The following is a 54,350-nucleotide window of genomic DNA, read 5'->3' as shown; positions in this document are numbered from 1 at the left end:
TGTTTATGTATTTTACTGGAAAATAATGAATGGTGTTCTGATCAAGGTTTCTGTTATGCTCGTTTATCATAAGGCAGGAAGTCAGGAAATTGCGGCGAATTAGTCATTATCTTATCAAAGGAGTGTGGCAAGTATGCCTCATGCTATTGATCTGCTGGCCGACCAGTTGTCAGCAAATGCGAATGATCCGAGCTGGTATGTTCCTTTTTCAGAAGCTGTTGAAGACTTATCAGAAAAAGATGCTTTTTGGAAGCCGAATGAGGAGAGCAACAGCATCGCCGAATTGGTCCAGCATCTTATTTATTGGAATGAAACCTGGCAAAAGAGGTATCAAAAGGGTCACGTCAATGCAGTTGCGCCAATTGGGAGCAATGATGAAAGCTTTGGGATACCGGAAAATAAAACATTCAGTGATTTAAAGGAGCGGCTGTTAGAGGTGCTATTTCAGTGGCAGGATCTGCTTTCCGAGGAAAAGCTGGACAGTGAAGTGGAAGGGTTTCCTGAATCGGCAGAATGGTGGGCTATCATTGGAAATCTATCCACGCACAATGCGTACCATATTGGGCAGATTGTCTATGTACGGAAGCTGCAGGGCAGTTGGAGGCATAGTTAGTTTTTATCGGAGTCGAATGTAAAAAAGACAAATCTAATTTGAGAAAAAGGAGGAGGTTTTCATGCTCTTTATGCTCATCGTCAAAGCCTCAAAGAATTCGGAAGGACGTAATCTTCCCAGCCCTGAACTAATGGAAGCCATGACGAAGTACAATGAGGACCTAGTTAAGGCAGGTGTAAGGGTTATGGCGAAAGGACTTCATCCCAGTTCAGATGGGATGCGCATTTCTTTTCCGAAACCGGGAGAAGATCCGGTGATTACAGAAGGTCCATTTGCTGAAACGAATGAATTGATCGCCGGATTCATTTTGATTGATGTGAAGTCAAAGGAAGAAGCCATCGGTTGGGCTAAGCGGATGCCGGACCCGCAGGGAAATGGGGAAGGGCAAATTGAACTTAGGCAGGTGTTTGAGTAAGGTGCGAGTGCAGGTCAAGGGGACGGAAGCTGCTGAGGCGATTATATGAAACTGGAATTTTACCAACTGGATAAAGTGGACCAGAGGCAGTTAAAGTTTGCAGTAATAAGCGCCATCTACAAAGGAAAATGGGTGTATGTCAGGCATAAGGATAGAACCACATGGGAAATTGCAGGAAGACATAGAGAATTTGGAGAAAACATGGAGGGAACGGCCCAAAGAGAGTTATGTGAAGAAACGGGCTGTATAGATGTCGAGTTGATCCCGATATGTGACTATTCATTAGGCGATACGGCTGTTAAAAAATATGGAAGGCTATACCTTGGAGTAATAAGGGAATTGGGCCAGCTGCCTGCTTCAGAAATTGATGAGATCAAACTGTTTGAGGATTTACCCGTAAACCTTACTTATCCGGAAATCCAGCCGAAGCTGTTCGAAAAGACATTGGCGTTTATAAAACGCTATGAACAGTGATATACAATCAGGTGAGTTCCATTAAGTAAGCTTAGCAGCTTCAGCTTTTTACCGTAGTAATATTTGGATAAAAAAGGAATTCTCATATTCTCTCTAGAATCTATATATAAATCAACTATAGGAGCACCTGATATGCACACAATACCTAAACACATTATTGCGGTTTCGGCGCTTATTGAAAACGAAAAGAATGAAGTGCTGCTGGTTAAGGTCCAATGGAGAAAGGATACATGGGAAATGCCCGGGGGCCAGGTGGAGCTTGGGGAGCCGCTTGATCAGGCAGTCGTAAGGGAAGTTCTTGAGGAAACCGGGCTGCATATCAAGCCCGTTGGCATCACAGGTGTTTATTATAATTCGACCAAGCAGATATTATCTGTTGTTTTTAAAGCATTGCACATCAAAGGGGAAATCAAAATCCCGCCTGAAGAGATAAGCGAAGCCAGGTTTGTGCTTTTAAATGAACACAATATTGGCGAATACATAACCCGGCCTCACATGAAATCACGGACACTGGATGCGATGAAAGCGAAGAATATCGTTCCTTATGAGACTTGGGAAATGGATCCTTATAACTTGGCAGGAAGGCTATATTGACCCTCTTTTTTTGCGAAGACAACCTGAAAAATTAAAGGAGCACCCCTATGATTCATTGGTTCCGCCACTTGCCCCAATTACATATGAATTCCTCTTAATGGACCCCTTTCATACAGAACAGCTGGTTCCGGGAACGCTTTATGAAATTTGCTTATTTACTTCAGATTGTTATGTTTTTGGCACCGTATATAAAAAAGGTGATATAAGCCTGACATTCAGCGGAACCTTTTTTTGGCTGGATACAAATGCCGTTTTATCAAAAAGAAGATTCTTGGTCTTTATGAGCCTGCCGTTTATAGGATTGTCAGTGGTGCCAGCCATTTTGGCGATTTTCGTATCAGAGGATATAAAGATCCTCCTGTTATTTGTAAGCTGGATTAATTTCATCTTTTCAGCTGCAGATATCATCAATTTGGTATTAATAGCGATAAAGCCGAAAGGTGCGGTGTTTTGCAGGGGGTATTACCGGGTTGTTCAGCAGCGGGATCTGATAGTGGATATAGGAGAAGGTGCCGGAGCATGAACACTTATAATAAGCAGGGATTATATCTTTTTCACATGGAGGCTAACACTTGAAACCGCTAACGTATATCATTGGAGCATCGATATTAAGTCTATCAATCGTAATATCTGCTTTTATTATAGGTAATAGCTTAAATTCGGCTGGTAAAGGCGAGCAGCCGCAGCCTCTAACATATCCAGCAAATGACGTAATGACCATCAATCAGCTTTCCGACTATCTTCAGATAAGCGAGGATTCATTAGAAAAAATCATCAGGGAAGATATGATAGCAAAAACTAATTTAACAACGTATGATACGTATCGGTTTATTCCTTATTTAAAAATAGATGAACAGAAAAGGTTTCTTAGATCAGAGATAGACGAATGGTTAAAGTATAATAACAATAACCATGACTGATCAGCGAAGATTCGCATTGAATCCCTGATGGTGATCACCTTTTGAGGGGGAGAATGCGATGACCATCACATTCATGAGTCACTACCTTCATGTTCGGCGGCAGCTGAGCCTGTCAGCTGAACTTATTAGCAAAATGACTTAAACATCTGTTTGCACAGCCTCTCAACGAATGATTGAAAAGAAGGCTGCAGACTTATTGCCATTATCAAAAAAAAATAAGCCAAGAGAGTCATATCCCTTGGCCAATCTATGTTATTGGTAATGTTTCAGCATGATGGGAGTATAAGAATCCAAGGGCAGGGGTCTTAAAGAGAGGGTCGTGTCAAAGGAGTAAATATGGTTGCTTTGGGCCAGCTTAAGGCATTTAAACATGGCTTTTCCGCCAACCGCATTAGCTGAATGAACGGTTATATGGTCTGCAGAGAGTTTTTCCCTGACCATAATGTTGACCAGAAGCATACCGTTTTCTCTTTTGCTTTCCAGGTCATGGTCCAGTGATAAATGGCCAATTTTATAGGTGCGGAGCAGTTCTAAGCATTCCACAATTGTATTAACATATACGAAGCCAGCCGGCGGTTTCCGATAGTCATCCAGGAATACATTAATTTTCTTCAAATTTCGCCCCCTTAATTAAGAGTGACAAAGAAAAATCTCTTGTCCTTCATTAAAACCATAACACATCTTTAACGTATAGGCTAACATTCTTTACTATGGCAGTCAGTTAAACTGCTAACGTAAACGCAAGTTTTTAACAGGAAACTGTTACTTTGGTCATGCCTCATTCGTATATTCATATATAAGAGTCAATACATACTAATCGCCATGTTAGCACGGGAGCTTTTCCGTCTGCCGTTTTAATTTTAGGGGGGATATAGTTGGAAATTAAATTTTCAAATAGGCCGAAGATATTTACTTTGGGGATTATCTTTGCCTTGGGCTGGCTTCCTCTTGGTTTTCTGATAATGATGTTATATCAAAAAACAAATATATTCCCTGAGACTGTTTATTTTCAGGATACGCCGAGTAAAGCCTATGTGGTGAATATAGTGGGCGGTCTGCTTATAACAGCAGGTATTCTGCTTTTCTTGTTTAAGAAATTGTGGATAAAGGCTGTTGGTGTGCTTGCAATATTGATTGCATTTGTGCTTATATTTAGTGCCCTTCATACATACACCTATATTGACTCAACAGGGATCCACAATGCACCACTGGAGGGATTTAAAGAAGAAGTAACTCTGTGGAATGATATTAATCAGGTTGTCATCGTCCTTGATAACAGCGAACCCGTACAGCTGGAGTTTGAAAGTGAAAATGACACGTTTATCTATACGTTAAAAGAATACATGCCCAGAATGAAGCTTAGAGAATGGTTAGATGGCATTGGTGTTAAATATAGTGAGAGGAATATGTGACGAATCGCACTTCTGTGCAGAGAGTCATTTTTTATCCGGTCTGAATACTTGAAAGCAGAAGCAGCTGCCATCCAGGCGGCTTTTCTTGTTTCAGAAAAGGTACAGGTGTCTGGTTAATATCGGTATTATTATAGTAAAGGCATCTTATGAGAGGAGAGCTGGGATGGAAAAAAAGTTAAGAGCCATGCTCATTTTTCCAGCTGCGTTATTAGTGTTATTTGCATGGAGCAATGATCGATACAGTGAGCTGTTATACATCGCATATATCTTATTGTCATTAAACCTGATCATTCTGGGCATCCGAGCCTTCAAAGAAAACAAAAAATCCCCGTTTGCATACGGGATTATAGCCATATCGCTTTTGGCTATTTTCCTTTCACTAAAACTGTTATTGTCATAACGGAATTTACGTAACAGCCAGGAGGATTTTTTACCAAGAGGGGAGGCTTAGCTTAAAACATGAGTAATGTCCATTTCAGAAAAATTGATGATTCCAATAAATACAAAGTCAGGAATATCAAACTAAAGCCCGGACAGGAAAAGTTCATTGAAACTGTAGATGAGTGTTTGGAGGAAGCGAGTGCCTGCAGTGAATGGCAGCCAGTGGCTGTATATAAAGATGAAGAAGTGATTGGCTTTGCCATGTACGGTTCTTTTGGCCCCAATAAAGATACTTGGATTGACAGAATCATGATTGATGAAAAATATCAAGGCAAAGGCCTGGGAAAATTGGCGATGATGAAACTGATTGATATCGTTTCAAGACAATATGAAGTAAATATTATCTACTTAAGTATCAAAGAAGAAAACAGGACAGCTTATCGCTTATACAAAAGTATTGGTTTTGAGTATATGAATGAAAGAGATCCGCAGAATGGAGAGCTCTTATTAAAATATACAATCTTTGAGTAAAAGCTGCTCCCTGCTTGGAGGTAAAGGGACTGGTCCTTTGTACCGGTACTGAAGGAATGGGCCAAGGAACCTGACCCCTTGGCTCTTTACCCCTTGGCTCTTTTTTGATTTTTGGAGGGAAAACTGTTGACGGTGGAAATTAAATTGTGATATTATTAAAAATTTGATTATAATTATTATATGTGTTATAGTTAAGACTGTTACCATTTATGGAGGTGGATTACTTGTTCCAAATTGACGATACCATTGTTTATCCAATGCACGGAGTAGGGATCATTAAAGCCATAGAAGAAAAAGAAATCCTAGGGGAAAAACAACAGTATTATGTCATAAAGATGCTGATCGGCAATATGCAAGTCATGATTCCTGCGGGTAAAATATTGAGTTCAGGTATACGCCCTGTTACGGACATAGTGACATTGAAACATCTCATAAACGTTTTTCAAGATGGGGTGGAATCAGATGGATTGCTGCCGTGGAAACAAAGATATAAAGTGAACACGGACAAAATAAAAACAGGCAATATCCAGGAATGTACCGAAGTTGTACGTGATCTAATGCGGATGAAGAAAGAAAAAGCACTTAATTCAAGCGAGAAAAGAATGTTAGATAACGCTCATGAATTTTTAATCAGTGAACTTGGATTGATTGAAGGAATCACTGAAAACCAGCTGAAAAGTTTTTGTTAAGAATTATTTAAAATGAAGAACTTCTCCAGACACCTCTGGGGAATTGCTGATTATAAAAAGTAAATTCTTTTAAACTTCTCCAACTCACCCTTAGAGCAATAACCTCTTTATTTCTGCAACCTATCCATCCCTATTATTTCCTTTGCGAACGTTCGAAGTTTTACCAAATTTGATTTTTAAATAGTCACTTGATTTTTGCAATCCTGATTCACACTGGCACGGACTTGGAGCCGTAAGGATGAAAGAGAGGCAGGGCTTTCATTGTTTTGGGTATACAATATATTGAATGAGACATGAGACGGGTTTCCCTTCCGGCCTTTATAGCGGAACAAGGAACGGTCCTTCTGTCTCTTTTTTACTTTTCCTGCTGCCTTATGGCGGCTTTTTTTTCGTTTTCAATTTACCTGATGCCCTAAAGCATTTTAGCGAGTATGTTTAAAATATAGTTTGGAGCAGTCTGTTTGCGCTAACTGCATTTGAGAAAAAAATTTTTCTTTTTACCAATAAAAAAGATTATTCACACGTCTAGTTTGTAAGGGGGTGCGTAATGACTAAAAAGAATTTCCATCAACAAGCTGATTATGCTGATTCCGGGCCGGATTTCAAGCAATTATTCAGCGAACATAAAAAGCATGTATTTGCCATGGCGCTATCTATACTTAGAGATTTCGAATTGGCTGAAGATGTGCTGCAGGAAGTGTATATCAAGCTTTACCGGCATATGCAGCATCAGGAGATTTCAAATGTTAAAGCCTGGCTTATTAGTGTATCCAGAAACACAGCATTAGATCTTTATCGAAAGAATAAGCGTGAAATAACAGGATTTAACGATGATTATTTTGAACGTATTCAATATATATCGGAAGATCCTTTAGACCAGATGATTTTATCAAAATACCTGCAGTTATTGAATAGCGAGGAAAGGCAGATTGTCATCATGAAGGATATCCTCGGGATGAAGCACAGAGAAATTGCACCAATAATAAAAAGGTCATTAGGTACGGTCCTTTGGAAATACAGTATGGCTCTTAAAAAACTGAGAACAGGTGTGATGAAGGAGGAGTTCTGATGGATAAGAAAAAAATACTGAAGCATTTAGACCGGGCTATTGATAAGCAGGTTCCGGATGTCTGGGATGAAATCAAGCTTAAGGTACATAAAACAGAAAAAATTGAATTGAAAGAAGAAATTTATTTCCCGGGTTATTCCAGTAAATCCAGCAAAAAGAGAATACTTAAAATGAAATTTTCATTAGCTGCAGCAGCGTGCTTGATCCTTGCTTCCACACTTATTTTTACACCCGCATTAGCGGCGATTCAAGAGATGTATGATCAAATATTTTCGAGCAGGCATATTGATGATACAGGCGTCAGGACTGCAATCAACCTGGATCAGGGCCAGGCCCTTGATCAAAAATATTATGATAAAGAACATGGCATAACGGTGCATTTCCAAGGCGTAATGACAGATGATAAAGAGACGAAACTGCTGCTTGCCTATCACAGTGACAAAACAAATTTAAAAAACTATTATCTGGATATTTTTGAAGGTGATACTTCCATTAATCTGATAGCCGGAAATGAGCAGAAGAAATTAAACAACGTAGGCTGGGGAAGCAGATATTATGATAAGGAAGAAAATAAAGTATTTGAAGCTGAATCTTTTGAATCTATAAAGAAATATCAAGGAAAAAACATTCGTCTGGAAATCAAAAATCTGACCATTTATGAGGGCGATGAAACCCGCAGTATACAAACGGTTTGGCCCATTGAATTCAAGCTCGATCCATCTGCAGTCTCTGAAAGAGAAACGATGGAAATAAACAAAGATTTCACCTTTGAAAACGAAACTTACAGAATTAAGCAGGCGGAGTTCTCGGCATTTGAAACAAGATTGGTTATTACTGGATCTGACACAAAACTCCTTACAGATGAAAGTGGAATGCAATACAAAATCATGAGCAAATTAGAACATCAATTCCTTAATGCCAGGAAAATCGATAAAGAATACGGTTATATCGTGGATGATAATCAATCTGGTGTATTTTTGAAATCTGCGGGTGAAAAAGTCGATCCCGTTTTTAGTAAGGGCGAGGTAGAAGGTGCAGAGGATGAATATATTATGATATTTGGCCCTGTTAAGGACCGGCAGGATTGTATTCTTGAAGTCGGTGGAGATATTAAAATACCGCTGACTGAGTAGGTTTGAGGCACTTTTAACTTTGTCATTTCATATATAAGGTCTCATATACCCGATGGGGAATTCTGCTCAAGATAAGCTGCCGTATGGCGGCTTTTTTTTGATTGATTCAATAAGGAAGTAATAGATATAGAAGAGAGATATGTAAAGCGGGAGAGTCTTCATAGGATTGGTTTTCTCGCCAAGTTAGTATGAGAATGGGCCAAGGGGTCTGTCCCTCTGGCTCAGGGTGGATGGAAAAAGAAGGGATTGGTGTATGAGGTGCAGAAGGTATGAGTGGAAAAGGGGTGTGTGCATGAAAAGAGTAGATGTGGTCTATTCACTTATTTATGACGGAATAGAAGAGAAGGTATTGGTTGTGAAGAATTCTAAGTATGATAACTGGTCTCTGCCAGGCGGTTCGGTTGAAGCAGGAGAGACCTTGTCGCAGGCAGCTGTTCGTGAAGCTAAAGAAGAAACAGGCCTAGCGATTGAGGTTGATCACATACTTTCTGTAAATGAAGCGATGATGATAAATCATGATCATCACGCTGTTTTTATCACCTTCAAAGCTAGAATCGTCAGCGGTGAAATCAGCATACAGGATATTGAAACGATTTCAGAAGTGAAATGGGTGAGTTTGGAAACCGCTGATGAGATGATGCCTTACCATAAAACTGGGATTAGGTATATGCTGGGGCAATCAGCTCCTTATGTTTTTCAGGGGGAAGTGGGTTAGGCAGCAAAGAGGTGACATCTTTTTTGGAAAGGAAACGGAGAGTATGTCTTGTCATATAAGAGTTAGAGCAGGTGTGGTCATTATCGAGGATAAAAGGATTCTGCTGACAGAGTATAACGACCCAAACAGAGGCATTGTGTATGATTTGCCTGCTGGAGGTGTGGAGCCTGGCGAATCTATTACAGATGCCGCCAAAAGAGAAGCTCAAGAAGAGGCGTGCATAGAAGTGGAGGTCGGCCCATTGGCCTTTGTCTATGAGTATGAACCGCATTTGAATGGTGAAAAATTTGGGCCGGTCCATACCTTAGTAATGATGTTCGAAGGTACAAAGCAAAGTCGTTCGGCTGCAAGGCTGCCGGCACAGCCAGACCCAAATCAGACTGGCGTAAAGTGGATAGCATTATCGCAGCTGGGAGATATTCAGCTATATGCAAACATAGGAAAGCAAATCCAGGATTATGCCATACATAGAAGGAATATTGATCTGATTGAGGAGTTTCGACTTTAATTTAGGCAAACCATTCACAAAAGGAGATATGGGGAGGCCTGCTGTCCGGTTTTACAGACTGGGCCAAGGGACCTGTCCCCCCGGCTCCCCGGCTCCCCGGCTCTCAAAAATAAGGAGGCGTTGTTATGAGCAATCGGTGGTATAGCCTATATTTCGTGATCTTAGGAATTGTGTCTTTTTTTACAAGGGAAATTGTGACTTTTATTATGCTTGGTTTTATATTATTGAGCCTGAATAACATCAACAACACGTTGAAAAAAAATCATGATAGTATTGATAAATCTATTCCAGAAGAGTAGATGTACTTGAAAAAGCTTTCTAAATAGGTGCCCGTCCCCGTTTTTGTAAAACGTTACTGAAAGCGGGGGCAGGGCACCTTTTTGTATTCTCATAATTGTTTTGGGCCAAGGGACCTGACCCCCTGGCTTTCTTGGGCCAAGGGACCTGACCCCATATCCATCAAGCTAACTTGAAAGTGAAGAGGAATGTGCTAATGCTTTGAGGCTAATCTAAAAATCTGCATACCTAAATAAGCATTATTAATTGATTTTTTCAAAAGTACCATGCTTAAGCTGCTGAATCCTTGGCAGCCATTCCAACGGTCCTTTCATAGGAGACTTTCAATATATCGAATACAGTCAGCTTCTTTTTCCGATGACTTTTCTTCCCGTTTTTCTCTATCTGGGAATAGATTCCTTTTAAGATTTTCAGTATGGAAGTCTTGCTGGAAATAATTGCTTCAAACAGCTTTGGAATAAACTCCATCGTGATGGATATGGACTTGTATTCGCTCGTTTCTTTTTTCTTTTTTCTTAAAAGATACTCCCTTGCCTGAAAGGCAATCGTCGAACTAATCAAAAGAGAGATTAATGTTCCGTATAAATGACATTCAAATCGTTCCAATTTCATCTTTTTCACTTTATGAATCTGGAAAAGGGACTTCCAGGTTTTAAACAGGATTTCGATTTGCCAGCGAAGGGAGTATATAAGGTGGATTTCTTCCTTGGGTACACTCTGATGTGGTATATTTGAGATGAACATGTTCAATTTGTAGAGTTTTTTTGTGGGGTGTGATAATTTTACACCCTTCTTTTTTTCGGTTTTCTCTCTCTTTTTTTCCCTTTTCTTGATTTGGCCGGGAGTCAACTTATAAAGGATTAACCGTGGGATATAATGTTTTTTCGCCGTTGCGTAAATATCTACAAGCTCCCTGCATTCCCCTTCCTCCATCTCTTCCATTACCTCAGCTAAATCCAATTTGATAAAATCCTCATCTTTCTTTGTAAATAGTGTAGTGGTTGGCTTTAGGCGAGTGAGATAGTAAGCGCCCTTCTGGGCGATCTGGTACAATTCCTCGACGTTGAAGTAGCCAAGGTCCCGTATGATTAAATCCCTTTTCTCTATTGTTTTAAGCAACGTAGGACCATATTTTTGATCACTGCTCCTGCCATTCTGGACTTCGAGGTGAAGGAAGCTTCCTGTAAGCAATTCATATTCTAATTGTAATTTCACACCCGATTTAGACTTAGTACAGCCGAGATATTCATCTTCATACATAATGGGAAGTTCAAAGCTGGAAGAGTCAAGGATTCGAATACGGCTGAATCCCATGGCATCGAGACCTGGAATCTTATTTTTGAGGAACTGCCTGGTGAAGAGTTGGCGAAAAATGACCTTCATCATATCCACAGCGTTCTTATTAAACCGCTGATTCAATCCTTCGGTGCTAAGAGAGACTTTTCGCTCCGCTGTAAGGAGCGCGCATAGACTTGACAACGATTTGACTCCTGAGCCTTCATTAAAGAACGAACATAATGACACAAAATCCAACGGCTCCAGCTTGCCTTTCCTCTGCTTAAATTTATGCGTCTTAGCCAGTTCATCAAGAAAATCGGAAGAGAAGATGCGACCAAGTTCATCAGACAAGAGTTTAAATTCGTCTTTAAAGGTAAGTTTAACCATACAAAAAGCCCACCTTTCTAAGGATTTATAGAAAGAATAGGCCATTTACCAGAAATGTGGTATTTATTTGCTTAACTTGATGGATATGGGACCTGACCCCCTGGCTTTCTTGGGCCAAGGGACCTGACCCCCTGGCTTTTCCGCCGGCATTTGGGCCAAGGGACCTGTCCCCTTGGTTCACCCCTTGGTTCAAAATGAAATTTGCCGTTTTATCACATTTCTCAAGGGTAACTGAAAAATATAGGCCAAACAACACAGATTGGCTTTTATTTATTTTGGCAGGCTGGTATGTACTTTTTAGAAAAGCCGCCAAAAGTATTAAAAAAAGGAGGAGTCAAGTGTGAAAAAGCAGATCATGACAGCAGCAGTTGCTTCAACTCTGGCATTAGGAACTGCTCCCCATTTCGCAGGTGCAGTTGAATATAATGAGGTGAAGGATCAATATCCTGCATTGACTGGATGGACAGAAGATGATTGGAATAACTATCTGGAAGAAAACTATGGAACCTCTTTAGCAGATTATGACACAGTTGGTGACCTTGAGGGTGACCTTGGCGAACCGATTGATCTGGAGTCTATTGCCAATGGAGACAGAGGGGACCAAAACATCCTTGATATTATGGAAAAATACGATCTTGATAGTGCCGGGCTTGTCACTATGCTCGATCAATACGAAAATCGGGATAATATCTATTTCGCCGGGGACCTCGAAAATGCCCTGTTAGAAGAAGGGTTCGAGCCTGTTAATATAACGGATGAAGAAAATGAAACAGAGGAATCAGGATCAGATGAAAGTACTGAGCCGGAAAAGACTGATGAAACAATTGAAGGGACCGTTAATAACAAACCGGATTCATATGGGAACGATGATGTTTTCATGTCAAGGGTAGAGGAAACCTACTTGGAGCCTTTGGGCTGGTCTATGGATGAATTCAATACCTATCTGAATGACAATTATGATATGAACCTGGATGATTTTGACCAATTGGAAGATCTGGTAGCGAAAGTGGGCCCTGTGCTGAATGATGAAAATGAGATGGAATTGATTCAAGAATATGGACTGACAGAAGATGAATATAAATCACTTCTGGAAGAGTATGGTGAAACTCCTGAGGACTATCAGTTCCTTTATAACTTGGGCGACGCATTGAGATACTACACAAGTGAATCGCCAAGCAATGCTGAAACCGAAAATGGCGCAGAAATGCCTGAAACGGCGTCAGATTCCCTTTCTTACGCGTTACTCGGTGTTGGAGTGACCATGCTGGGCGGTATGATGCTGGCTGCCAGGAGAAAATTCGGTGACCGCTGATGGGCAGCTGGAACAGATTTATTGTTCCTCTCCTTGGCTGTCTCCTGATCATCTCAGGATTGTTCCTGGCTGTAAACCATACTGTCAGCTGGGTGAAAGGGTATTCTGCGGTAGAAGAAGTCAAGGCAGATCATCAGCCTGTTCCTGGTAAAGATGCGGGAGATGTAAAACAAAGCAAAGGAGAACCCCTTTATGCGGAAAAACCTGCTGCCGGGGAGAAGTTCGGTGAAATAACCATACCCAAGCTGGAAATTGCTATTCCGATATATGAAGGAGCAGATGAAGACCAGCTGGCAAAGGGTGTGGGGCATTTTTCCGGAAGTGTTTTTCCAGGGGAGAATAACAACAGTGTATTGTCCGGACACAGGGATACAGTATTCCGCCGGCTGGGTGAAGTGGAAAACGGCGATCTGATGGTGGTTAAAACCACAGCAGGCAGTTTTACCTACAGAGTCGAAAAGATCCGTATTGTTGACGCCGATGACAGGACAGTTATCGTCCCGAAGCCCAAGGCATCACTGACCGTTACAACCTGCTACCCTTTCAGCTTTATTGGAAATGCACCTGAACGATTCGTCCTGTTCGGCAGCCTGATAGACTCGGATGCCAATCCGGAAAATTCTATATAAAAGTGATTGTAAAATTTCCCGAAAATATCAAATTCCAATTTCACCAATATATCTGAACAGCCAAAAGGCTTGTGTTTACTCGATTTTATGCAGGGTATGGGTAAAATGTACCTGCTGTTATGTGCAGAAACTTATCGGGAAATAAAATTTAAGAAGGAGGAGTTTTAACATGGAAAAAATGATTGTTGGCGGAGTATTTCAAAATTCGGATGAAGCAGTGAGAGTGATAGAAAGTTTAAAAGACAGCGGATTTGATAAAGACCATATCTCTGTTCTTGCAAAAGATGACAGCACCTTAGAAAATATTGAGAATAAGACAGATGTTGAAGAGATTGACCATGGTTCAGACAGAGGAGAACATGCTGGGAAAGGAGCGGGCATCGGGGCAGGCACAGGCGGTGTGTTAGGCGGAATCGTCGGCCTGATTGCTGAAGTTGGTCTCCTTACCATACCTGGAATCGGCGCTTTGGCGGCTGCGGGGCCGCTGGCGACTACGTTAAGCGGCGCGGCCATCGGTGCCACTGGCGGCGGAATCGTCGGGGCTTTAACGGGCGCTGGCATACCGGAAGACAAAGCAAAAGAATATAACAGGTATTTAAAGGAAGGCAATATCCTGGTAATGGTGGAAGTCGATGAAGAACAAAGAGAACAGGTAGAACAAACATTTACACATTACCGCTCAATGAACACTGACATGTATGTAATCACTACTTGATCAATTGAGCAATGCATCCCTATCAAGGACTCCATAACTGAGGCAGCGCAGTCATTATTCGACTGCGCTGTTTTATTATGAGGATTAAAGAAATACAGCTTCATTCAATATTCAAACCAAAATCCCGCAATATTGATTCCTCTCCGCTCTTTCTCGCTTTCCAGTTTCATAGAAGCCTTTGCAAATAAAAAATACGAACGATAAGAGTGTCCTTCGACAGATAAGACCTCGACCTTTGTTTCCAGAGAATCATCAGAATTTATAACGGAAGTCATTTTCACACATTCGAAGCTATGGATGCATTGATACGTTTCTTTACTGCTGATATAGTCCTGAAATGAATCAGGTTGGGTCGGGATCCTGATCATATTGAAAATGAGCAAAAGGAATGCAATTAGTATAAACGTTCTTTTTCCGGTTTTCGCTTCTGCATCCTCCGGTTTAAAACCGATGAAGACCCCCAATAGAGAATAAAGAGCGATCCACGGCAGCCACGCTATCCTGAATGTGAAATAGGCATATAAAGAAATCATTGTTCCGAAAAACAAATACCTGGCTAACAATGAAAAGGAACGAGGATGATAGCCGCTCCACTCGTCTCGATCTGCTTTAATGAAAATCTGGTAAAAGAAAAGCGCCGCAATGGCAAGCATAAATACAATGCCCATAAAAATCACCTCTCTGCAGCTTTGCAGCGTTTCCTAATATTAACATAAGGCGTCAGTGGGAAACTCTTCATTTGAAAAAATCCGCCGTCTTCCTGCTTTACTGCCATCCGGGCAGGATTATTTGGATTTTAACAGAATTTATTTTATAGAATGTATGTCAACTTATCCCAATTGTTTTGGGAAAAAGGAAAGATTCCATCTTGGTAGACAACCAAGCCAAATGGCGCAATCCCGAATCATCCAGGAGTATGTTCAGTTATGGCTTGATGGGTAGGGTGCATCTCCTCTGTAGGACAAGAAGAAGCAGTTGAAAGCGTATTCTGGTTTTTAGGTAAAGTAAATAAAGATAGGATGTTGCGCGGTATTTATTTTGGATCCTATTAAAAAGAAGACAGAAGTTAAATGGGCAGGAATCGGTTTAGCATTCGGCGCAGGGTTGGGGCGATACTGGGAATTATGTCGTACAACCAGCAATGACTCGGCTGAAAATAAAAAATACATAGAAAGCATATAGGGAGAGAGGACAATGTCTGAGAAAGAACGAGAACGGCTAAAGACAAAAGAACAGCAGAAAAATCCGGGAGCTGCTTTAAATAATTCTTTGACTCAAGCTGTGACAGGTACACCCGGCAAGGGCTGCCTGGTTAATGTGATCTCTATCCTGATAATCGCGGGGTTTATTTTTTTAGTAAGAGGCTGCTCTAACTGATAGAAAGGAGTGTCTAAAATGGGCATAGCGAGAATCCTTATAATAGCTATAATGGCAGGCATATACTCGGGGATATTGGATGATTTTCAATATCGTTACGGATTTAATTCCATTCTTAGTCATATGATCTTAATAGTCCTAACTTTTGCCACTGGCTTTCTTTTGTATAAAACAGCAAAAAAAGTGAACTAAAGGGGCTCACCTTTATTTCGGTTTAAATCCTGCTGAACCCGCAATAATCACCCTCAAACTTTAATTAGAATCCACTTAATTTTCCCTTTCAATTACGGCATTATGCAGAAGGAGGTACGGCCCTGCTTATGAGTTTAACTAACTTTCAGATTCTTGATGTGTCAAAGGACCAGATTGGAAGATACGTTAAATTAAATGTTGAACTGCCTGATGGTGACAGTGTAATCCGATGGGGACTGGATGAGTTTACATACAGGCAAATAAAAGAGGTTGTATCTAAGAAGTATTTTGATTCACTTGCAATCGACTATCAGTATGAAATGGTACCCTATGTTTGGACATACAAAGAAAACCTAAAGGAGCCGCCCAGTTACAGAGGTGCAATCAGGTGTATTCAGGGAAATCGTGCAGCAAGGATCGAGTTCCCTGGTTCGTCGAAGTTTGCGGGAAATATGGAATGGTTCAGGAAAGAAGTGAACGGAGTGTCAGACTTGAAGCATTTGTTTTGGGAGAATTATTAAAGGGTGGAGAAATAAGGTGAGTATTCTCGTAACAGGATTTAATGGCAAAGTCGGGTTTGAGGTGGCAAGAAAGTTAAGAGAAAAAGAGATCCCCTTCAAATGCGCTGTAAGAAACGTGGAAAGAGCTAAGCGCGAGTTTGGAGAGGGGTATGAGTTTACTGCGCTCGATTTTGCAGATCCAGGGACATTTGAGAACGCATTGCATCAGATTGATAAAATTTTTTTGATTTACCCGCCTGGAGACAAGATTGAGTTTGAAGAATTTCTGCGGATGGCCAAGGGTAAGGGTATCAGCCATATCGTCTATTTGTCTGTTAAAGATGTTCAGTTCCTGCCGTTCATCCATCATTTTAAAAATGAGAAACTGCTAAAAAAGCTGGGAGTCCCTTATACGTTTATCCGTGCCGGTTATTTTATGCAAAATTTAAATGACTTTCTCTTGGACGAATTGAAAGAAAGACAGCGTATTTTTGTGCCTGCCGGGAAGGGGAAAACCAGCTTTGTAGATACAAGGGATCTTGCCGAGGTTGCTGTACACGCTTTTCAAGAGCCAAAAAGACATGAAAATAGGAAGTATGTCATCACGGGAGACGAAGCCCCAGATTTTTATCAGGTCGCAAATATCATGAGCGAAGAACTGGGATTTCCGGTTCAGTACACTAATCCCTCCGTAAAAGAATTTAAAGAATTCATGCTGAAAAAAGGTGTGGATAAAGCATTCGTCAATGTTGTCATCGGCATTCACTTCCCCACCAAAATGGGGTTGGCCAAAGGAATTACGCATGAATATGAAGAGATCACAGGCAGGAAGCCGACAAACATTCGTACATACATTAAAGATTATAAAGGTAAATGGATTTAGGCTGGTGATTATTTTACTGCTTGGTGAATAGGGGCAGGGACCTGACAGGCAGCCTTTTAGAAAATTAACAATTTTTAAGGCAGGTATTTTTGACAGGCTATTGAATTATAAGAATGGTGATTCTGCCAATTAAATTAAGGTAAAGAGGTGTGCTTGATGATTAAAGCGATGTATCCGTACTTAGTAATGAATGGAAACGGGCAAGAGGCAGTGACTTTCTATAAAGATGCTTTAAATGCAGAGGTGATTTCCGTCCAAACGTTTGGCGATATGCCTGACAACCCGGAATTTCCCTCCCCGCCTGAAGTAAAGGAGCGTGTAATGAATGCTCACCTGAAGGTAGGGAATATGGATTTGATGCTTTCTGACACTTTTCCTGGACAGCCTTACCAAATAGGCTCTCAGGTGACGATCGCTCTTATGATAGATGAGTTAGAACAGACGAAGGAAATATTCGCTAAGCTTCAGGATGGCGGGCAAGTGGACATGCCGCTTCAAGAGACTTTCTGGAGTCCGTTATATGGACAGGTAAGTGATAAATTTGGTGTGAAGTGGCAGGTTTCTGCAGCGGCTAAGGAATAACTCATTGGGGACCGGGATTATATAGGGTGGGATGGACATCCTATCCCTGCGTCCCGGAAAATAAGCGGCAAGGAGAGAGTTTATGAAATTTCTGCTTACTTCTGCAGGCGTTAATAACACAAGCATACACGAAGCACTAGTTGATATGCTGGGTAAGCCGATCTCTGACTCCACCGCACTGTGCATCCCAACCGCAATGTACGGACACCCCTGGGTCGGCCCCGGCGTCAAAGCCTGGGAGTTCATCAGCGGAAGCCCCGATAATCCCATGGTCAATCTGGGCTGGAAGTCGGTCGGTGTGCTGGAGCTTACAGCGCTCCCAAGCATCAGTGAGGACCGATGGGTGCCGCTGGTCCGTGAGACGGACGTCCTGCTGGTGTCGGGGGGCGATGCCCTCTACCTGAACCACTGGATGAGGCAGTCCGGGCTGGCAGACCTCTTGCCGTCCCTGCAGGCAGTCTATGTGGGAATGAGTGCCGGGAGCATGGTGATGGCACCTAACATCGGAGAATACTTCATTGGCTGGAATCCGCCCAGCGGCGGTGATGCCGCGCTGGGATTGGTCGAATTTTCAATGTTTCCGCACCTGGATCATGAGCTGCTGCCGGAAAACACCATTGCTGCCGCAGAAAAATGGGCCGCCGAAATACAGGGGCCCGCGTATGCTATGGACGATCAAACGGCAATCAAAGTGATTGACGGAGCAGTAGAAGTTGTCTCTGAAGGGCAGTGGAAGCTTTTTTCCAAATGAGTTGACCCCTGCAGTAAAGATTTGCTTCCTATAATGAATAGAGTCCAGTATTCTCGATCAGCTGCCGGCAAGGCGGCTTTTTTTCTTTGTGAAAAAATGGGCAGCAAACAGCTTTTTCGCCCTTGACAGAGCATGCTACTCTGCACTACTATATAGTTAGTAATAAGTATTACTGAATACCGGTTATACAGAGTACTGAGAATACAAGTAAGAAACAACGGGGGTAAGACATTTGGAAAATATAACGGAAATGCTGAAAGGAGTTCTTGAAGGCTGTGTGCTTGAAATCATCAGCCGAGGTGAAACCTACGGTTACGAAATCACGCAGCAGCTCCGTCAGCTCGGCTTTACTGATGTGGTGGAAGGTACTGTATATACCATTACCATGCGGCTGGAGAAAAACAACCTGGTGGACATAGAGAAGAAGCCTTCCACTTTGGGACCGCCGAGGAAGTTTTACACCCTTAACGCAGCAGGCCAGGAGAAACTCAGGGTCTTCTGGGGGAAATGGGATTTTGTATCGGGGAAAATTGATGAACTTAAAACTAACCCAATCAAAAAGGAGAATGCAAAATGAGTATTTTTGAAAAAATCATCGGCAGCCTGGATGACAAGCGGGAATGGAAAGCAATGGAGGCACGCGCTAAGGCACTTCCAAGCGAGTACGCTGACGCTTATAAAGCAATCCAAAAATATATGTGGACAGCTGGAGGCGGTCCGGCCGAATGGAAGGACACCAACCGCATCTTCACCGGCATCCTCGATCTCTTTGAGGAAGGGGCAGCGGAAGGCAAGAAGGTCACAGATCTGACGGGCAAAAATGTGGCTGCTTTCTGTGATGAATTAGTGAAGGATGAGAAAACCTGGGTGGATAAATACCGCCAGAAGCTGAATGATGCCATTGGGCGCGGATAAAGGAGAAAACCACTGAACAGCCAGGTGAGCATGGCTGTTCAGTGGTTTTTTTGTTATGTTAATCTAATTTAATGCCAGGAAGGTCTATAAAAAGGTATTGGGGTATGAAAAAGGGTGGAATCTGACCAAATGAGGCCCTTCCAGGGTGTCTAAGCCGGTAATTCGGTTAATTGGCCTAATAATCTACCAACTTTGAGATTTATTTAACCAATTTACTCAATAATCTACCGACTTCTCATTATATTCTACCAAGTGGCCTCATATGGTTAATTAGAGTCCATCAGCAAACTGCCTCAACGCCATTCCTGAATATTTTTGGCTTCCAGTCCAGTCTGACACTATATTCAGCTGCCGATCCGGCAGCTTTTTCTTTATAACCGCCCAACTAAGTAAAAATAGATGTTACCATGGAACGATAGTGCTCTGTTGCTCCGTATTAGAAGATAGGAAAAGGAGGGGGACCGGTGAAGAATACAGCCAAGCAATCTATATTGATGGCGATCATGGCCATTCTATTAAACGGATGCTATCAAAAGGAAATACAATATTATTCAAATTCGGATATTGCTGAGTTTCAAGAAACTAAAAATCGTGTTCAAAAAGGGGACTATCAGCTGTCCGTAGCAGATGATCAATTAATTATAGACAGCAACAAGAAAAAGTTCGAGATTTCTTTACCTGAACATCACAGCGGCATTCAAAGTTTTCATTTTTCATATGATAAACGGTATTTAGCTTATGATGTTGTCATGGGTAACGGCGTCAAAATTTTTGTCGTTGACTTGGAAAAGGGTGAAAAGGTCAATGTGTCAGAAACGATCGGTTATAAGTATGACTACAATGGCTACCAATCATCCTGTGGAATTGCCTGGGCTCCTGACCAAAATATAATCGCCTTTATCGGTGGATATAATGATTCAGCCCGAATAAATATTTATCACTTTGGTATGGATGAGGAGCTTCAGGCTCCTGCGGGCTCACTCATTTTTGATGATATATATGGTGTCAAATGGGATAGTACAGGAGAATCCATTTATTATACTGCTGATTCACTTGAGAATGAAGATATGTATGCACTTTATCAGACTGAAATCGAATCAGGTAGTAGGTTAATAGGCGGACCAGTAAAACTCATTACTGAAATGGGAGAGAAAAACCTTAACCAGTGGCTAAATTAAATTATCAGGGGGCTCCTTATTTCTGCAGCTGGGTTGTTCAGCATAATATTGGGAAACAGACGTGGACATAACAAGAGGCAAGAATCTTGGCCAAAACGATAGGTGTTGGTTGGATTTTTTGCAATGCTTATGTGGGTGTAGTGGAATGCGGGTTAAAAGCGGCATACCTTATTCATCGAAGGAAATGGCAAAACAAGTGGGGGACCTTTTAGATAGAATCAAATAGATCTATCGCATACAGCAATAAAGAGGTCCCTTCTCCTCCTGGAGGCTTATTTGCTGTTAAAGCCTGTTGATGAACAGAGGTACTCCTCTTCTATAAAACAAATTGTTAGGTTACCCTTTAGATTAAGGAGTGAAAAGAATGAGTGAGAATATTGAAGGAATTGATTACAAAGAAGTAATTGAATATGCTCTAGATCCGCTGATTGTCCATTCACAGCTTAAAATCATTTATATTAATAAGGCAGCAGAGGATTTCTTTAGAGCCTCCAGGGATGAGGTAATCGGGGCCAGTCCCTTAGATATTTTCAAAGAAACCTCTAAACCCGCCATAACCCAAAGAATATCCGGCGCTTATAGTAAGCCAGCGGAGATTATCGAGGAAACAATATACAGGATGGATGGAACCCCGGTTGATGCTGAGTTATATTGCCACCCAATTAAGATAGGGGAGACAATGGCCATCCAAACGTATGTAAAAGATATCACGGAGAAAAAACAACAGGAAATAGCCCGGCGCGAAATGAATATGTACATAAATGAACTGGCGTCCCAGGCTGTCCCGCTCTTAGATGGGATTGCTGTCCTGCCGTTGTTGGGCGCAGTAAATCCTGATAGGGCAAAACAACTCCTGGATTTAGTGCCGGTCAATGTTCAAAAGCAAGGAATCAGCCATTTGATTATAGATTGTTCAGGCATCTATAGAATTGATCATTTAGTGATTGACTCCCTTTTTAAAATCAACAATGTACTAACATTACTAGGGGTAACATGTATTCTGACTGGTGTCAGGCCCCAATTGGCTGCAGAGGCAGTTACACTTGGCATTAATCTGAACAACATAATCACTTTTACTAATGTTAAGGATGCCTTATACTTTCTCGGAGTAAATAGTAAAACAAGTATATCTCAATAAAAATAGCAGGCCAGTTCACCCAGAGGATTAGCGGCCTTTTTATTTAGTTAAGCTGGCGGAAGGGGGAGGATTTTCCTTTCCATCTAGCGAAATTTAAAGATGTAGAGTATAAAGGCAGGGGAGTGGAAAGTACAATGATCAGTAAAGTTGGGCAGATTATGCTGTATGTTAATAATCAGGATGAGTCTGTACATTTTTGGACAGAAAAGCTTGGATTCAATGTGGTTGCTGAAGAAGATAATGGCCAGGGACTGAGGTGGATTGAAATCGCTCCAAAAGAGGGTACTGAAACAACCATCATCCTTCACAATAAGGAATTCGTTGCCAAAATGTCTCCCGGACTAAATCTTGATACACCCTCTTTAATGTTTTTTTCGGAGGATATACAGCAATTGCGCAGCGAGCTATCCAATAAAAATGTCAAAGTCGGCGAAATGGTCGACACACCTTCAGGCAAAGTATTTAACTTTGCAGACCATGAAGAAAATTATTTTGCTGTTATGGAGAAAAAGTAAAAGGAATGAGGGATACAGGAGATACAATCATTATATTCAGCTCGGTCCCACTCCTTTTGCATTCGATTTTAAGCAGCATTTGATGGAGCAAAAGGGAAATGCTTAGTCCCATTAAAGAATAATACCTCCTGTAGCACTTTTTTGTGATGTATTAAGTGTTTTTCAAGACTATAATTACTAAAATGATGATAATAAAAAGAGTCAATTACCCTTTAAAAAAACAAAAAAGGGATGATTGGCTTTTTTTTTTATGAAACGCACTGAGTGTCTAACTCTTTACTGTGCGCATATGGAATTATTTACATATGAAGTGTATACAAGACTCGTACGATATATGTCTTGAAGACTGTCATAACATAGGACCCTGAGGTGAAGCGAATGAAAAGCATCAAGCATAAGCTGCTGTTGATTAACCTGATCATTGTGGCAATGATACTAGTATTAAGCGGTACTACTTACTTATCCATACTTAATTCTAACAAAAACGTTCAGAATATTGTGGAAGATGAGGTGCCATTGTTAATTGCCGATGAAAAACTGGCCTTTAATATTTCCCAGCGGATAGCACTGGCCCGCGGCTACTTGCTCTATCCGGAAGATAAATCCTTTAAAGAATCATTCATGACTTATACGGAGAAAAGTAAGTCCCTGCAAGAGGGAATCCTCAATAGAGGAGCTTCAGAAGAGGCGAAAGCTTTAATCAATAAAAGTGTGGAATGGAGAACAATAGTTACTGATGAAATTTTTCCTGAAATAGAGAATGGGAATATAGATAAAGCCAGCCAAATAATGAAAGAGAGGGCACAGCCTCTTGGAAGAGAAATTATGGCTGGATTTGAAAAACTGTCCACTCATAGAGAAGGACTGATTGTGAAGAATGGAGATTCTGTTCTGCAAACGCTGGATACAGTGAATATTTCAGTCCTTATCATTTCAGCTATCGTCACGATAACGGCCATTGTTTTATCCATCTGGAGTGCTCAATCCATTACCAAGCCAATAAACGCTGTGATGAGACGGATGCAGCAAATTGCTTCCGGAGACTTGCAATCTGCTGACCTGGAAACAAAGTCAAAGGACGAAATTGCTCAGCTCATGGAAGCTGCCAACAGCATGAGCAGCCAATTAAGCAGCATTATGCATAGCTTGGTACAATCAAGTGAAATTGTAACAGATCAGAGCAAGTCGCTTGCGACTTCCTCAAACGAAGTTAAAGAAGGAAGCTTTCAAATTGCGCAGACGATGGAGGAGCTGGCATCCGGCGCGCAGGATCAGGCCCAGGACTCGGCTGCCCTTGCTGAATCAGTAACCGGGTTTATCCAGCGAATGGCAGAAACGAATCAGGCTGGGAATGAAGTAAGGGGCATAACAGAAAAAGTAAGAACATCAACAGAAAAAGGCAACCAATTAATGATTCAGTCTGAACAAAAGATGATGGAGATTGAAGCAGTTGTCGAACAGTCTGTTAATCGGGTAAAAGGGTTAAATGAAAAAGTTAATAATATTACTAACCTGATAAATGTCATTACAGGAATTGCTGAACAAACGAACCTGCTCGCCTTGAATGCTGCTATTGAAGCGGCGAGGGCCGGTGAATCCGGCAAAGGCTTTGCTGTTGTGGCTGCTGAGGTTAGAAACCTGGCAGAAGATGTGAAGCACAGTGTATCAGATATCACCTCCATCATTTATGAAGTGCAGCATGAGGCGGTTAATGTAAGCAGCACTTTGACAACTGGCTTTGAGGCTGTACAAAGTGGAACACAGCAAATTAAAGAAACATCGGAAACATTTAAGACAATCTCTGCTCTGATAGATAATATGGCAAATGGAGTAGCTGTCATCTCCAATGACCTGGAAGTACTATCGGATAAAGGCAATCATATGAACATGGCGATCTCAAGTATCGCCAGTGTGTCAGAAGAAGCAGCTGCGGGTATTGAAGAAACTACTGCTTCCACAGAACAGACATCAAGTTTGATGGAGCAAATATTAGAAAGTGCAGAATATCTGGCTCAGCAATCTGAACAATTAAATAAGATTACAGGTCAATTTAAGATATAAACTCAGCAAAAAAGAGGATATTCCATGAGGGATATCCTCTTTTGATTTTTGTAGACCGAAGGTGGCAGACAGATTCTCCATGCAGTTTGAGTTTCGCTTGATGTATTTATTAATGATATTGAATTATTTAATCATATTATTCAATTGTTGAATAATAAACCTGATGATTATAAAAAATGTTAAATTCTTATTTAATAATTCAAATATATGGTGTATGATGTGATTAACTGAAAGAGAGGAGAACAGTATGGCGTATCCTTTACTTACTAATTGTCCTGTTTGCACAAATGCGCTGACGATCACCAAGCTGCAATGCAGCCATTGCCAAACCACCGTAGAAAATGAATTTGAGGTTTCCAAACTGGCGGCTCTCGGTCAGGAACAGCTGCAATTTATTGAGATTTTCCTTAAATGCCGCGGAAATATCAAAGAGGTGGAAAAGGAGCTCGGCATCTCCTATCCGACTGTCAGAGGGAAGCTGGATGACATTATCTCTGCGCTCGGATACTCGACCCAAAAGAAGCCCGAACCGGATAAGAAAAAGATTGTATCGATGCTTGAGAAAGGCGAAATTACAGCAGAAAAAGCCATTCAGTTATTAAAGGAGGGAGAATAGATCATGAAGGATGAAATCTCAAGGGTCTTAACGCTGGTGGAGGAAGGAAAGATTGACAAGGATAAGGCAAGTGAGCTGATCAATGTCCTGCAGGGCAAAGATCAGCCAGAGCTGATGACAGTGAAAAAAGAGGTCCCTTACGGAAATAAAATGCTGAAGATCCGCGTGAACTCTAAAGAAGGCGATAATGTAAATGTGAACTTGCCGATCAACCTGGTCAAGGCAGTCCTGAGAGTAGGGACCAATATCGCTGAAAGAATTCCTGAGGCAGCAAAATATGTGAAGGATATCAATATCGACCTGCTCATTGAAGCCATTGAAAACGAACTGGACGGACAAATCGTTGACATTATCTCAGCCAATGGTGATAAAGTGCTCGTGGTGATCGAGTAGATATGTTAAAGGTCAAGGTGAAAGTAAAAGATAAAAAATTCTCCATTCCCGTGCCTTATGCCCTTTTGAACGTGGCCGGCCTGGTCATTACATCCAAAAGGATGATACGCTTCATCAATAAAGCCATTGAAAAAGACGGAATCAAATTTGTCTTCCCTGAAATTGACAGAAAAGATCTGAAGCCGCTGCTGGAGGCCATTTCCGATTACAGAGGGGTTACCCTTGTTGACACGAAATTGAAGGACGGCACTGAGGTAGTGGTGAAGCTTTAAGAGACATTTATCATTTTGTTTTTGCGGCTGCCGGACAGGCGGCTTTTTTCTTTTTTTATAAAATTTATCCTGACAGCCGTACCTGTTTTCTAGTATTCCTATGTTTTAACCCCCAATTAAAGGGAAAAAACCTACTAAGCTAGTTAGTTAGACAGTTTTAGGAGGGGGAAATGTGAAGAAACAGAAAGAGACGCTAGAGGCAAAGGATATTGCCGTTGTGGACAGTTCGGTGGCGAAGAAGTCCATGATCGGCACTTCCATCGGGAATGCGATGGAATGGTTTGATTTTGGTATTTATTCATTTTTAGCAGTTACGATGGGGAAGGTGTTTTTTCCAGAGATTGACCCATCTTTTCAATTAATATATGCATTTGCTACTTTTGCAGTAGCCTTTATCGCAAGGCCTATCGGCGGGATGTTCTTCGGGATCCTGGGTGACCGGATAGGCAGGAAGAATGTGCTGGCCATTACGATGATCCTGATGGCGGCTTCCACGCTCAGCATCGGCTTGATCCCAGGCTTTGCAGCGATCGGTATCACCGCACAGATTTTACTATTATCGGCAAGGCTTGTGCAAGGTTTTTCTACAGGCGGGGAATACGCCGGGGCTATGACCTACATTACCGAAACGACTCCTGATAAAAAGCGCAGCTTCATGGCCAGCGGCCTTGAGGTTGGAACACTGGTCGGCTTTATTGCCGGCGCCGGGCTCGTTACGCTGCTGACCTTTATGCTTGGCAGTGAGGCAATGACGGCATGGGGGTGGAGGATTCCGTTCTTCATTGCCGCTCCGCTTGGAATCATCGGGTTCTATTTCCGTAATCATTTAGGTGAAACGCCGGCATTTGAGGCGATGAATGAAACGATTAAAGAAAAGAAAGAAAGTGCATCGCTAAAAGAGATTTTTGCAGAGCACTGGAAAGCATTGCTGACTTGTACGGCGATCGTTATATTCTATAATGTCATGAGCTATACTGTTCTTACGTATATGCCGTCATATATGTCTGAAGAGCTGGGATACAGTGAAGGAAAGGGGCTCTTGATGCTTGTGCTGGTCATGGCCGTCATGATCCCGCTGGTATTGGCGATGGGGCATTTAAGCGATAAGTTTGGCCGGAACCGTGTCCTGAAAGCGGGCTTGATTGGCGCTGTTATTCTGAGCATCCCGGCGTTCATGCTCGTCCGTTCCGGCAGCACCTATGGCGCTTTCTTCGGGCTGCTGATCCTCGGAATGCTGCTGACGACTATGCAGGGCTCACTGCCGGCAACACTGCCGTCGCTGTTTTATACGAAAGTGCGCTACGGGGCACTGGCTATCACGTATAATACAGCAACGTCCCTGTTCGGAGGAACAACACCGCTGCTGGTCGCATGGCTGGTGAGCGTCACTGGCAACAATATGGTGCCAGCTTATTACCTGATGGGCATGTGCCTGTTCGGCATCATCATCGTCACCCTGTTTGTCAGGGAGACGGCAGGAAAATCGCTTCGCGGTTCTGCACCGGTTGTTGAGCATCAGAGCGAAGTGAAGGAAGTCCTTAAGAATCCGGAGAGGGCCTACTGGTGGAAAAATGAAGGAAGAGCCAGGAAAGGTGCTTTGGGTAAAGGATTGTTGGCCGGATTATTGAATAAACATTAAAAAAGGTGCCTGACTCTAAACGCATATAAGCTGCGCTGGCAGAGTCAGGCACCTTTTATAATGAAGGAGGGTGTATGGTGAAAACTATTTCTATGCGATTGGTATTTATTATAGCAGGTGCTTTGCTCGGAGGGCTCATTCTCTATTTTGGAGACGGGGAATTTCCAATGGGTGTTCTGGCCGGCTTTGTGCTCAGCGCAGTGATTATCCTTGTTTTAGCTGTTTATAAAAAAAGGAAGTGAGATAAGGGGGGCTGGCCAAATTTTCATAGGAGACTGAAAAGAAAACAGCTCCTCCTTCTCATAAAACTCGAAAAAGTGCCTTGCCCCAAGGATAGACACCTCACTTATTCCAATATGCCTTCGCTTCTTTCTCCAGCACCTTTAACCGCTTATAGTAATCAGGAAACTCATTGAGATGGGCAAGGGCGATTTTTCCTGTGAGGAGAGGATCATCGCCTGTCACATTCGTTTGGCTGGAAATTTTTCCGTGTTCCAGCTCTGTATTCACACCGACCCAAAACTCATTCAGATCAAATCTGCTTGCATGAAAATCAATCCCGAGCAGTAAAGCGATTGCAGCTGCTTCTTCTTGGGAAAAAGATTTTTCCCTGGCAGCAGGATGTGAATAAGAATATCGCACATCATGCCTATAGCCGTTGATGAAACGGTTATAGTAAGGGTGATTAAGATAGTACATACACATCGCTCCTAAAAGGCAATTTACGTTAGATTATTCAAGATTATTCCTTTTAAGAGCGGGAGGTGTCAGTCCCTGTTATATTATCGTAAATGGAAGTGGGCAGGCGCTGCAGAATCATCCCCGAATGAACCCGCCTTCCGAATGGATGATCTGTCCGGTTATCCATCCAGCGTCTTCGCTTGCCAGAAAGGCGATAAGCTGTGCTGCGTCATCTGGTGTGCCAATCCGTCCCATCGGAAATTTCGGCAGGAGAACATTCCGTATGTCATCTGTCATCCACGTCGAGTCGGTTGGACCTGGATTGACAGCATTGACGGTAATCCCAAGTGGTGCAAGCTCTTGCGCTAATGATCTCGTAAAGGCAGAAATGGCGCCTTTGGTCGCTGCATAGGCCAGCTCACCAGGCATCGGCCCTAAATCCTGTCCGGATGTAATATTGATGATTCTGCCTGATGGTGAATCAGATCCTTTAAACCGGCGGGCGAATTCAGCACAAAGGAGGAAGGCAGACCTCATATTAACCGCGTAATGAAGGTCAAGACTGCTGGCATCTAACTTTTCGAAATCAGTATTTACAGAGTGTGCGGCATTATTAACCAAGATAGAAGGCCGCCCCAATTTGCATATAATCTCTTCAAATATGGCAAATGCCGCATTAACATCCGATAAATCGGCCATCATTGCCTCGCAGTGTACACCACTATCGGCAATTTCCTTTTGGAATTGTTTGATCCACTCAGCGTCAGAATGATAGTGTGTAAAAAAGATATCAATTTTTTGTGAAGCCAGCTTGCGGCAAATTGCTGCCCCAATTTCATTTTGGCTGCTCGCACCTGTAACAAGGGCGATTTTCCTTTGAGAATGATTCATTATTTAACCCCCGATTAATAAGATTGCAAATTTTTGTATTATAAAATAGCGGTATGTTATGCTTTGGTTAAGCAGTCAGGAAAAGGGGTTATACAGATGAAAGAAAGAATTGTGGAACTAACGTCGGCCAGGAAAGATGCTCATATATTTTATTCTTCCCACCAGCAGGATCATTATCTGAACTCGCTGGCAGATTATATTGTCGCCGGCATCGAGCAGGGGGACCATATTATTCTGATCGAGAATGACCGGATTTTCTCGCTGCTGAAAGAGAAGCTGAAGCCGCTTTTGCATACTGAACAATTTGGCCAGGTTCTTCATATTAATAATTTTGATTATTACTTCTCAAGCGGCAGTTTTAATCCGCCGTACATATTCGAATATCTTGATAATGTCCTGAAACCCTATAATGAGCATAATATTTCCTTCAGAACCTGGGCGCATGTCGAGTGGCGCGATCAGGAGGGTATCCTGGAAATCCTGGAGGAGTTTGAGAATGAAGCTGACAGGCTGGTGAAAGAAAATTCCTTGATGCTCGTTTGTGCATATGATCACGAAAGGGTTCCTGAATCCCTTCATACTGCGCTAATGAAATGCCATGAATTCGTTATGACCGAAGATAGTATCATCCCTTCTGATTTATATGCCGGAACGGAATCAGCGTGATCCATTTACTTCACGCGTTGGAAGAGGAAGGACTCCATCAAAGCGGTGGAGTCTTTCCTTTTTAAAATTCAATATAAAATGGCTGCAATTTCTCATCAAGGCAGTACTCAATCCGTTGTTTGAAGTTCAAAAAGTCCACCATTTCCAAGGCCTGCTCTATCGGAAAAAAGCCGACTTCCAGGCTTTCTGGCGAAGTCGTTAATTTTCCTCCGACTGGCCGCGCCAAAAACAGCGTGTTGCATATGGAGCGGCTGACGTTTTGGAATAAACCGCAGAATTTCAGTATTTCCACATCAATGCCAGTTTCCTCTCTCGTTTCCCTGATGGCTGCCTCCTTCAAGGATTCGCCTTCTTCAACTTGTCCGCCAGGCATTTCCCAGCCTCTTCTCGGGCCCCTGATCAACAGGACATGATTATGTTCATTGACGACAATTGTGGCAGCTGAAACGATATGCTTGGGCGGTGAATAAACTGTTTGTGCATTTTGAAGCATTTGGCTTCCACATCCCTGTTTTTTAGTCTGAAAATTCAATAAAATTAGTGTATCATATAGTTCTGAATTTGAAAATCGGCCAGTTTATTGGTAGATAAGATGAGGGAGACAGTAAAAAACTCGCTTCCTGCGTGCCAGGGAAGCGAGTTTTATAAATACGTGTATGATGTATCCCTCATTGGGATATATGAATCACTTCTTTATCATTCATAATTACCCCATGGCAATCCTGCAGTATTTTCTGGAAGGAACTGGTTACTCGCTCCTCATTATAAACACAAACAGATACGATTCCTTTACCTTTTAGGTGTTTATGAAGTTCCTGCTCATATTTTGCTATGCTGTCGCAGCTTTCCTGGTCTTCCCGCCATTCAATAAGTCCCCAGGTACTGATTGAGGCACTTTTTTGCAGTTGGGTTTCAGTGTTTTTTATAAATTGATTGACAACTGTCTCCGGATGGAAATTACCGTGGGTATAGTAAAAATCAAAATTATTTATAACTTGTAAGTACGATAATTCTTCGGCGGTTAATTCCTTTTCAAGCCGGTTTTTGATCTGGCGTATATGCCGGTCATTTTCAAGTAGAAGAATATAATCACCGTTTTTTATGCCTGCCACAATAAAAGAAACTGCATTGGTGATATAGTTTTCTTCATTATTATAGAGGTAGCAAATATGCCCCCCATTATTTGCTTTACAATTTTTATACAAATCGACAATCAAACTATCCATATAATCCCCCTCAATCTCAGATGTATGTATATTAAAACTTTATTTCTCTTAGGCAGTTTGAAACAATCCCCATTACTTATTCCATATTTCTCATGATACAAACCGATTCCGCCCGGAAAGCATCCCAAACACCATCACGATGGCAGAAATTCCGATCAGCATGATGAGCGGCAATGTCCATGAATGTGTCAGGTCAAATAAATACCCGATGAAAAGCGGTCCGATGGAGGCAAGGATATAGCCGGTCGATTGCGCCATGCCCGATAACTCAGCAGCCTGCCTGCCATTTCTGGCCCGCAGGCCTATATAGCTGAGGGCGAGCGGGAAGCTGCCGCCAAGTGCGACTCCGATCAGGATAATGCTGATGATCAAGAGCGGGTAGGTGGAACCGATCAGCAGTCCGCAGTAGCCGGCTATCGCACAAAGGCTGAGTGCGAAGGCGATCCAGATCTGTGATTGATATTTGCCTGCAAGAACAGGGATGAAAAAGCTCGCCGGCAGTCCTACAAGCTGTGTGAAAGACAGCAGCCATCCTGCCGTTGCAATGCTGATTCCGTGGCTGTGCAGGATTTCCGGAAGCCAGGAGATCGTGACATAAAACAGGGAAGACTGGAATCCCATGAAAAGCGCGAGCTGCCAGGCTAGAGGTGTCCTCCACATTTGCCCGGAAGCTGTTCCGGGATTTGGCATGACTGTACCAGGATTGCTTTGGTGGGATCTGAAAAGGAAAAGCCACACAGTGAATGCTGCAATAACCGGAATGGCCCATACCGCCTGGGCGCCCTGCCATCCAAGATCAGCATCGAGTGCCAGGGGAACGCTTACTCCGGATGCAAGCGAAGCAATTAAACCCATAGAAGTTGAATACACACTTGTCATCAAGCCGAACTTATTCGGAAATTTATCCTTCACGACTGCCGGCAGAAGGACATTGCCGATAGCGATGCCTAATCCGGCCAGAAAGGTCCCGGCGAAAAGAAAAAAGGCCATTGGAATAGAGCGGATAGCAATGCCGGTGAAAAGGGACAGCAGCCCAATCAGAAGAGTCCGCTCATTGGTCAGGCGCAAAGCAATCTTTGGCACCAGGGGAGACATGAACGCAAAGACCAGGAGCGGCAGGCTCATCAGCAGCCCTGCACTCCAGTGCGCCAGGCCGACATCATCCTGGATGATTCCCACCAGAGGCCCTAAAGAGGTGATCGCAGGCCGGAGATTAAACGCAACAAGAATAATCCCCGCAATGAATAAATACTGTTTGGCTGGATCCATATTGGCTTTAGGATTCAGCTTTTCCATAAAACATTCCTTCTCTCTTACCCATTTTTTCTCAAGTATAGCATATTGGCTGAGCTCCATGAATGCGGGTTGGTTCATGATTGTTCGAAAGTTTCTGACAATGTTTCACGTGGAACAAATCCTAACTTTTTTTCAAAATAAAGGTAAAATATTAAGGGTGGCTATTGATTGGAACTTTTTAGCATAATGAAACGTAAAGAAAGGAAAGGACCTATCATGGGGAGGAAAACTTGATGCAATTGCTTGTGATGCTAATGCTGCTTCCATTGTATGTCGTTGTTATATGGGCATATTTAAATCCGAAAGAAAGCCATTTGTGGGGCAACAGATGGAAGTATAAAGAAGAGCCGGAAGTGTCAGAAGCTGCAATCCGTTATGCGAGAGGCATGTCACTTATTTTTATTATCATTATCTCTGTTGTTTATGCAGCAGCAGTTTTGAGCTTGGTTTTTTGAAGAAAGTCAGAGTGATTAATGGACCTCTGGATGAATGCAAAGAGAGCATAAGGGGCACTCAGAGCATCAGACAAAAGCTTCGAACGCTTTATTCAGAGATGGTAAATGATAATCCGGTAAAAAGCTCCCACCCCCGTATCCTACAAGCAATCAAGCCATTTTCTACCCTACCCCGGGGAACTGCTCCATTCTGCATAGTATGCCGCCATTACACCTGCAATTAACCCCCTCCACACTGGAAGGAAATAACCTGCTGAACCGCGCCGAAAAAGGCTATCCTAAAACAGATAATAAAGATGAATATTGGACCGAAGTCATTTACAATAGAGTGGGATTAGCAATAAGATATAACATCTGAAAATCAAATAGCGAAAAGAAGAGGAATGAGGCAACGATGTCAGTCAAGACAAACGGTTTTCGAATAGAGAAGGATTTTTTGGGATCAAAAGAGGTCCCTGCACATGCCTACTACGGGATCCAGACACTGCGCGCGGTGGAGAATTTCCCGATTACCGGCTACCGGATCCATCCTGAGCTGATCAAAGCGATGGCGATGGTGAAAAAGGCAGCGGCAATGGCGAATGTGGAGGTTAAGGCCCTTTACTCCGGAATCGGCGATGCGGTTGTCCAGGCGGCAGATGAAATGCTTGCCGGCAACTGGCATGATCAGGTGATCGTCGATCCGATCCAGGGGGGAGCGGGGACTTCTTTTAACATGAACATGAATGAAGTGCTGGCAAACCGTGCACTTGAGATCATGGGCCGGGAAAAAGGAGATTACCCTTACTGCAGCCCGAACACTCATGTGAATATGTCACAGTCTACGAACGATTCATTCCCGACAGCCATGCATATTTCCATCCTGAGGGTGCTTGAACAGCTGATTGCAGCCATGGAGAATATGCACACAGCCTTCATGGCTAAAGCTGATCAGTTTAACCATGTGATCAAAATGGGCCGGACCCACCTGCAGGATGCTGTGCCGATCAGGCTTGGCCAGGAATTTGAAGCATACAGCCGCGTGATTGAACGCGATATCAAGCGCATCAGGCAATCCAGGCAGCATTTGTATGAGCTGAATATGGGAGCGACGGCAGTCGGCACAGGCTTGAACGCACAGCCCCGCTATATCGAATTAGTGGTTGAATATCTGGCAGATATCAGCGGGCTTCCGTTCAAGGGGGCGGAGCATCTTGTGGATGCCACTCAGAATACGGATTCTTATACAGAAGTCTCCAGTGCGCTGAAAATCTGTATGATCAATATGTCTAAAATTGCGAATGACCTGCGCCTGATGGCTTCCGGCCCTAGAGCAGGACTTGGGGAAATCTCACTGCCGGCAAGGCAGCCGGGTTCATCCATCATGCCAGGAAAGGTCAATCCGGTCATGCCGGAGCTGATCAACCAGACTGCATTCCAGGTCATCGGCAACGACCATACAATTTCGCTTGCTTCTGAAGCTGGCCAGCTGGAGCTGAATGTCATGGAGCCGGTGCTGATCTTCAACCTGCTGCAGTCAATCACCATCATGACCAATGCATTCAAATCATTCACCGAGCATTGTGTCCAAGGTATCGAAGCGAATGAAGACCGGATGAAACAATATGTAGAAAAAAGCGTCGGCATCATTACGGCAGTCAACCCGCATATCGGCTATGAAGTAGCTGCCCGGATTGCCAGGGAAGCCATCCTGAACGGCGCTCCAGTCAGGGAACTGTGCCTGCAGTATGATGTTCTGACAGAAGAAGAACTGGACCTGATCCTGGATCCGTATGAAATGACACACCCAGGCATCGCCGGGGCCGCCTTATTAGATAGAGACTAAACGATTCAGGGAGAGATGAAAATGGAAATCGGAATCAGTACATTTGTGGAAACGACCCCTGACGTAAAGACGGGAGAAACCGCGAGCCATGCCCAGCGGCTGCGCGAGGTTGTGGAGGAAATCATCCTGGCTGATGAAGTAGGGCTGGATGTTTTCGGCGTCGGCGAGCACCACAGGAAGGACTATGCCGCGTCTTCGCCAGCAGTCGTACTGGCCGCAGCAGCACCGCAGACGAAGCGGATTCGCCTGACGAGCGCTGTCACCGTCCTGTCGTCGGCCGATCCTGTCCGGGTTTTCCAGGACTTTGCCACCCTTGACGGCATTTCCAATGGCCGGGCCGAGATCATGGCCGGACGCGGTTCATTCATTGAATCATTTCCGCTCTTCGGCTATGACCTTCAGGATTATAATGAGCTTTTTGACGAAAAGCTGGGCTTGCTCCTGGCACTGCAAAAGTCTGAAAAAGTGACCTGGGCAGGAAATCACCGTCCCGCGATTGAGAATCTTGGCGTGTACCCGCGTCCGGTTCAGGATCCATTGCCGATCTGGATCGGCAGCGGAGGCAGCAGCGATTCCGTCATCCGTGCCGGGCTCCTGGGACTGCCGCTTGTCCTCGCAATCATCGGCGGCCGTCCGGTGCAGTTTGCCCCGCTAGTACAGCTGTATTACAGGGCTGCAGCACAGGCCGGCCATGATATTTCAAAGCTCCAGGTAGCGTCCCATTCGCACGGATTCGTGGCCGAAAGCACCGAAGAGGCAGCAGACAAGTTCTTCCCGCCGACCCAGCAGGCCATGAACGTCCTCGGCAGGGAAAGGGGCTGGGGCCACTATGACCGCGCAGCCTTTGACGCCGCAAGAAGCTTCGAAGGCGCCTTGTACGTAGGAAATCCGGAAACGGTTGCTAAAAAAATCATCGATCTTCGAAAGAACGTCGGGATTACCCGCTTCATGCACCATGTGCCAGTCGGCAGCATGCCGCATGAAGATGTTATGAAAAGCATTGAATTGCTCGGCAGGGAAGTCGCGCCGATTGTGCGTGAGGAAGTTGCCAAGTGGGAAGCAGAACAGAAATAATAGGACAGAGGGGCATTTTTTGTCCCTCTGTTTCATTATATAGGCAGTCTTCGAATTGGAATTTCTTTTTAGCCACAGCAATAGAGTGGCTATAGGATAAATATACGGCTATTTATTTCGAGTCCGAATAGAATTCATAAGCCAATTTACAATTCCGATTAAAATGGTTCCAATAAAAATGCAAACTCCAATAAATCCATATCCCATACCGCTCCAGCCGCCTACACACAAACTAATCATTACAATGGCTATGCTGATTATTATTAGAGCTGTAAAGCCTGTTTTCAGGTACTTGTCTTTCTGTATTGAATTTTTTAGAATTTTGGATGCAGCTGTAAATAAAATGCTGATTACCAATAAAATAAAGATAAAAACTTTAAAGCCTGCCATACTTTCCCCTCCGGAATTAACATATATTACATTCGGTTGTACTATTATAGTAATTTTCATCAAAAAAGCCACAAAGTTTACAAAACAGCCTTATAAGGAAGGAAAGCCTATTTAGTATGAAAGAAATAATCATTGATTTATTTGAATCCTATACACATATAGCTTTGGTGCTAAGTATTCTTATCAACATTATCATCAGCCTGCTTGGCGTGGTTCCCAGTGTTTTTCTGACTGCCGCGAATCTGGCGGTATTTGGTTTATGGAGAGGAATCGCCGTATCTTTTGCAGGTGAGGCCGTTGGGGCCGCCGTGGCCTTCATCCTCTACAGAAAAGGATTTCGAAGGCTAAAGGATATGCGCGGCCTGTCACATCCCAAAGTACAGAAACTATTGGAAGCAGACGGCAAGGAAGCATTTTCGCTGATCCTCGCTCTTAGAATTCTTCCTTTTGTCCCTTCAGGTCTTGTCACTTTCATTGCTTCCATTGGAAAAACCGCTTTTCTCACGTTTTTCCTTGCCAGTACCCTTGGAAAAATACCGGCCATCCTGATTGAAGGCTTTTCGGTATATCAGATTATCAATATGGAGTGGGAGTGGAAAATAGCTGCAAGTGTCATTGCGGTCATTCTGCTCATTTATGTTTCAAGGAAGTTTCGTACCCGGTAAAACAAGGCAAGCGACACTTGAAGCGCTTGTCTTGTTTTTTGTCCGGAGAATGGAAAAAGGAAATAGGCTTGCTGCATTGAATATGAATATATAAAAACACGGATTAGGAGTGATGGCCATTAACAGCCCAAAAATATACCCGGATCCGGATCGCCCTGTTGTAAAAAGAACAATAGAAGCGGGCGGCATAATGAAACAAGAGCTTTTCCAGAGATTGCACCAAGCCTCTATCTTGATGAACGAGTATGGGGAAAGATTGTTTGCTGATGATCTGTTCACGGTTTCTGCTGAAAGATATAGGGTTGAAACCGTTGAATTGACAGTGGCGGACCTTGGTTTTCAGCAGGGAGCTCCTCTGGACAAGATTTTTCAAAGAGCGGGTGAACTGGGGCTGAGTTTGTGTCCGCTGGAGCTGGGTCCTCACATGAGGCTGCAGTATCTGGATCAGCCTGAAGGGTTATCCGGACAGCGGCACCAGGCACCTTCCGGATCTATCACCATTGCATCAGCCGTAATTAGGGATGACCACGATTTCCCGAAGGGCTTTTATCTAAGAAGCATGGAAGACGCTTTATGGCTGCGCGGTTACATTGCGGACTACCTGCATATTTGGAATCCCAATGATCATTTTATTTTTGCAGAATCATTCTCAGGAGAAAAGAAATGAAAATGATACCGTATCACCCGCGCTATGCCTCAGAGACCGTGAAAATGTGGAGGGACAGCAAGGAGAAGGCGATTGGGCAGAAGGAAATCCACAGCTTTGAGGACCATATATATTTTTTAAATAACATACTAGCTCGCCAGTGTCAGATCGTGCTGGCATTATCGGTGGAAAAAGTAGTCGGCATCATCGCCTATAATGAAACCGAAATAAACCAGCTTTATATTCATGGTGACTATCAGGGAATGGGGATAGGCGCTGCACTGCTCAGCAGAGCAAAAGAACAATCAGATGGCCGGCTTGCCCTATACACCTTTGAGGTAAATGAGAAAGCTCAGCGGTTCTATGAGAAGCATGGATTCACCATTATTGGCCGGGGCTTCGAGAATGAAGAAAATTTGCCGGATATTCTTTATGAATGGGAAAAGGAATCAGGCAGGTGAGTTTGATGCAAAACAGGCATTGCCGCTGGCGATGCTTATTTTTTATAGTATGACTGCGTGATTTTTGTTGTAAATGCAACAAAACTAAGTTAAATTAAATTCATGTCAATATATTAAATAAGGCTTAAGGAGTCAGATGATGACGGAAATTCTTCGTGAAATCGGCATGATCGCAAGAGCCTTGGATTCAATCAGCAATATTGAATTCAAAGAGCATGACCTCACCAAAGGGCAGTATTTGTATGTGGTGCGGATCTGTGAGAACCCCGGGATCATTCAGGAAAAGCTGGCCGAGATGGTTAAAGTTGACCGGACAACAGCCGCCCGTGCCATTAAAAAACTTGAAATGAATGGCTTTATTGAAAAAAGGGACGATCCTGATAATAAGAAAATCAAGAGGCTCAATCCAACTGAGAAGGGCAGCAGTGTGTACCCTTTTATAAAAAGTGAGAATGATTATTCCAACAAGGTTGCATTAGAAGGATTTACAGAAGAAGAAGCAGAAGCCATGTTCCATTTTCTTCAGAGAGTCAGAAAGAATGTAGAAAAAGACTGGGAATCTGTAAAAAAGGGAAACAAGAGAATTTATTAAATAATGAAGGAGCGTTTGGAATGACGATGTATTTGAAAAGATGCATCCTGGAAGATTTACATCAGCTGCAGGAGATCAGCATTGAAACTTTCAGTGATACCTTTAAAGATCAGAATTCACCCGAAAATATGAATGCTTATCTGGAAAAGGCGTATAACTTAGAGCAGTTGAAAAAAGAGTTATCCCACAGGTCTTCACAGTTCTTTTTTGTTTTTTTCAATGAAGAGCTTGCTGGATACCTGAAGGTGAATGGGAAGGATGCCCAGTCGGAGGATATGGGTGAGGAAGCGTTTGAGATAGAGCGAATTTATATCAAGAAGCCATTCCAGAAGCATGGGCTTGGCAAATATCTGCTGAAGAAAGCGATCGGAATGGCAGAAGAGCAGGGTAAGAAGAAAGTCTGGCTGGGTGTGTGGGAACAGAACGAAAATGCGATTGCTTTTTATCACAAAATGGGATTTATCCAAATGGGAGCCCATTCGTTCTATATGGGTGATGAAGAACAAATAGACCTGATCATGGTCAAGGCGCTTCTATAAACGATTGAGGTGATATGAAGTGTATATTCCAAAGCACTTTAGGATTGATGATGAAAATGAAATATGCCGTTTTATCGAGCGTTACAGCTTTGCTGCAATCATTTCCCAGCACAATGGAGAACCAAATGCGACGCATCTTCCCCTCGTTTTGATGAAGTCTGAGCATGCTTTATATGGCCATTTTGCCCGTGCGAACGATCAGTGGAAGACTGCCGGGGGCCAGCAGGTCCTTGCCATTTTTCAAGGACCTCACAGTTATATTTCACCCTCCTGGTATGAAACGAAAAAGGCTGTTCCGACCTGGAACTATGTCTCTGTCCATGTTTATGGAAGTTTGGAGATAATTGAAGATGAGTCAGAGATAATCAATACCCTGAATGACTTGACCGTCAAATATGAAAGTCCGGACAGCCCATACCAAATGGAGAATTTAGCACCAGATTTCGTAAAAGGGATGAGCAGAGGGATTGTTCCTTTTAAAATGAAAATCACAAAAATGGAAGGCAAGGCTAAACTGAGCCAAAATCATCCCCTGGAGCGGCAGGAATTAATTATTAAACATTTGGAGCAAACCGCTCAGCATGATTCTATGCAAATCGCATCCCTCATGAAAAAGAATCTGCAAAAATAGCATTCTCAAATCGTGCTGGTTGAAGAGCAGCCTATTAGTTGTTAAATTATTCCTGAATGGTTATTCGGAAACACGAGGGGAAGGGATTTCATGAAAGAAATGATAGCAGAGATAAATGGCTGCAAACTATATGCTAAATTAACAGGCGAATATAACGAAAAACCAACAATCATTATGGACGCAGGCTATGGAGACCATTCAAAGGCCTGGGATCCGGTACTTAAAGAACTCTCAATGCTATCGAGCGTCTTCACCTATGACCGGGCAGGACTCGGAAAGAGCGGAAGAAGCACCAGCCCGAGAACCAGCCGCGAAATGGTAAAAGAATTAAAGGAGCTTCTTGCGGAAGCCAATATTGCCCCTCCTTATATATTGGTCGGCCACTCATTTGGCGGCGGAAATATGCGGATGTATGCAACAGAATACTCTGATGAAGTGTGCGGACTGGTGCTGGTCGACTCGACTCCTGAAGAGTATAGGGAAAGATTTCTCCCGACGATGCCAAAGGACTTTCAGGAAGCCTACCATAAGCAATTCGACCGGGAAGGCAATTATGATGAGTTTATGGAGAGCCTCCGTCAGCTGAAAGATACCAGGCGCCGGTTAGATGTGCCGCTCATTGTCCTGTCAGCAGGCAAGAAGGCTCACTATTCTGCCGAATCACAGGCGCTGTGGAACGACATGCAGCGGGAACTGATAGAGATCTCTTCACAGGGTGAACTGGTGATTGCGGAAAACAGTGCCCATTATATACAGCGGGACGAACCGGAAATCGTTGTGGAAGCGGTAAGGAGACTGGTTGATCTGTAAGGCAACAATTGAATATTGCTTTTTAAAAGGACGTTTATTCTCTATGGATGGATGTCCTTTTTGTTTTGCGTAAAGTCACTTTTCACCTATAAGGCCATAAACTGGGATTGAGGTGAAGGTATTGCTAACAAGAAATCAACTTGACAGCACTTCTTATCATCAAAAGTATTTTCGTCCTTCTTGCCGGAAGGCTTTAAATTTAAGATTAGACAGCTGGGAGCATTTTTCTCCTTTTTATGAAAAAAGCCATGAACAAATCAGGCTGCCTGCTGAATGGGCTAAAACTCCCGAAGATACGATCCTGAATTATTTTAGTATTCTGCGCGAAGCCGAAAATATGGGAGGGCGGAGCTGCGGGACCATTGGCCAGGCAAGGCTGCCCTTTCCGATTGCATATAACTTTTTGTCTAAGAAGTATCGAAATAGATTAAGTTATGAGGAATATTTACATTTCTTTGCCGGAATCGGGCATACAAGTCTGATTAAGCTTTTGCATGTGCCCGATGAAGAAGGAGGAATCCGCTTTTTTTATGAAATTGAAACCATAGAAGGATTTAAAGACAGGAAAGCGGAGTATTTTGGCTATTCGTATGGCTTTATTCACCTTGTACCTGAAAATGAAGGTTTCCGCATCTCCGATATAAGTAAAATAGAAGAAGACTTTCTATGCGCCCCTTATCATGGATGGGCTCATGATGGAGAAGACATTATAAAGGTTAAATACGGAGAATGGTGCAAGCTGATTCATCACTTATATCCCACCGTAAAAAAGGGGTACATTAAAACCATTTACTTTCAGGGGACAGATGGGGCGCTTTATAGTTTTATTTTTGCCACATTAACGAACGGGACTGATTTGGAAGTGGCTCAATATCGTAAAAAGGGAAGAGAACCCTGGGAGCCTGTATATCTAAGCCCAGAGGAATCGTGCTTAAAATAGTGCACTGGAAACTTAAATATTCTATATAGCTGCTGCCTGGAAGGCGGCTTTTCTTATTTTAGAAACTAGCTTAAAAAGGACCTTCAGAAAATGTGAAAAATAGGAAAAGGGATATGATACAATTTTCTTGAAATAAGATGCAAGGAGGAAATGCCTGTGGGTTGGATCATCGTTGTGATCATTGCTTATTTGCCGATTATTTATAGAATACATAAACGCCTGGATTATTTAGAAAAAGAGGTTAAAAGATTGAATGGGGAGAGCGAGCATTATTAAACAAGGGGGAAGTAACATGTCCATTTACCATAAAACTATAGGAGAAGGCTTTCCCATCGTCATGCTGCACGGCTGGACACTTGACCATAGGGTGATGCTGCATGCAATGGAGCCGTTATTTGAGAATCGGGACGGATGGAAAAGGATCTATATCGATCTTCCGGGGATGGGGCAGTCTCTGCCGCAGCCTTCCATACAGAACTCGGATGATATGCTGGAATCTGTGCTGCAGCTTTTGGACGAGATCATTCCTGAAGGACCGTTTGCTGTCTGCGGCTATTCTTATGGGGGCTATCTGGCGAGAGGGGTTGCCCATTCCAGGCAGGATCGTATCCGCGGACTTATGCTGCTGGCGCCGGTGGCCATAGCTGAATCTGCCAGCAGGACTTTGCCACAGCATGCTGTTTTAAAAAAGGACAGCAGCTTGATCTCGAGCCTTTCCCAAGAGGATGCCGAAGAATTCTGTTCTGTCGGAGTCGTACAGGGCGAGGGCGAGTGGGAAAGATTCCAGAAAGAAATCCTGCTTCCTTCCAGATTGGCAAATGCAGAATTCCTGGAGAGGATCCAGACCAGTGGGTACGGCTTTAGCTTCGATATATCCGCTAAACTTGACTGCCCGGCGCTGATTATCACGGGAAGGCAGGATCATATTACCGGCTATCATGATACCTTGCAGCTGCTAGAGGATTATCCGCGGGCAACTTTTGCAGTTCTTGATATGGCGGGACACAATTTGCATATTGAGCAGGGAGATGTGTTTAACGCTTTGGTTGATGAATGGATGAATAGGCTTGAGGTGAAGAAACTGAGGGGGAATTGTTCCAAGTGAGCCGAGGGACCTGTCCCCGTGGCTCAAAAAGGAGGAAGCTAATATGAACAAAATGTTAAAACGTATTTCGGCTATATCAGATGAAGCTGGATTCTCGGGTACTGCTCTTGTTAAAAGGGAAAGGGACACTTTGGCTGAGGCAAGCTTTGGCTATGCCAACCGTTCCGATTACATTAAAAATAATGCCAATACTCGATTTGGGATAGCCTCGGGGTGCAAACTGTTTACAGCGATAGCAATCTGCCAGCTGGTTGAAAGCGGCAAATTATCTTTTGAATCGAAGTTAAAGGATTTCCTGGATGTTTCTTTTCCCTCTTTCGATGAATCTATCACAATCCATCATCTGCTGACACATACTTCTGGTATTCCCGATTATTTTGATGAAGAAATCATGGAGGATTTTGAAGAATTGTGGATTCATAATCCTATGTACAGGATCAGAGCCTTAGAGGATTTTCTGCCATTATTCAAGGATAAGCCTATGAAATTAAAGGTTGGAGAAAGATTTCATTATAATAACGCAGGATATATCTTACTCGGCTTAATTATTGAAAAGGTCAGCGGCCTTTCTTTTGCGGATTATATTCAAGAACATGTATTCAATACGGCAGGAATGCAGGAATCAGGGTATTTTGAATTTGATAACTTGCCTCCAAACACTGCTGCCGGATATATCGACTTTTCTGATGGAACCTGGAAGACCAATATCTATTCGCTGCCCGCAAAAGGCGGCTCTGATGGCGGGGCATACATCACCGTCAAGGATATGGATAAGCTATGGGATGCACTGCTCCATCATAAATTTTTAGGAGATATTTATACGAAAAAGCTCCTCACTCCTTTTGTGCAAACTGACGAGGAAGATCAATACTATGGCTATGGCGTATGGATTGAGATGAACAAGGGAGATATTTTAAAGTATCATATTATGGGCTATGACCCTGGCGTCAGCTTCCATTCCGCCTACTATCCTCAAAATGGCGGTAAGGTTATAGTGTGCTCGAACCAATCGGAAGGGGCATACGATGTGATGAAGGAAATTGAAGATGAAATAATGTCTAGATAAAATCTTATTTTTGCATTGGAATCACTTAAAGATAGAAAAAACATTGGGTTTACGCCCAATGTTTTTTTATCAATGCTGCTTATCAAAGGCCAGCTTTAATCCGAATCCGATTAATACAAGGCCGGTTGCTTGGTCCATTACTCTTTGGACTTTCGGAGACATGAGCCATTCACGCAAATAGTTAATAAAAAAGACGTAAATGAAAAACCAGGCAATGGATAGCAGGGTATAGATGATGCCCATGATAACTAGCTGCTGGGCTGTGTTTTCGCCTGCTTTCACAAACTGGGGCAAAAAGGTCAAGAAAAACATGGCCACCTTTGGATTGAGGACATTGGAGAAGAGGCCCTGTTTAAAAGCTGATTTTTTAAATTCAGGAGCAGCGGAATAGTCATCGCTGGCAGATTGCTTCTTTTTCCTTGAGGTGAAAGAAGATAAACCGAGATAAATCAAGTAAATGGCACCTGCATATTTAATAATTTCAAAAGCTGCAGCAGACTGCATTAAAATGGCGGAGAGCCCAAAAGCAGCTGCAAATGTGTGCACCAGAGAGCCAGCTGTGATTCCGAGAGCCATTTTATAGCCATCTGTTCTTCCATCAGAAATAGTCCTCTTAGTGATGAGTGCCGTATCGATGCCCGGGCTCATGACAACAAATAATGAAAGCACCAGAAACGTAAAGAAGTCATTCATTTTCCCCACCCCTTGCTGATAGCAAATGTCGTTTGTTAAAATATATTTAATAAAATTTAAAAGTATTTTATCACAGATCCTACTGGTTTTGTTTATTTTTATTAAATAAAATTAAATATGATTTAACGAGGGGTAAGGGATGGAAAACATAAATATCGGCAAAAAAGTGAAGAAATACAGAAAAGTGAAAGGGTGGAGCAGCAGGGAATTGGCGAAGGAGGCTGAAATAACGCCGTCGATGTTAAGTCAAATTGAACGGGGGCTCGCAAATCCCTCGATTCAGACTCTGAAGGTTTTGGCTAAGGCCCTTGATGTTCCTACCTTCAGTTTTTTACTAGAGGAAACCAATACAGATGATTTGGTTGTCCGGTCAAATGAACGTAAACAAATGGTTGCCGGCAATCTTTCATATGAGCTGTTGTCACCTGATTTTACAGGAACACTGGCAACGGCGATCATGAATGTCCCTCCTGGTGCCAGCTCATCTGAAAAACTGCTGGAGCATAAAGGAGAGGAAGTCGCTTTTGTATTAGAGGGAAGAATCAAAGTGTTTTTAGACGAGCAGGAGTATCTATTGGAAACTGGCGACAGCGTCCGGATCCCTTCACTTATGAAGCATAAATGGGCAAATCACTTTGATCAAAAGGCCGTCATCCTTTTTTCCGTGACCCCCCCATCTTTTTGAAATTACAGATAAAGTAGAGACAGAAGGATAGGTTCCTACTCCAAGTTGGGGCAAGGAACCTATCCTTCTGTCTTTTTTATTAAAAACTGTAACGTTTTACTCTCTGCAGGACACTTATATAGTGAACCTAGTGGAAGGAGATCTCTAATTGGATGAGTTTACGCACTTGTACAAGAAATACAGAAATCAGATATACCGCTATTTGTTCGGCTTATCAGGAGACAAATCCGCTGCAGAGGAATTGACGCAGGAAACATTTCTGCAAGCTTTTCAATCCATCCATCGTTTTAAGGGAAACAGCAAAGTGTCCACCTGGCTGTTTCAGATTGCCAAATATACTTATTACAGCTACATAAAGAAAAATAATAAAATTGAACGAACCGCTGATGCCTTAAAGTTTGAAGATCAGCTTCCCGATAAAGATACACCAGAGGTTATTTATGAAAAAAAAGAGAGCTCGAATCATGTGCTGGCTGCAATCAAGCAGCTGAAACAGCCGCAGCAGGATATCGTGATTCTCCGTTTGTACAATGAAATGAGCTTTAGTGAGATAGGTGATATTTTCAGCCAGACAGATCAGTGGGCAAGAGTGAATTTCTACAGAGCAAAAAATAAACTCGCTGTAATGATGGAAGGAGGCAAGAAGGCATGAAAGCAGAATGTGATATTATCAAGGATCTGATCCCTTTATATGTTGAAGATCTGACCAGTGAAGCCAGCAGCCAATTAATCAAGAATCATCTGCATTCCTGCGAAGATTGCGCGAAGTACCTCCATAGTATTGAAAGTGATCTGCCTAATGGAGGCCAGCTGGGTATAGAGGAGGAAAAAGGCGATCAAAAACTCATACAAGGTGTAAAAAGAAAAATATTTAAAATGAAGTTTATAGCCATCTTAATTGGATCGGCCATCGGGCTTAGCCTTTCTTTAGCCTTTTTCAATCTTGCATTAGCAGGAGCAGCCGCTTTTCTGCTGTTGATAGTGATCCTGATTTATTTATTCAAAGACGAAAAACATACAAAGGGGGATTTAATGTGATGGGTTGGCTTAATGTTGGCAGCCTTGTGCTTGGATTGGTTGCCTGGATCCTGCCGATTATGAATCTTATTATGCTTAACAATCAAAAACATAAAAATTGGGCGGCTTTTGCCGTCATCAGCGTCAGCGCCTGTGCTGTTTCGCTTATTTTCCAGCTTATGTACAGCAATCATCTTGTGAATATTGAGGACTGGCCGGCTCTGATGGATACAGCGGGGGCTGTGGTATTTGTTTCATCTGTTCTTGTCGGGATTACGTTTCTTTTGAATGCAGTTACTTTGATTGTTTATCGGAAGAGGGCGGTTAGTTAAGGAAAAAAGGGACAGGTCCTTTTCCCAAATCGGGAAAGGGCCCTGTCCCCTTTTTTCTTGATTTCCCTCAGCAAGAAGGAAACCCGCTACCGGGCATCGAAACATGTATTATGCATTTTTTGGAAAAATATCAAAGGAAGCTGATTATATTGAAGTTAGTAAGACCTGAACAAAATCATGAAGAACAATTAATGGCATACCGGAAGGCATTTTTGGACTCGGGAGAATATCTTTATGGAGGCTCTTCGCTGCAAAATTATGAAAATTATCATGAGTGGCTTGGAAAAATCACCAGCCAGGAAAAGGGGCAGCAGCCGCCCAACCGGGTACCTTCCACTCAGTTCCTGAGCATGGTTGATGAAAGAGTAGTCGGCCTGGTTAACATCCGCCACCGGCTGACACCGGAATTGCTGGTAGAAAGCGGTCATATCGGCTACAGCGTCCACCCGGCTGAACGGCGGAAGGGATTTGCCGCAGAGCAGCTGCGGCTGAGTCTGATCGAGGCAAAAAATCTGGAGCTGGAAAGAGTGCTGATCACTTGCGATAAGGCTAATATTGCTTCTGCCAGGACGATTCAGAAAGTTGGCGGGGTTTTGGAGAATGAGGTCGTATCTCCAGACAGTGGTGAGATGGTTCAGAGGTATTGGATACAGATTTAAATTCTAACCCGTCTTTTTCCGCACAGGGAATGGAGGGTTCAGGTTTTCTTTTTTAGTTATAGTAAGCAAGAAAGGAGGGTGGATATGGATTGGCTTGAGAGATTGAATAGAGCAATGGATTATATTGAGGAGAATATAGCGGGTGAAATAGATGGAAAAGAAATAGCAAGAAGGGCTTGCTGTTCAGAATACCACTTTCCACGGATGTTCTCCTCGATGACCGGATTATCTTTATCAGACTATATCAGGCGGAGGCGCTTATCACAGGCGGCAGTCGAGCTTCAAAACAACGCTGAAGTCCGGGTGATTGATCTAGCGTTTCTTTACGGCTATGATTCCCCGGATGCCTTCAGCCGTGCTTTTAAAAACCTTCATGGGATTACCCCATCGGCGGCCAGGAATAAGGGAATCAAGCTAAAAGCCATCCCGAGGATTTCCTTTCAAATTTCAATTAAAGGGGACGAGGAAATGGATTACCGGATCGAAGTATTAGAGACTGATGTTGAAATAGTGGGAGTCAGGCGGAAGGTGGTTACGGAGGACGCTTTTAAAACAATTCCGGGGCTGTGGAAAGAAGCAACTGAAACTGGCCTGCTGCAGCGTTTTATTGATCTATCCTGGGAAAATCCCCAATGCAAGCTGGAAGGGATATTGGGTGCAGTCGGAAAACAGGCTGCCATTACAGATGAAGAGTTCGATTATTTCATGGGCTGCCGTTATATTGGTGATTCTGCAAGCGACATGGAGAAAATTGTGATTCCCGCAGGTACTTGGGCTGTTTTCCCTGACATTCCTGATGCTTGGAAGCGCCTGTACACTGAATGGCTGCCTTCCTCAGGTTACGAACTGGCAGATCTGCCGTGCATTGAGAACTATTTGGCGCCTGACAGGGTTCCGACCAGCGAGTTGTGGGTGCCGGTTATAGCTAAATAGAGGGAAGGGAGTGACAGTATTTTTTGTGACAAGCTGTATGAGGAACCTGTTTATCTGTCTTTGAAAATTTTCCAAGGGGGCGTAACCTAATCAAGCCAACTCTATTAATCTTCGGAACGGACCATTTTGCAGGCATAGACAATGGAGATATGTATATGACGGACAAAATGGATATATTATCGGATACCAGGCAAGCAGAAATCCGGGAGGTTATCACTTGTTTAAAGAGGTTTAAACCGACAAAGGTTGCCTTGGAAGTTCTTCAGGAAAACGGAGAAGCATTAAATGATGAATATGCTTCTTATTTGAATGGAGACTATGCATTAACCGTTAATGAAGTCGACCAAATCGGATTCCGGCTCGCAAAGGAATGCGATTTAAAGCAGGTTCATGCAGTCGACTGGAATCAGGAAGAGGATGGTGTTCCGGACCCCGGGACTTTAAGTGAATGGGAGGATACGGAAGAGTATAAGGCATTTACAGAGATAGGGCAGAAAATCACTTCTAAAGCAAATACATACTTGCAGAATCATTCTATAAAAGACTATCTGCTTTGGCATAATGATCCGCAGAATATTGCCAGGGGGCAGGAACTTTACATGAAGATGTCCCTGATAGGCAGCCATAGCAACCCGGCGGGCGCCATTTGGACAGCGAAGTATTGGTATTACCGCAATCTGTTAATTTATAAAAACCTGGCTAGCTTAGTGAGTTCCAATGAAGAACGAATTTTGGTTTTATATGGCGCGGGCCATCTCCATCTGCTATTGCAGTTTGCAAGGGAGAGCGGGTTATTTGATGTTGAGGTTGCGGGGAATTATTTGGGGTAGGGACAGTTCTTTGTAGATCCAAGCAGCCTGTCCCTCTGTCACTTTAGGGTTTTTTAATGAGGTGGTAGATGTGTTTAAGGAAGAAAGGAAATTTATTAGTCGGCTGCCGGAAAAAGTCAAATTAGGTGCAGCTGGCATAATCATAAGTTTATTGAGTATTTTTATTGTAGATACATCCGTTGCAGTTTTTAGCGTGTTTTATTTGCTTGGGGTGACTTTAATCTTCATCAGCGCAGTTATGGGAATTAGGAAATTCAACAAGAAATCAGTGGGCGAGATATTGTCCGGAATTGCCGTACTGCTGATAATGTTAGGGGTATTTGCGGTTTTGGGATTTAGCCGGATCTTTTACTATGTTCAAATAGCAGCCATTGTTTTATTGTTGATTGGAGACATATTAAGCAGCACAGATAAGAAAAGGGGTTCTAAAAAGGATAAGGAATACTGAAATAAAGTAAAGAACCCTATCTGGTATATACTCGGAGCATTAAGTGGCCTCTTTAGCAATTGACTGCCAAATGTTATTTATGTATTTTACAAGAAAATCAAACTCAAAGAGTGATAGCTAACTCATTTGATGGGCTGATGGGACTTATAGTCACAAACAGAGGAAATCTATCTTTGCCAGGCGGGGAGCTGAGAAGCTTTGGAAAAGGTCTTTCATTTCCATTATGGGAGTGATTTGGAGCATGATTATATTGATCAGTTTGTTAAAGAGAAACTGATGCCATATCGAAAGTTAAGGTATAACAAGCCCAATCAGAATATAACTTATGCGCCTGATTTCGAACTAGTCTTAGACATTTTTGATAGTAACAAAGAAAAACATATAGATAATAAATATTACTTAGAATATTTTTATCTCACCACAAACCAATTAACCTTGTTTAAGAAATCTTACTCCAAGTTTAAAGGCCATCACGTTTGGTGCAAGCCCAACCATAGAGGCCATTATTATGTTGAGATTGATCATAAGGAATATACAGCCCGTACCTATGTCAGCCTTGATGATAAACAGCTTGTATTCATAGATGATGAATCTATCAATAATGATGAGCTAAGAAAGAAAGTTTACCAACTTCCAGAAGAGCTTCAAGTACTCATCCTCACACCGAATGAAAGGGCTAATGAAAGAATGAGCCAACGTTTAGTAGAAGATTGGATTAAAAGAATTATGTTATTCCAGTATTGATTAGTTAGTTGCTTGTCTCAGAAAAAAATGAAACTCTCCTCCCTCCTGTTCCGTATACAAATATTAACAGGAGGGATACCAATGGAAGTTAAAGTGGCAGAGAAGAATGGGAACCTGCAGATAAGCTGGCTATTAAATAAAACTGAAATACCGTTATCGGCTATCACGGATGTGTTGTATGACGATACATATGGAGGGCAGGAAAAGGAGGCCATAAGGATTGGGTTTCCATCCGGCAATACAGACAGAGTGGTTATTAAAACAGAGGAAGAAACTTATATACTTTTTACGAGTGTGGGCGGCATAAAAGAAAAAATCTTAACTTTGATGAATAAGTCTGTGCGTTGATCTTAAGGAGGATTAGCGCTTTTTTTGTTGAAGTTCTTTAATAAACTGTCTGCAATCAATGTGTCATTCACAGCTGTAAGTATAGGGGGAGAATGGTTGAAAAAGTTCATGGTTTTCGGTTTTATTTCTATCATGATCATCCTTGGGGTTATGTATATGATCAATTCAAGAAGCACAACTTTTAACCAAGTGGTGCCTGATACGCCTGAGATTACATCTATAGAAATAATCAAATCTTCAACTGATAAGGAAGTTGTTTTGGAAAAAGAGAGCGATGTAAATTTACTGATCCAGAGCTGGTCTGAAATGGAGCTAAAGGCAGATACAATGGGTTCTCTGAATTTTGAAGAATCGTATTGGATCACTCTAAAAGCTAATGATGAGAGGAAATACGGGCTGATAGTTTACGATGATAAATACTTATTAATTTATGATTTCAGCAAAAGGACAAAAAAAGACAGCAGCAGGAGTTACCAGATTATCAGCGGGGCTGATTTGGACGATATTGAGCAGTATTTTTAGTCTTGAAAGGAGCTCATATGGAAAATTCATTAACCATAACAATGGAAGCTACGCATTCATTGAACTTCTTAATTTATATTCAGAATATATTCCTGAATAAAACGCGGAGCAAGTCTGATTTGAAGTTTCCTTATATGCCGGCAGAGTGCCAGCTGCATGAAGATTTTGAGGTGCGCTTCAGAGATTTATGGAATGCTATATCAGAAAGAATAGCTGATGATCCATCACAAGATCAGTTGATTTTAATCGAAGAAAGAAACTTATTCTATCAGACACTGTTCACTGAAAATGATGATTCATTATCTGAATTCAATCAGATATATACATCCTTTAGAGCGTGGTGGAGAAGCCTTGCTGGAGGTTTTGCTGTAGAAATATGTATGGGTGAAACAGTAGATAAGATTTATAGGGGATTAGCTGATTTGCTTATAGGAAAAGGAATTAAGCCGCGAAAAAGACTGTATCTTAACCTTATCTACGATCAGTGTTTATTGGCAGATGCAGAACCCTCCTCTTATTACGCCATCCTTTCTCTAGAAGATGGTTTTATGAGGTATAAAGAAATCCCTGGAAGATTACTGCACAGTATTGATTAAGCTGATATGCATAAGCATTAGGGGCAGTGCAATTTGAAAAGGGGGCTGGAAAGTGGATTTACTATTCTGGATTATTTTCGGTTTTTTCATAGGCGGATTTGCGATTCTCGTTTCCATGAAAAAGAATATGGAACGCAGGGTCGCTGCTCTAAAAAGAGACGGGGAAAGCAGCAGTATTTCATCCCGTCCTGTAGTCTGGTGGATCTTCGCGACGACAGTTTGGGGAATTGTGAGCATGGGGCTTGTTGTGTGGTGGTTTTCGGTTAACTGACTTAAGTTTTGCCTATAAAAGTAAGGAGATCAAATATGGATAATTGTATTTTTTGCAGGCTGGAACTCGAGCCGGATCAAAATATTGCCATGAGCAATGAATATTGTCTTTTTTTACAGCTGGGGCAAAGTAAAATAAAGGGAAGCCAGCTGGAGGGCGCTGGGTTAATTGTTCCTATTCAGCACAGGGAAACTGCGTTTGATTTAACACCTGAGGAGTGGGCGGCCACCTACAGTCTCCTTCAGGATGTGAAAAAGTACTTGGATGAAAAGCATGAGCCTCAAGGTTATAATTTAGGCTGGAACTGCGGCGAGGCTGCTGGGCAGCATGTTTTCCATGCCCATTTTCATGTGATCCCAAGATATGAGGACGAACCTCTTGCGGGTAAAGGGATCAGGTATATGTTTAAAGGAAAAGAAAATCAAAGGGGGCTTAGACCTTCTCCTTTGGCCACTTAAAGGAGAGAGCTAATGGAAAACAACGTGTTTGAGCAGATGGCTCAAAGATATGATTCAGAGGAAAGAAAGCAATTGGCGGAAGTAATCGCTGGAGAAGTCAGGACTAAACTGCAGAACAGCAAGGATCAGTCATTAATAGATTATGGGAGCGGCACTGGTCTGGTCAGTCTGGAACTAACAGATCTGGTGGAATCCGTTTTGCTGGTTGATTCATCAGAACAGATGCTGGAGGTTGCGGAAATGAAGATTTCCCGCAGAGGCATCGGCAGTGCAAAAGTGCTGTATGCAGACTTTACACAGGAAACGCCTCAGCTGAAGGCAGACATTGTCTTTATGTCACTCGTCCTTCTCCATATCCCGGATACTCAAAAAATCCTGCAGCAGCTGTACAGCATCCTCAATGAAGGCGGCAAGCTCATCATTGTTGATTTTGATAAAAACGAGCTGATCAGCCATCCGAAAGTCCATAACGGCTTTTTGCAGGAGGAGTTGAAAACAAAGCTATCCGAAGCAGGATTTACATCAACTGAAATCAGGACATTCCATCATGGAAGCGGTATTTTCATGAAGCAGGATGCCTCTATGTTTATTTCAGTCAGCATTAAGTAAGACGCAGAGATGCAAAACGGGCCGGCGGACCTGTCCCCTTGGCTCGTTTACTTAAAAGGACAGAGGGACTTGTCCTCTGTCCTAAAGGCAAACTCGGCGCAGTTGCCTGTTTTCATGTGGAAAAAAGATAGCCATGAGGTCCTTATTGCTTACGCTAAAGGCTGCGTTCTTATTAAGCGGTTTAGCTGATATCTGTACGTATCAATGAAAAACTCCAGCTTAATAATCAAACGAAAGATCCTTTTAATCAAGCTTGTAAGTGTACTCACAATGTATCCCTCCACATTCATGATAGTGCACGGATAAAGCTGCACTAGCATTAATATCCTCCAGAGCAAATTCTTTTATTCACTTCCATTCTTGATATCACATGCAAATTTACAGGGGGCATTTATTTGATTGTGGTGTTATGGCAAATATCCTTATTCCTTTGTGTCATCACTCTCCTTTTTGGACTATTTAAGAAATCATGGCTTTCCATGTTCATCAGTTTTATCACGTCACTCCCCATAGAGTATTACTTCCTTGGAGCTGAAAATGCGTGGAGGATGGCTGCATTAGTTCCTTTGCTGCTGCTGTTTCTGACCTTTGTTTTTTGGAGGAATAAAGCGCGCTGATTTAGGTGAGGCAAAGGATCTGCACATTTTTTATAGAAATGAATAATTTAGAGCCGGCTGGCAGGAAAAATAAGGGATCCAGAACTTTTGGAAAATAAAACTGAACTAGGTGGGGGGAGTATCGTGCTGCGGGCAGCTTGGAAAAACATACTGTATATCCTCGAACATAAACTCAATGTCCTAATCGAGTGCTGGAAAGAAGGACTATTTCTGCAGGGGGTTATCCACGATTGGTTTAAATTTTCCCCGCAGAAGTTTCTGCCATATGCTAAGAAATTTTTCTATGAAGGTAAAAAAGATCTCAATGATGAATTAAAGTGGGAATATGCATGGCTCCACCATCAGCATAAAAACAAGCACCACTGGGAACATTGGGTGGTTGACCCAAAAAATAAACAAGCCCTGCCGATGCCCAGAAAATTCTTCTTGAAATGGTCTGTGATTGGCGATCATTTTGGAGGAGATGGGGAAGAAAGGTGAAGCACTCCACAATGGATCTCAGCGGGAATATTATATTGCATCCTGAAACGAAAAAGGAATTGGAGATTATATTGGAGAGGAAAAATAACGAGGATCGCAAGCAGAGGCTAAGCTAGTAGTGCGGATTCAAATACGGTAATATTCTTGGGATATAGGGGATGAAGGAGGAGTTGACCATGATTAATTTAATGCCAATCGGGTTTGCCTACAATGAAAGGCACCAGGTAGAGGATGATTATTGGGGCGAAGTGGTCAGCAGGATCGTGCTGGACGATTCTTTGCCAGAGGACGGGCTCGACGGAATTGATTCCTTCTCCCACTTAGAAATCATCTATCATTTTCATCGTGTGGATCAAAGTAAAATTGTGCCTGGTGCAAGGCATCCCAGAAATGACAGCAGCCTTCCCCAAGTTGGAATCTTTGCTCAGCGCGGCAAGAATAGACCAAATCGACTGGGCCTGACAACTGTGAGGCTGGATAAAAGAGAGGGCAGGGAACTGACCGTCACAGGACTTGATTGCATCAATGGGACGCCGATTCTTGATATCAAGCCGGTGATGGAGGAGTTTCTCCCTAAAGAGCCGATCAGCCAGCCTGACTGGTCCCGTGAGATTATGAAGCATTATTGGGGCTGAGGCTTAGATTGCAAATAAAAAAGATCAGCGGGCTCCCGCTGATCTCTTTTTCATTTAGCTGCTGCTGTTTATTATCAGGACCGGAGAAAGATCACCATTCCCGCCTCCATAAAAAAGGACAGAATTCTGATTGAAGCCCGCTGCCGTTGCTGCTTTTAGCCTGAACTGTGTCTTGCCGCTCCGGTTGATTTGGGCCAGCGCACTGGCGGGTATTTCTATATCAATGTAATTAGAAACAGCAGCCGGCTGGAAACTGGCCATATTGGTGAGCGTGCCTGCGGCGGAATAATCGCTTTGTTCTATTGGGGCAGAGCCAAACGTTCCGTTCTTCATGTCGATTTTTACTTCAGAGACCGTCCCTGAGATTGATTTTGTGTATAGGCGCAATTTTGCTGAACCAATCGCGGTCTGCCCGAGGGTGCTTGTGTCA

75 protein-coding genes and 1 pseudogene (1 of these 76 only partly in view) are annotated in these 54,350 nt (G+C 42.8%); 65 read left to right on the top strand and 11 right to left on the bottom strand.

The window, feature by feature from the left end:
* Positions 1-133 precede the first annotated feature (133 nt).
* From AC4E8B_RS24480 to AC4E8B_RS24455, 6 genes and pseudogenes are all read left to right on the top strand, one after another.
* A complete protein-coding gene (locus AC4E8B_RS24480; RefSeq protein ID WP_490216152.1) occupies positions 134-613 on the top strand; it encodes a DinB family protein in 480 nt (159 codons plus the stop codon).
* Between the two features lie 61 nt (positions 614-674).
* Positions 675-1,028 (top strand): YciI family protein, encoded by a 354-nt coding sequence (locus tag AC4E8B_RS24475; RefSeq protein ID WP_101548637.1) that lies wholly within the window; start codon positions 675-677, stop codon positions 1,026-1,028.
* Positions 1,029-1,073: 45 nt separating this feature from the next.
* Positions 1,074-1,502 carry an NUDIX hydrolase gene (locus AC4E8B_RS24470; RefSeq protein ID WP_490216151.1) on the top strand — a complete coding sequence of 143 codons (429 nt, stop codon included), beginning with the start codon at positions 1,074-1,076 and terminating at the stop codon, positions 1,500-1,502.
* A 132-nt stretch (positions 1,503-1,634) separates the two neighbouring features.
* Positions 1,635-2,096, top strand: a complete 462-nt coding sequence (locus AC4E8B_RS24465) for an NUDIX hydrolase (protein ID WP_490216150.1) — start codon at positions 1,635-1,637, stop codon at positions 2,094-2,096.
* Between the two features lie 140 nt (positions 2,097-2,236).
* Positions 2,237-2,619, top strand: a pseudogene (locus tag AC4E8B_RS24460) (DUF3267 domain-containing protein).
* A 49-nt stretch (positions 2,620-2,668) separates the two neighbouring features.
* Positions 2,669-3,016 (top strand): helix-turn-helix domain-containing protein, encoded by a 348-nt coding sequence (locus AC4E8B_RS24455; protein WP_490216149.1) that lies wholly within the window; start codon positions 2,669-2,671, stop codon positions 3,014-3,016.
* Positions 3,017-3,268: 252 nt separating this feature from the next.
* Here the strand turns inward: AC4E8B_RS24455 and AC4E8B_RS24450 are convergent, their stop codons facing one another.
* Entirely contained in the window at positions 3,269-3,631 is a 363-nt protein-coding gene (locus AC4E8B_RS24450) for a cyclic-phosphate processing receiver domain-containing protein (protein ID WP_490216148.1), read from the bottom strand.
* A 260-nt stretch (positions 3,632-3,891) separates the two neighbouring features.
* On the opposite strand from AC4E8B_RS24450, the gene AC4E8B_RS24445 reads away from it, so the two are divergent.
* The 8 genes from AC4E8B_RS24445 (at position 3,892) to AC4E8B_RS24410 (ending at position 9,454) form a co-directional block, all read left to right on the top strand.
* Positions 3,892-4,428: an HPP family protein gene (locus tag AC4E8B_RS24445; RefSeq protein ID WP_490216147.1), complete on the top strand. Its 537-nt coding sequence runs from the start codon at positions 3,892-3,894 to the stop codon at positions 4,426-4,428.
* A 163-nt stretch (positions 4,429-4,591) separates the two neighbouring features.
* Complete coding sequence (locus AC4E8B_RS24440; protein WP_490216146.1) at positions 4,592-4,828, top strand: hypothetical protein; 237 nt, start codon at positions 4,592-4,594, stop codon at positions 4,826-4,828.
* A gap of 59 nt (positions 4,829-4,887) precedes the next feature.
* Positions 4,888-5,340 carry a GNAT family N-acetyltransferase gene (locus tag AC4E8B_RS24435; protein WP_490216145.1) on the top strand — a complete coding sequence of 151 codons (453 nt, stop codon included), beginning with the start codon at positions 4,888-4,890 and terminating at the stop codon, positions 5,338-5,340.
* A gap of 224 nt (positions 5,341-5,564) precedes the next feature.
* Complete coding sequence (locus AC4E8B_RS24430) at positions 5,565-6,029, top strand: CarD family transcriptional regulator (RefSeq protein WP_490216144.1); 465 nt, start codon at positions 5,565-5,567, stop codon at positions 6,027-6,029.
* A 547-nt stretch (positions 6,030-6,576) separates the two neighbouring features.
* On the top strand, positions 6,577-7,098 hold the full coding sequence (locus AC4E8B_RS24425) for an RNA polymerase sigma factor (RefSeq protein WP_490216143.1): 522 nt from the start codon (positions 6,577-6,579) through the stop codon (positions 7,096-7,098).
* Entirely contained in the window at positions 7,098-8,231 is a 1,134-nt protein-coding gene (locus AC4E8B_RS24420; protein WP_490216142.1) for a DUF4179 domain-containing protein, read from the top strand. The genes AC4E8B_RS24425 and AC4E8B_RS24420 overlap by 1 nt, the downstream gene beginning before the upstream one ends.
* 292 nt (positions 8,232-8,523) lie before the next feature.
* Entirely contained in the window at positions 8,524-8,946 is a 423-nt protein-coding gene (locus tag AC4E8B_RS24415) for an NUDIX hydrolase (RefSeq protein ID WP_490216141.1), read from the top strand.
* Between the two features lie 43 nt (positions 8,947-8,989).
* A complete protein-coding gene (locus AC4E8B_RS24410) occupies positions 8,990-9,454 on the top strand; it encodes an NUDIX domain-containing protein (protein WP_490216140.1) in 465 nt (154 codons plus the stop codon).
* Between the two features lie 567 nt (positions 9,455-10,021).
* Here the strand turns inward: AC4E8B_RS24410 and AC4E8B_RS24405 are convergent.
* Positions 10,022-11,416: an IS4 family transposase gene (locus tag AC4E8B_RS24405; RefSeq protein WP_490216139.1), complete on the bottom strand. Its 1,395-nt coding sequence runs from the start codon at positions 11,414-11,416 to the stop codon at positions 10,022-10,024.
* Between the two features lie 340 nt (positions 11,417-11,756).
* Here AC4E8B_RS24405 and AC4E8B_RS24400 point away from each other — a divergent pair, with 340 nt between their 5' ends.
* The 3 genes from AC4E8B_RS24400 (at position 11,757) to AC4E8B_RS24390 (ending at position 14,072) form a co-directional block, all read left to right on the top strand.
* Complete coding sequence (locus tag AC4E8B_RS24400; protein WP_490216138.1) at positions 11,757-12,728, top strand: processed acidic surface protein; 972 nt, start codon at positions 11,757-11,759, stop codon at positions 12,726-12,728.
* Entirely contained in the window at positions 12,728-13,357 is a 630-nt protein-coding gene (locus AC4E8B_RS24395; protein WP_490216137.1) for a class D sortase, read from the top strand. Before AC4E8B_RS24400 ends, AC4E8B_RS24395 begins: the two co-directional genes overlap by 1 nt.
* A gap of 169 nt (positions 13,358-13,526) precedes the next feature.
* A complete protein-coding gene (locus AC4E8B_RS24390; protein WP_490216136.1) occupies positions 13,527-14,072 on the top strand; it encodes a general stress protein in 546 nt (181 codons plus the stop codon).
* A gap of 104 nt (positions 14,073-14,176) precedes the next feature.
* Here AC4E8B_RS24390 and AC4E8B_RS24385 read toward each other — a convergent pair whose 3' ends face one another.
* Positions 14,177-14,740 (bottom strand): hypothetical protein, encoded by a 564-nt coding sequence (locus AC4E8B_RS24385; protein ID WP_490216135.1) that lies wholly within the window; start codon positions 14,738-14,740, stop codon positions 14,177-14,179.
* Between the two features lie 526 nt (positions 14,741-15,266).
* On the opposite strand from AC4E8B_RS24385, the gene AC4E8B_RS24380 reads away from it, so the two are divergent.
* The 16 genes from AC4E8B_RS24380 (at position 15,267) to AC4E8B_RS24305 (ending at position 27,326) form a co-directional block, all read left to right on the top strand.
* Positions 15,267-15,449, top strand: a complete 183-nt coding sequence (locus tag AC4E8B_RS24380; RefSeq protein WP_490216134.1) for a DUF6366 family protein — start codon at positions 15,267-15,269, stop codon at positions 15,447-15,449.
* 320 nt (positions 15,450-15,769) lie between these two features.
* Entirely contained in the window at positions 15,770-16,162 is a 393-nt protein-coding gene (locus AC4E8B_RS24375) for a hypothetical protein (RefSeq protein ID WP_490216133.1), read from the top strand.
* Positions 16,163-16,178: 16 nt separating this feature from the next.
* On the top strand, positions 16,179-17,024 hold the full coding sequence (locus AC4E8B_RS24370) for an SDR family oxidoreductase (protein ID WP_490216132.1): 846 nt from the start codon (positions 16,179-16,181) through the stop codon (positions 17,022-17,024).
* A 156-nt stretch (positions 17,025-17,180) separates the two neighbouring features.
* A complete protein-coding gene (locus tag AC4E8B_RS24365) occupies positions 17,181-17,606 on the top strand; it encodes a VOC family protein (protein WP_490216131.1) in 426 nt (141 codons plus the stop codon).
* An 82-nt stretch (positions 17,607-17,688) separates the two neighbouring features.
* Positions 17,689-18,357 carry a Type 1 glutamine amidotransferase-like domain-containing protein gene (locus tag AC4E8B_RS24360; RefSeq protein ID WP_490216130.1) on the top strand — a complete coding sequence of 223 codons (669 nt, stop codon included), beginning with the start codon at positions 17,689-17,691 and terminating at the stop codon, positions 18,355-18,357.
* Between the two features lie 232 nt (positions 18,358-18,589).
* The gene (locus tag AC4E8B_RS24355) at positions 18,590-18,934 is read left to right on the top strand and encodes a PadR family transcriptional regulator (protein WP_490216129.1); all 345 of its coding nucleotides are present in this window, start codon (positions 18,590-18,592) and stop codon (positions 18,932-18,934) included.
* Positions 18,931-19,272, top strand: coding sequence for a DUF1048 domain-containing protein (locus AC4E8B_RS24350; protein ID WP_490216128.1), 342 nt, complete (start codon positions 18,931-18,933; stop codon positions 19,270-19,272). Before AC4E8B_RS24355 ends, AC4E8B_RS24350 begins: the two co-directional genes overlap by 4 nt.
* A 464-nt stretch (positions 19,273-19,736) precedes the next feature.
* The gene (locus tag AC4E8B_RS24345; RefSeq protein ID WP_490216127.1) at positions 19,737-20,450 is read left to right on the top strand and encodes a hypothetical protein; all 714 of its coding nucleotides are present in this window, start codon (positions 19,737-19,739) and stop codon (positions 20,448-20,450) included.
* Positions 20,451-20,814: 364 nt separating this feature from the next.
* The gene (locus tag AC4E8B_RS24340) at positions 20,815-21,588 is read left to right on the top strand and encodes a PAS domain S-box protein (protein WP_490216126.1); all 774 of its coding nucleotides are present in this window, start codon (positions 20,815-20,817) and stop codon (positions 21,586-21,588) included.
* Positions 21,589-21,722: 134 nt separating this feature from the next.
* A complete protein-coding gene (locus tag AC4E8B_RS24335) occupies positions 21,723-22,103 on the top strand; it encodes a VOC family protein (protein WP_490216125.1) in 381 nt (126 codons plus the stop codon).
* 378 nt (positions 22,104-22,481) lie between these two features.
* Complete coding sequence (locus tag AC4E8B_RS24330; RefSeq protein WP_490216124.1) at positions 22,482-24,164, top strand: methyl-accepting chemotaxis protein; 1,683 nt, start codon at positions 22,482-22,484, stop codon at positions 24,162-24,164.
* A 247-nt stretch (positions 24,165-24,411) separates the two neighbouring features.
* Positions 24,412-24,780: a DUF2089 domain-containing protein gene (locus tag AC4E8B_RS24325; RefSeq protein WP_490216123.1), complete on the top strand. Its 369-nt coding sequence runs from the start codon at positions 24,412-24,414 to the stop codon at positions 24,778-24,780.
* Positions 24,781-24,783: 3 nt separating this feature from the next.
* Positions 24,784-25,173, top strand: coding sequence for an SHOCT-like domain-containing protein (locus tag AC4E8B_RS24320; RefSeq protein WP_490216122.1), 390 nt, complete (start codon positions 24,784-24,786; stop codon positions 25,171-25,173).
* Between the two features lie 2 nt (positions 25,174-25,175).
* Positions 25,176-25,445, top strand: a complete 270-nt coding sequence (locus AC4E8B_RS24315; RefSeq protein WP_490216121.1) for a hypothetical protein — start codon at positions 25,176-25,178, stop codon at positions 25,443-25,445.
* Between the two features lie 229 nt (positions 25,446-25,674).
* Entirely contained in the window at positions 25,675-27,084 is a 1,410-nt protein-coding gene (locus AC4E8B_RS24310; RefSeq protein WP_490219880.1) for an MFS transporter, read from the top strand.
* Between the two features lie 74 nt (positions 27,085-27,158).
* The gene (locus AC4E8B_RS24305) at positions 27,159-27,326 is read left to right on the top strand and encodes a hypothetical protein (RefSeq protein WP_490216120.1); all 168 of its coding nucleotides are present in this window, start codon (positions 27,159-27,161) and stop codon (positions 27,324-27,326) included.
* A gap of 100 nt (positions 27,327-27,426) precedes the next feature.
* On the opposite strand, the gene AC4E8B_RS24300 is transcribed toward AC4E8B_RS24305, so the two are convergent.
* A complete protein-coding gene (locus AC4E8B_RS24300; RefSeq protein ID WP_490216119.1) occupies positions 27,427-27,783 on the bottom strand; it encodes a DUF5661 family protein in 357 nt (118 codons plus the stop codon).
* A gap of 117 nt (positions 27,784-27,900) precedes the next feature.
* Positions 27,901-28,656, bottom strand: a complete 756-nt coding sequence (locus tag AC4E8B_RS24295; protein ID WP_490216118.1) for an SDR family oxidoreductase — start codon at positions 28,654-28,656, stop codon at positions 27,901-27,903.
* Between the two features lie 96 nt (positions 28,657-28,752).
* Here AC4E8B_RS24295 and AC4E8B_RS24290 point away from each other — a divergent pair, with 96 nt between their 5' ends.
* Positions 28,753-29,322 carry an MEDS domain-containing protein gene (locus AC4E8B_RS24290; RefSeq protein ID WP_490216117.1) on the top strand — a complete coding sequence of 190 codons (570 nt, stop codon included), beginning with the start codon at positions 28,753-28,755 and terminating at the stop codon, positions 29,320-29,322.
* A gap of 61 nt (positions 29,323-29,383) precedes the next feature.
* Here AC4E8B_RS24290 and AC4E8B_RS24285 read toward each other — a convergent pair whose 3' ends face one another.
* From AC4E8B_RS24285 to AC4E8B_RS24275, 3 genes are all read right to left on the bottom strand, one after another.
* On the bottom strand, positions 29,384-29,815 hold the full coding sequence (locus tag AC4E8B_RS24285; protein ID WP_490216116.1) for an NUDIX hydrolase: 432 nt from the start codon (positions 29,813-29,815) through the stop codon (positions 29,384-29,386).
* A gap of 175 nt (positions 29,816-29,990) precedes the next feature.
* A complete protein-coding gene (locus tag AC4E8B_RS24280; RefSeq protein WP_490216115.1) occupies positions 29,991-30,548 on the bottom strand; it encodes an MEDS domain-containing protein in 558 nt (185 codons plus the stop codon).
* 90 nt (positions 30,549-30,638) lie between these two features.
* On the bottom strand, positions 30,639-31,844 hold the full coding sequence (locus AC4E8B_RS24275; protein WP_490219879.1) for a CynX/NimT family MFS transporter: 1,206 nt from the start codon (positions 31,842-31,844) through the stop codon (positions 30,639-30,641).
* A 233-nt stretch (positions 31,845-32,077) separates the two neighbouring features.
* Here AC4E8B_RS24275 and AC4E8B_RS24270 point away from each other — a divergent pair, with 233 nt between their 5' ends.
* The 3 genes from AC4E8B_RS24270 to AC4E8B_RS24260 all read left to right on the top strand — a co-directional run bounded on the left by AC4E8B_RS24270 (position 32,078) and on the right by AC4E8B_RS24260 (position 35,198).
* Positions 32,078-32,299: a DUF6199 family natural product biosynthesis protein gene (locus AC4E8B_RS24270; protein ID WP_490219878.1), complete on the top strand. Its 222-nt coding sequence runs from the start codon at positions 32,078-32,080 to the stop codon at positions 32,297-32,299.
* 394 nt (positions 32,300-32,693) lie between these two features.
* Positions 32,694-34,124 (top strand): aspartate ammonia-lyase, encoded by a 1,431-nt coding sequence (aspA, locus tag AC4E8B_RS24265; protein WP_490216114.1) that lies wholly within the window; start codon positions 32,694-32,696, stop codon positions 34,122-34,124.
* Positions 34,125-34,145: 21 nt separating this feature from the next.
* Positions 34,146-35,198, top strand: a complete 1,053-nt coding sequence (locus tag AC4E8B_RS24260; protein WP_490216113.1) for an LLM class flavin-dependent oxidoreductase — start codon at positions 34,146-34,148, stop codon at positions 35,196-35,198.
* Positions 35,199-35,306: 108 nt separating this feature from the next.
* Here the strand turns inward: AC4E8B_RS24260 and AC4E8B_RS24255 are convergent, their stop codons facing one another.
* On the bottom strand, positions 35,307-35,588 hold the full coding sequence (locus AC4E8B_RS24255) for a YesK-like family protein (protein WP_490216112.1): 282 nt from the start codon (positions 35,586-35,588) through the stop codon (positions 35,307-35,309).
* 116 nt (positions 35,589-35,704) lie between these two features.
* Here AC4E8B_RS24255 and AC4E8B_RS24250 point away from each other — a divergent pair, with 116 nt between their 5' ends.
* The 10 genes from AC4E8B_RS24250 to AC4E8B_RS24205 all read left to right on the top strand — a co-directional run bounded on the left by AC4E8B_RS24250 (position 35,705) and on the right by AC4E8B_RS24205 (position 43,043).
* Entirely contained in the window at positions 35,705-36,253 is a 549-nt protein-coding gene (locus tag AC4E8B_RS24250; RefSeq protein ID WP_490216111.1) for a TVP38/TMEM64 family protein, read from the top strand.
* Between the two features lie 112 nt (positions 36,254-36,365).
* Positions 36,366-36,920, top strand: coding sequence for a helicase (locus AC4E8B_RS24245; RefSeq protein ID WP_490216110.1), 555 nt, complete (start codon positions 36,366-36,368; stop codon positions 36,918-36,920).
* Entirely contained in the window at positions 36,917-37,360 is a 444-nt protein-coding gene (locus AC4E8B_RS24240; RefSeq protein ID WP_490216109.1) for a GNAT family N-acetyltransferase, read from the top strand. The genes AC4E8B_RS24245 and AC4E8B_RS24240 overlap by 4 nt, the downstream gene beginning before the upstream one ends.
* A gap of 139 nt (positions 37,361-37,499) precedes the next feature.
* Entirely contained in the window at positions 37,500-37,952 is a 453-nt protein-coding gene (locus tag AC4E8B_RS24235; RefSeq protein WP_490219876.1) for a MarR family winged helix-turn-helix transcriptional regulator, read from the top strand.
* A gap of 20 nt (positions 37,953-37,972) precedes the next feature.
* Positions 37,973-38,491, top strand: coding sequence for a spermidine/spermine N(1)-acetyltransferase (gene paiA, locus AC4E8B_RS24230; RefSeq protein ID WP_490216108.1), 519 nt, complete (start codon positions 37,973-37,975; stop codon positions 38,489-38,491).
* A 19-nt stretch (positions 38,492-38,510) separates the two neighbouring features.
* On the top strand, positions 38,511-39,122 hold the full coding sequence (locus AC4E8B_RS24225) for an FMN-binding negative transcriptional regulator (RefSeq protein ID WP_490216107.1): 612 nt from the start codon (positions 38,511-38,513) through the stop codon (positions 39,120-39,122).
* A 90-nt stretch (positions 39,123-39,212) separates the two neighbouring features.
* Positions 39,213-39,932 carry an alpha/beta fold hydrolase gene (locus AC4E8B_RS24220; RefSeq protein ID WP_490216106.1) on the top strand — a complete coding sequence of 240 codons (720 nt, stop codon included), beginning with the start codon at positions 39,213-39,215 and terminating at the stop codon, positions 39,930-39,932.
* Positions 39,933-40,335: 403 nt separating this feature from the next.
* Positions 40,336-40,872, top strand: coding sequence for a hypothetical protein (locus tag AC4E8B_RS24215; RefSeq protein WP_490216105.1), 537 nt, complete (start codon positions 40,336-40,338; stop codon positions 40,870-40,872).
* Between the two features lie 292 nt (positions 40,873-41,164).
* Positions 41,165-41,977 (top strand): alpha/beta fold hydrolase, encoded by an 813-nt coding sequence (locus tag AC4E8B_RS24210; protein ID WP_490216104.1) that lies wholly within the window; start codon positions 41,165-41,167, stop codon positions 41,975-41,977.
* A 43-nt stretch (positions 41,978-42,020) separates the two neighbouring features.
* Positions 42,021-43,043 (top strand): serine hydrolase domain-containing protein, encoded by a 1,023-nt coding sequence (locus AC4E8B_RS24205; RefSeq protein ID WP_490216103.1) that lies wholly within the window; start codon positions 42,021-42,023, stop codon positions 43,041-43,043.
* Positions 43,044-43,112: 69 nt separating this feature from the next.
* Here AC4E8B_RS24205 and AC4E8B_RS24200 read toward each other — a convergent pair whose 3' ends face one another.
* Positions 43,113-43,736, bottom strand: a complete 624-nt coding sequence (locus tag AC4E8B_RS24200; RefSeq protein WP_490216102.1) for a LysE family translocator — start codon at positions 43,734-43,736, stop codon at positions 43,113-43,115.
* A gap of 139 nt (positions 43,737-43,875) precedes the next feature.
* Between AC4E8B_RS24200 and AC4E8B_RS24195 the strand changes: the two genes are divergently transcribed.
* The 18 genes from AC4E8B_RS24195 to AC4E8B_RS24110 all read left to right on the top strand — a co-directional run bounded on the left by AC4E8B_RS24195 (position 43,876) and on the right by AC4E8B_RS24110 (position 53,920).
* Complete coding sequence (locus tag AC4E8B_RS24195; RefSeq protein WP_490216101.1) at positions 43,876-44,421, top strand: helix-turn-helix domain-containing protein; 546 nt, start codon at positions 43,876-43,878, stop codon at positions 44,419-44,421.
* A 148-nt stretch (positions 44,422-44,569) separates the two neighbouring features.
* Complete coding sequence (locus tag AC4E8B_RS24190) at positions 44,570-45,073, top strand: RNA polymerase sigma factor (RefSeq protein WP_490216100.1); 504 nt, start codon at positions 44,570-44,572, stop codon at positions 45,071-45,073.
* The gene (locus AC4E8B_RS24185) at positions 45,070-45,459 is read left to right on the top strand and encodes a zf-HC2 domain-containing protein (protein WP_490216099.1); all 390 of its coding nucleotides are present in this window, start codon (positions 45,070-45,072) and stop codon (positions 45,457-45,459) included. The genes AC4E8B_RS24190 and AC4E8B_RS24185 overlap by 4 nt, the downstream gene beginning before the upstream one ends.
* Positions 45,459-45,770 carry a hypothetical protein gene (locus AC4E8B_RS24180; protein WP_490219875.1) on the top strand — a complete coding sequence of 104 codons (312 nt, stop codon included), beginning with the start codon at positions 45,459-45,461 and terminating at the stop codon, positions 45,768-45,770. Before AC4E8B_RS24185 ends, AC4E8B_RS24180 begins: the two co-directional genes overlap by 1 nt.
* A 149-nt stretch (positions 45,771-45,919) precedes the next feature.
* Positions 45,920-46,429, top strand: coding sequence for a GNAT family N-acetyltransferase (locus tag AC4E8B_RS24175; RefSeq protein WP_490216098.1), 510 nt, complete (start codon positions 45,920-45,922; stop codon positions 46,427-46,429).
* A gap of 84 nt (positions 46,430-46,513) precedes the next feature.
* The gene (locus AC4E8B_RS24170; RefSeq protein WP_490216097.1) at positions 46,514-47,362 is read left to right on the top strand and encodes an AraC family transcriptional regulator; all 849 of its coding nucleotides are present in this window, start codon (positions 46,514-46,516) and stop codon (positions 47,360-47,362) included.
* A gap of 167 nt (positions 47,363-47,529) precedes the next feature.
* Positions 47,530-48,192 (top strand): DUF5694 domain-containing protein, encoded by a 663-nt coding sequence (locus tag AC4E8B_RS24165; protein WP_490216096.1) that lies wholly within the window; start codon positions 47,530-47,532, stop codon positions 48,190-48,192.
* Between the two features lie 70 nt (positions 48,193-48,262).
* Positions 48,263-48,640, top strand: coding sequence for a hypothetical protein (locus AC4E8B_RS24160; RefSeq protein ID WP_490216095.1), 378 nt, complete (start codon positions 48,263-48,265; stop codon positions 48,638-48,640).
* 198 nt (positions 48,641-48,838) lie between these two features.
* Complete coding sequence (locus tag AC4E8B_RS24155) at positions 48,839-49,384, top strand: hypothetical protein (protein ID WP_490216094.1); 546 nt, start codon at positions 48,839-48,841, stop codon at positions 49,382-49,384.
* A gap of 81 nt (positions 49,385-49,465) precedes the next feature.
* Complete coding sequence (locus tag AC4E8B_RS24150) at positions 49,466-49,732, top strand: SunI/YnzG family protein (RefSeq protein WP_490216093.1); 267 nt, start codon at positions 49,466-49,468, stop codon at positions 49,730-49,732.
* A 96-nt stretch (positions 49,733-49,828) separates the two neighbouring features.
* Complete coding sequence (locus AC4E8B_RS24145; protein WP_490216092.1) at positions 49,829-50,254, top strand: DUF5301 domain-containing protein; 426 nt, start codon at positions 49,829-49,831, stop codon at positions 50,252-50,254.
* Positions 50,255-50,271: 17 nt separating this feature from the next.
* Positions 50,272-50,850: a hypothetical protein gene (locus tag AC4E8B_RS24140; RefSeq protein ID WP_490216091.1), complete on the top strand. Its 579-nt coding sequence runs from the start codon at positions 50,272-50,274 to the stop codon at positions 50,848-50,850.
* A 52-nt stretch (positions 50,851-50,902) separates the two neighbouring features.
* Positions 50,903-51,121, top strand: coding sequence for a hypothetical protein (locus tag AC4E8B_RS24135; protein WP_490216090.1), 219 nt, complete (start codon positions 50,903-50,905; stop codon positions 51,119-51,121).
* Between the two features lie 35 nt (positions 51,122-51,156).
* On the top strand, positions 51,157-51,579 hold the full coding sequence (locus AC4E8B_RS24130) for an HIT family protein (protein ID WP_490216089.1): 423 nt from the start codon (positions 51,157-51,159) through the stop codon (positions 51,577-51,579).
* A 12-nt stretch (positions 51,580-51,591) separates the two neighbouring features.
* Entirely contained in the window at positions 51,592-52,188 is a 597-nt protein-coding gene (locus AC4E8B_RS24125) for a class I SAM-dependent methyltransferase (RefSeq protein ID WP_490216088.1), read from the top strand.
* A 395-nt stretch (positions 52,189-52,583) separates the two neighbouring features.
* The gene (locus AC4E8B_RS24120) at positions 52,584-52,805 is read left to right on the top strand and encodes a hypothetical protein (RefSeq protein WP_490216087.1); all 222 of its coding nucleotides are present in this window, start codon (positions 52,584-52,586) and stop codon (positions 52,803-52,805) included.
* An 87-nt stretch (positions 52,806-52,892) separates the two neighbouring features.
* The gene (locus AC4E8B_RS24115) at positions 52,893-53,285 is read left to right on the top strand and encodes a DUF5662 family protein (protein WP_490216086.1); all 393 of its coding nucleotides are present in this window, start codon (positions 52,893-52,895) and stop codon (positions 53,283-53,285) included.
* 176 nt (positions 53,286-53,461) lie between these two features.
* Positions 53,462-53,920, top strand: coding sequence for an SAM-dependent methyltransferase (locus AC4E8B_RS24110; protein ID WP_490216085.1), 459 nt, complete (start codon positions 53,462-53,464; stop codon positions 53,918-53,920).
* 54 nt (positions 53,921-53,974) lie between these two features.
* On the opposite strand, the gene AC4E8B_RS24105 is transcribed toward AC4E8B_RS24110, so the two are convergent.
* Positions 53,975-54,350: the 3' portion of an extracellular catalytic domain type 1 short-chain-length polyhydroxyalkanoate depolymerase gene (locus tag AC4E8B_RS24105; protein ID WP_490216084.1), read on the bottom strand. It continues 1,409 nt past the right edge of the window; 376 of the gene's 1,785 nt are visible here — the last part of the coding sequence; the start codon falls outside the window, past its right edge; the stop codon is at positions 53,975-53,977.

This window comes from Bacillus sp. SRL543 (genome assembly GCF_984799205.1).
Note: the sequence above shows the minus strand (reverse complement) of the source record. Positions and strands in the feature narration are given on the sequence as shown.

Bases quoted from the DNA above. Each gene is read 5' to 3' on its own strand.
- AC4E8B_RS24195 (WP_490216101.1), top strand. From the start codon at position 43,876: ATGGAAAACATAAATATCGGCAAAAAAGTGAAGAAATACAGAAAAGTG.
- AC4E8B_RS24110 (WP_490216085.1), top strand. From the start codon at position 53,462: ATGATTAATTTAATGCCAATCGGGTTTGCCTACAATGAAAGGCACCAG.
- AC4E8B_RS24245 (WP_490216110.1), top strand. From the start codon at position 36,366: ATGGCCATTAACAGCCCAAAAATATACCCGGATCCGGATCGCCCTGTT.
- AC4E8B_RS24170 (WP_490216097.1), top strand. From the start codon at position 46,514: ATGGATTGGCTTGAGAGATTGAATAGAGCAATGGATTATATTGAGGAG.
- AC4E8B_RS24335 (WP_490216125.1), top strand. From the start codon at position 21,723: ATGATCAGTAAAGTTGGGCAGATTATGCTGTATGTTAATAATCAGGAT.
- AC4E8B_RS24180 (WP_490219875.1), top strand. From the start codon at position 45,459: ATGGGTTGGCTTAATGTTGGCAGCCTTGTGCTTGGATTGGTTGCCTGG.
- AC4E8B_RS24240 (WP_490216109.1), top strand. From the start codon at position 36,917: ATGAAAATGATACCGTATCACCCGCGCTATGCCTCAGAGACCGTGAAA.
- AC4E8B_RS24420 (WP_490216142.1), top strand. From the start codon at position 7,098: ATGGATAAGAAAAAAATACTGAAGCATTTAGACCGGGCTATTGATAAG.
- AC4E8B_RS24255 (WP_490216112.1), bottom strand. From the start codon at position 35,588: ATGGCAGGCTTTAAAGTTTTTATCTTTATTTTATTGGTAATCAGCATT.
- AC4E8B_RS24200 (WP_490216102.1), bottom strand. From the start codon at position 43,736: ATGAATGACTTCTTTACGTTTCTGGTGCTTTCATTATTTGTTGTCATG.
- AC4E8B_RS24390 (WP_490216136.1), top strand. From the start codon at position 13,527: ATGGAAAAAATGATTGTTGGCGGAGTATTTCAAAATTCGGATGAAGCA.
- AC4E8B_RS24260 (WP_490216113.1), top strand. From the start codon at position 34,146: ATGGAAATCGGAATCAGTACATTTGTGGAAACGACCCCTGACGTAAAG.
- AC4E8B_RS24300 (WP_490216119.1), bottom strand. From the start codon at position 27,783: ATGTACTATCTTAATCACCCTTACTATAACCGTTTCATCAACGGCTAT.
- AC4E8B_RS24375 (WP_490216133.1), top strand. From the start codon at position 15,770: ATGAGTTTAACTAACTTTCAGATTCTTGATGTGTCAAAGGACCAGATT.
- AC4E8B_RS24250 (WP_490216111.1), top strand. From the start codon at position 35,705: ATGAAAGAAATAATCATTGATTTATTTGAATCCTATACACATATAGCT.
- AC4E8B_RS24150 (WP_490216093.1), top strand. From the start codon at position 49,466: ATGGAAGTTAAAGTGGCAGAGAAGAATGGGAACCTGCAGATAAGCTGG.
- AC4E8B_RS24185 (WP_490216099.1), top strand. From the start codon at position 45,070: ATGAAAGCAGAATGTGATATTATCAAGGATCTGATCCCTTTATATGTT.
- AC4E8B_RS24210 (WP_490216104.1), top strand. From the start codon at position 41,165: ATGTCCATTTACCATAAAACTATAGGAGAAGGCTTTCCCATCGTCATG.
- AC4E8B_RS24290 (WP_490216117.1), top strand. From the start codon at position 28,753: ATGAAAGAAAGAATTGTGGAACTAACGTCGGCCAGGAAAGATGCTCAT.
- AC4E8B_RS24270 (WP_490219878.1), top strand. From the start codon at position 32,078: ATGCAATTGCTTGTGATGCTAATGCTGCTTCCATTGTATGTCGTTGTT.
- AC4E8B_RS24480 (WP_490216152.1), top strand. From the start codon at position 134: ATGCCTCATGCTATTGATCTGCTGGCCGACCAGTTGTCAGCAAATGCG.
- AC4E8B_RS24315 (WP_490216121.1), top strand. From the start codon at position 25,176: ATGTTAAAGGTCAAGGTGAAAGTAAAAGATAAAAAATTCTCCATTCCC.
- AC4E8B_RS24295 (WP_490216118.1), bottom strand. From the start codon at position 28,656: ATGAATCATTCTCAAAGGAAAATCGCCCTTGTTACAGGTGCGAGCAGC.
- AC4E8B_RS24475 (WP_101548637.1), top strand. From the start codon at position 675: ATGCTCTTTATGCTCATCGTCAAAGCCTCAAAGAATTCGGAAGGACGT.
- AC4E8B_RS24385 (WP_490216135.1), bottom strand. From the start codon at position 14,740: ATGGGCATTGTATTTATGCTTGCCATTGCGGCGCTTTTCTTTTACCAG.
- AC4E8B_RS24440 (WP_490216146.1), top strand. From the start codon at position 4,592: ATGGAAAAAAAGTTAAGAGCCATGCTCATTTTTCCAGCTGCGTTATTA.
- AC4E8B_RS24235 (WP_490219876.1), top strand. From the start codon at position 37,500: ATGACGGAAATTCTTCGTGAAATCGGCATGATCGCAAGAGCCTTGGAT.
- AC4E8B_RS24365 (WP_490216131.1), top strand. From the start codon at position 17,181: ATGATTAAAGCGATGTATCCGTACTTAGTAATGAATGGAAACGGGCAA.
- AC4E8B_RS24350 (WP_490216128.1), top strand. From the start codon at position 18,931: ATGAGTATTTTTGAAAAAATCATCGGCAGCCTGGATGACAAGCGGGAA.
- AC4E8B_RS24205 (WP_490216103.1), top strand. From the start codon at position 42,021: ATGAACAAAATGTTAAAACGTATTTCGGCTATATCAGATGAAGCTGGA.
- AC4E8B_RS24305 (WP_490216120.1), top strand. From the start codon at position 27,159: ATGGTGAAAACTATTTCTATGCGATTGGTATTTATTATAGCAGGTGCT.
- AC4E8B_RS24410 (WP_490216140.1), top strand. From the start codon at position 8,990: ATGTCTTGTCATATAAGAGTTAGAGCAGGTGTGGTCATTATCGAGGAT.
- AC4E8B_RS24130 (WP_490216089.1), top strand. From the start codon at position 51,157: ATGGATAATTGTATTTTTTGCAGGCTGGAACTCGAGCCGGATCAAAAT.
- AC4E8B_RS24465 (WP_490216150.1), top strand. From the start codon at position 1,635: ATGCACACAATACCTAAACACATTATTGCGGTTTCGGCGCTTATTGAA.
- AC4E8B_RS24405 (WP_490216139.1), bottom strand. From the start codon at position 11,416: ATGGTTAAACTTACCTTTAAAGACGAATTTAAACTCTTGTCTGATGAA.
- AC4E8B_RS24140 (WP_490216091.1), top strand. From the start codon at position 50,272: ATGGAAAATTCATTAACCATAACAATGGAAGCTACGCATTCATTGAAC.
- AC4E8B_RS24320 (WP_490216122.1), top strand. From the start codon at position 24,784: ATGAAGGATGAAATCTCAAGGGTCTTAACGCTGGTGGAGGAAGGAAAG.
- AC4E8B_RS24470 (WP_490216151.1), top strand. From the start codon at position 1,074: ATGAAACTGGAATTTTACCAACTGGATAAAGTGGACCAGAGGCAGTTA.
- AC4E8B_RS24330 (WP_490216124.1), top strand. From the start codon at position 22,482: ATGAAAAGCATCAAGCATAAGCTGCTGTTGATTAACCTGATCATTGTG.
- AC4E8B_RS24125 (WP_490216088.1), top strand. From the start codon at position 51,592: ATGGAAAACAACGTGTTTGAGCAGATGGCTCAAAGATATGATTCAGAG.
- AC4E8B_RS24360 (WP_490216130.1), top strand. From the start codon at position 17,689: ATGAAATTTCTGCTTACTTCTGCAGGCGTTAATAACACAAGCATACAC.
- AC4E8B_RS24415 (WP_490216141.1), top strand. From the start codon at position 8,524: ATGAAAAGAGTAGATGTGGTCTATTCACTTATTTATGACGGAATAGAA.
- AC4E8B_RS24285 (WP_490216116.1), bottom strand. From the start codon at position 29,815: ATGCTTCAAAATGCACAAACAGTTTATTCACCGCCCAAGCATATCGTT.
- AC4E8B_RS24395 (WP_490216137.1), top strand. From the start codon at position 12,728: ATGGGCAGCTGGAACAGATTTATTGTTCCTCTCCTTGGCTGTCTCCTG.
- aspA (WP_490216114.1), top strand. From the start codon at position 32,694: ATGTCAGTCAAGACAAACGGTTTTCGAATAGAGAAGGATTTTTTGGGA.
- AC4E8B_RS24425 (WP_490216143.1), top strand. From the start codon at position 6,577: ATGACTAAAAAGAATTTCCATCAACAAGCTGATTATGCTGATTCCGGG.
- paiA (WP_490216108.1), top strand. From the start codon at position 37,973: ATGACGATGTATTTGAAAAGATGCATCCTGGAAGATTTACATCAGCTG.
- AC4E8B_RS24380 (WP_490216134.1), top strand. From the start codon at position 15,267: ATGTCTGAGAAAGAACGAGAACGGCTAAAGACAAAAGAACAGCAGAAA.
- AC4E8B_RS24165 (WP_490216096.1), top strand. From the start codon at position 47,530: ATGGATATATTATCGGATACCAGGCAAGCAGAAATCCGGGAGGTTATC.
- AC4E8B_RS24275 (WP_490219879.1), bottom strand. From the start codon at position 31,844: ATGGAAAAGCTGAATCCTAAAGCCAATATGGATCCAGCCAAACAGTAT.
- AC4E8B_RS24280 (WP_490216115.1), bottom strand. From the start codon at position 30,548: ATGGATAGTTTGATTGTCGATTTGTATAAAAATTGTAAAGCAAATAAT.
- AC4E8B_RS24435 (WP_490216145.1), top strand. From the start codon at position 4,888: ATGAGTAATGTCCATTTCAGAAAAATTGATGATTCCAATAAATACAAA.
- AC4E8B_RS24340 (WP_490216126.1), top strand. From the start codon at position 20,815: ATGAGTGAGAATATTGAAGGAATTGATTACAAAGAAGTAATTGAATAT.
- AC4E8B_RS24220 (WP_490216106.1), top strand. From the start codon at position 39,213: ATGAAAGAAATGATAGCAGAGATAAATGGCTGCAAACTATATGCTAAA.
- AC4E8B_RS24325 (WP_490216123.1), top strand. From the start codon at position 24,412: ATGGCGTATCCTTTACTTACTAATTGTCCTGTTTGCACAAATGCGCTG.